The 57,671-nt window shown below is 72.2% G+C and carries 36 protein-coding genes and 4 pseudogenes (1 of these 40 running past the window's edge); 33 read left to right on the top strand and 7 right to left on the bottom strand.

Annotated features, from left to right (window positions below; translation table 11 throughout):
* The 6 genes and pseudogenes from ACFYNP_RS35320 to ACFYNP_RS35295 all read left to right on the top strand — a co-directional run.
* A pseudogene (locus tag ACFYNP_RS35320) lies at window positions 1–55 on the top strand (transposase family protein) (it extends 717 nt beyond the left edge of the window).
* Between the two features lie 303 nt (window positions 56–358).
* Window positions 359–778, top strand: coding sequence for a hypothetical protein (locus ACFYNP_RS35315; protein ID WP_388791308.1), 420 nt, complete (start codon window positions 359–361; stop codon window positions 776–778).
* Window positions 765–989, top strand: a pseudogene (locus ACFYNP_RS35310) (SAM-dependent methyltransferase); the annotation flags it as partial. The gene ACFYNP_RS35315 and the pseudogene ACFYNP_RS35310, both read left to right, overlap by 14 nt.
* A gap of 103 nt (window positions 990–1,092) precedes the next feature.
* Window positions 1,093–1,653, top strand: coding sequence for a DUF5753 domain-containing protein (locus tag ACFYNP_RS35305; protein ID WP_388791306.1), 561 nt, complete (start codon window positions 1,093–1,095; stop codon window positions 1,651–1,653).
* A gap of 161 nt (window positions 1,654–1,814) precedes the next feature.
* Window positions 1,815–2,039: pseudogene (locus ACFYNP_RS35300) on the top strand (transposase); the annotation flags it as partial.
* Between the two features lie 276 nt (window positions 2,040–2,315).
* Complete coding sequence (locus ACFYNP_RS35295; RefSeq protein WP_388791324.1) at window positions 2,316–5,303, top strand: BTAD domain-containing putative transcriptional regulator; 2,988 nt, start codon at window positions 2,316–2,318, stop codon at window positions 5,301–5,303.
* Window positions 5,304–5,379: 76 nt separating this feature from the next.
* Here ACFYNP_RS35295 and ACFYNP_RS35290 read toward each other — a convergent pair whose 3' ends face one another.
* Window positions 5,380–5,583: a hypothetical protein gene (locus ACFYNP_RS35290; RefSeq protein ID WP_388419579.1), complete on the bottom strand. Its 204-nt coding sequence runs from the start codon at window positions 5,581–5,583 to the stop codon at window positions 5,380–5,382.
* A 252-nt stretch (window positions 5,584–5,835) separates the two neighbouring features.
* Between ACFYNP_RS35290 and ACFYNP_RS35285 the strand changes: the two genes are divergently transcribed.
* The 18 genes from ACFYNP_RS35285 to ACFYNP_RS35200 all read left to right on the top strand — a co-directional run bounded on the left by ACFYNP_RS35285 (window position 5,836) and on the right by ACFYNP_RS35200 (window position 44,449).
* A complete protein-coding gene (locus tag ACFYNP_RS35285) occupies window positions 5,836–7,131 on the top strand; it encodes a helix-turn-helix domain-containing protein (RefSeq protein ID WP_388791304.1) in 1,296 nt (431 codons plus the stop codon).
* Between the two features lie 62 nt (window positions 7,132–7,193).
* Window positions 7,194–7,637 (top strand): cobalamin B12-binding domain-containing protein, encoded by a 444-nt coding sequence (locus ACFYNP_RS35280; protein WP_388419576.1) that lies wholly within the window; start codon window positions 7,194–7,196, stop codon window positions 7,635–7,637.
* Window positions 7,634–8,899 carry a methylaspartate mutase gene (locus tag ACFYNP_RS35275; RefSeq protein WP_388419574.1) on the top strand — a complete coding sequence of 422 codons (1,266 nt, stop codon included), beginning with the start codon at window positions 7,634–7,636 and terminating at the stop codon, window positions 8,897–8,899. Before ACFYNP_RS35280 ends, ACFYNP_RS35275 begins: the two co-directional genes overlap by 4 nt.
* Window positions 8,900–8,969: 70 nt before the next feature.
* Window positions 8,970–9,959 (top strand): asparagine synthetase A, encoded by a 990-nt coding sequence (locus ACFYNP_RS35270; protein ID WP_388419573.1) that lies wholly within the window; start codon window positions 8,970–8,972, stop codon window positions 9,957–9,959.
* Window positions 9,960–10,141: 182 nt separating this feature from the next.
* Complete coding sequence (locus tag ACFYNP_RS35265; protein ID WP_388791322.1) at window positions 10,142–11,377, top strand: glutamate synthase-related protein; 1,236 nt, start codon at window positions 10,142–10,144, stop codon at window positions 11,375–11,377.
* Between the two features lie 164 nt (window positions 11,378–11,541).
* A complete protein-coding gene (locus ACFYNP_RS35260) occupies window positions 11,542–16,254 on the top strand; it encodes an amino acid adenylation domain-containing protein (protein ID WP_388791302.1) in 4,713 nt (1,570 codons plus the stop codon).
* Window positions 16,255–16,283: 29 nt separating this feature from the next.
* Window positions 16,284–20,735 carry an amino acid adenylation domain-containing protein gene (locus ACFYNP_RS35255; protein WP_388791300.1) on the top strand — a complete coding sequence of 1,484 codons (4,452 nt, stop codon included), beginning with the start codon at window positions 16,284–16,286 and terminating at the stop codon, window positions 20,733–20,735.
* An 83-nt stretch (window positions 20,736–20,818) separates the two neighbouring features.
* Entirely contained in the window at window positions 20,819–22,675 is a 1,857-nt protein-coding gene (locus tag ACFYNP_RS35250) for a non-ribosomal peptide synthetase (protein ID WP_388791298.1), read from the top strand.
* Window positions 22,672–23,523: a thioesterase II family protein gene (locus ACFYNP_RS35245; RefSeq protein ID WP_388419566.1), complete on the top strand. Its 852-nt coding sequence runs from the start codon at window positions 22,672–22,674 to the stop codon at window positions 23,521–23,523. Before ACFYNP_RS35250 ends, ACFYNP_RS35245 begins: the two co-directional genes overlap by 4 nt.
* A gap of 153 nt (window positions 23,524–23,676) precedes the next feature.
* Entirely contained in the window at window positions 23,677–23,886 is a 210-nt protein-coding gene (locus tag ACFYNP_RS35240; RefSeq protein ID WP_328313225.1) for an MbtH family protein, read from the top strand.
* A 24-nt stretch (window positions 23,887–23,910) separates the two neighbouring features.
* Entirely contained in the window at window positions 23,911–24,945 is a 1,035-nt protein-coding gene (locus ACFYNP_RS35235; protein WP_388419564.1) for a TauD/TfdA family dioxygenase, read from the top strand.
* Window positions 24,946–24,978: 33 nt separating this feature from the next.
* Window positions 24,979–38,331 (top strand): amino acid adenylation domain-containing protein, encoded by a 13,353-nt coding sequence (locus ACFYNP_RS35230; protein ID WP_388791296.1) that lies wholly within the window; start codon window positions 24,979–24,981, stop codon window positions 38,329–38,331.
* Complete coding sequence (locus ACFYNP_RS35225) at window positions 38,328–39,617, top strand: MFS transporter (protein ID WP_388791294.1); 1,290 nt, start codon at window positions 38,328–38,330, stop codon at window positions 39,615–39,617. The genes ACFYNP_RS35230 and ACFYNP_RS35225 overlap by 4 nt, the downstream gene beginning before the upstream one ends.
* A gap of 6 nt (window positions 39,618–39,623) precedes the next feature.
* The gene (locus tag ACFYNP_RS35220; protein WP_388791292.1) at window positions 39,624–40,193 is read left to right on the top strand and encodes a GNAT family N-acetyltransferase; all 570 of its coding nucleotides are present in this window, start codon (window positions 39,624–39,626) and stop codon (window positions 40,191–40,193) included.
* A 95-nt stretch (window positions 40,194–40,288) separates the two neighbouring features.
* Window positions 40,289–41,122 (top strand): dimethylargininase, encoded by an 834-nt coding sequence (gene ddaH / locus ACFYNP_RS35215; protein WP_388791290.1) that lies wholly within the window; start codon window positions 40,289–40,291, stop codon window positions 41,120–41,122.
* An 83-nt stretch (window positions 41,123–41,205) separates the two neighbouring features.
* On the top strand, window positions 41,206–42,147 hold the full coding sequence (locus tag ACFYNP_RS35210) for a 4'-phosphopantetheinyl transferase family protein (protein ID WP_388791288.1): 942 nt from the start codon (window positions 41,206–41,208) through the stop codon (window positions 42,145–42,147).
* Window positions 42,113–42,991: a hypothetical protein gene (locus tag ACFYNP_RS35205; RefSeq protein ID WP_388791286.1), complete on the top strand. Its 879-nt coding sequence runs from the start codon at window positions 42,113–42,115 to the stop codon at window positions 42,989–42,991. Before ACFYNP_RS35210 ends, ACFYNP_RS35205 begins: the two co-directional genes overlap by 35 nt.
* Window positions 42,992–44,026: 1,035 nt before the next feature.
* Window positions 44,027–44,449: a nuclear transport factor 2 family protein gene (locus ACFYNP_RS35200; RefSeq protein WP_388791284.1), complete on the top strand. Its 423-nt coding sequence runs from the start codon at window positions 44,027–44,029 to the stop codon at window positions 44,447–44,449.
* A gap of 550 nt (window positions 44,450–44,999) precedes the next feature.
* Here ACFYNP_RS35200 and ACFYNP_RS35195 read toward each other — a convergent pair.
* Window positions 45,000–45,848: an oxygenase MpaB family protein gene (locus ACFYNP_RS35195; protein WP_388791282.1), complete on the bottom strand. Its 849-nt coding sequence runs from the start codon at window positions 45,846–45,848 to the stop codon at window positions 45,000–45,002.
* Between ACFYNP_RS35195 and ACFYNP_RS35190 the strand changes: the two genes are divergently transcribed.
* Both ACFYNP_RS35190 and ACFYNP_RS35185 read left to right on the top strand, forming a co-directional pair.
* On the top strand, window positions 45,847–46,020 hold the full coding sequence (locus ACFYNP_RS35190; RefSeq protein ID WP_388791280.1) for a hypothetical protein: 174 nt from the start codon (window positions 45,847–45,849) through the stop codon (window positions 46,018–46,020). The two genes, ACFYNP_RS35195 and ACFYNP_RS35190, sit on opposite strands and share 2 nt — an antisense overlap.
* Window positions 46,021–46,200 carry a hypothetical protein gene (locus ACFYNP_RS35185; RefSeq protein ID WP_388791278.1) on the top strand — a complete coding sequence of 60 codons (180 nt, stop codon included), beginning with the start codon at window positions 46,021–46,023 and terminating at the stop codon, window positions 46,198–46,200.
* A gap of 478 nt (window positions 46,201–46,678) precedes the next feature.
* Here the strand turns inward: ACFYNP_RS35185 and ACFYNP_RS35180 are convergent, their stop codons facing one another.
* From ACFYNP_RS35180 to ACFYNP_RS35170, 3 genes and pseudogenes are all read right to left on the bottom strand, one after another.
* Window positions 46,679–46,831 carry a hypothetical protein gene (locus tag ACFYNP_RS35180; protein WP_388791276.1) on the bottom strand — a complete coding sequence of 51 codons (153 nt, stop codon included), beginning with the start codon at window positions 46,829–46,831 and terminating at the stop codon, window positions 46,679–46,681.
* Window positions 46,832–46,989: 158 nt separating this feature from the next.
* A pseudogene (locus ACFYNP_RS35175) lies at window positions 46,990–47,094 on the bottom strand (IS5/IS1182 family transposase); the annotation flags it as partial.
* A 173-nt stretch (window positions 47,095–47,267) separates the two neighbouring features.
* Window positions 47,268–48,296 (bottom strand): YdcF family protein, encoded by a 1,029-nt coding sequence (locus tag ACFYNP_RS35170; protein WP_388791274.1) that lies wholly within the window; start codon window positions 48,294–48,296, stop codon window positions 47,268–47,270.
* Window positions 48,297–48,920: 624 nt separating this feature from the next.
* On the opposite strand from ACFYNP_RS35170, the gene ACFYNP_RS35165 reads away from it, so the two are divergent.
* Window positions 48,921–49,352 carry a cupin domain-containing protein gene (locus ACFYNP_RS35165; RefSeq protein WP_388791272.1) on the top strand — a complete coding sequence of 144 codons (432 nt, stop codon included), beginning with the start codon at window positions 48,921–48,923 and terminating at the stop codon, window positions 49,350–49,352.
* Window positions 49,353–50,281: 929 nt separating this feature from the next.
* Entirely contained in the window at window positions 50,282–50,794 is a 513-nt protein-coding gene (locus ACFYNP_RS35160; RefSeq protein WP_388791270.1) for a hypothetical protein, read from the top strand.
* 536 nt (window positions 50,795–51,330) lie between these two features.
* Here ACFYNP_RS35160 and ACFYNP_RS35155 read toward each other — a convergent pair.
* Together ACFYNP_RS35155 and ACFYNP_RS35150 are read right to left on the bottom strand one after the other, a co-directional pair.
* Entirely contained in the window at window positions 51,331–52,320 is a 990-nt protein-coding gene (locus ACFYNP_RS35155) for a LuxR C-terminal-related transcriptional regulator (protein ID WP_388419545.1), read from the bottom strand.
* Window positions 52,321–52,582: 262 nt separating this feature from the next.
* The gene (locus ACFYNP_RS35150; RefSeq protein ID WP_388791268.1) at window positions 52,583–53,494 is read right to left on the bottom strand and encodes a helix-turn-helix transcriptional regulator; all 912 of its coding nucleotides are present in this window, start codon (window positions 53,492–53,494) and stop codon (window positions 52,583–52,585) included.
* 304 nt (window positions 53,495–53,798) lie between these two features.
* Between ACFYNP_RS35150 and ACFYNP_RS35145 the strand changes: the two genes are divergently transcribed.
* From ACFYNP_RS35145 to ACFYNP_RS35125, 5 genes are all read left to right on the top strand, one after another.
* Entirely contained in the window at window positions 53,799–54,095 is a 297-nt protein-coding gene (locus ACFYNP_RS35145; RefSeq protein ID WP_388791266.1) for a hypothetical protein, read from the top strand.
* Between the two features lie 20 nt (window positions 54,096–54,115).
* On the top strand, window positions 54,116–54,856 hold the full coding sequence (locus ACFYNP_RS35140) for a peptidoglycan-binding protein (RefSeq protein WP_388791264.1): 741 nt from the start codon (window positions 54,116–54,118) through the stop codon (window positions 54,854–54,856).
* Between the two features lie 132 nt (window positions 54,857–54,988).
* Window positions 54,989–55,777, top strand: coding sequence for a helix-turn-helix domain-containing protein (locus ACFYNP_RS35135; protein ID WP_388791262.1), 789 nt, complete (start codon window positions 54,989–54,991; stop codon window positions 55,775–55,777).
* 141 nt (window positions 55,778–55,918) lie between these two features.
* Complete coding sequence (locus ACFYNP_RS35130) at window positions 55,919–56,296, top strand: peptidoglycan-binding protein (protein ID WP_384499133.1); 378 nt, start codon at window positions 55,919–55,921, stop codon at window positions 56,294–56,296.
* Window positions 56,297–56,657: 361 nt separating this feature from the next.
* Window positions 56,658–57,176: a hypothetical protein gene (locus ACFYNP_RS35125; protein WP_388791260.1), complete on the top strand. Its 519-nt coding sequence runs from the start codon at window positions 56,658–56,660 to the stop codon at window positions 57,174–57,176.
* Window positions 57,177–57,671: the final 495 nt, after the last annotated feature.

Genomic DNA, 57,671 nt, shown 5'->3' with positions numbered 1-57,671 from the left:
CGACACCTACCGAGCCATCGCCGGCCTCGTCTCCGATCGCGCGACCAACCCCTGACATCGTCCCCGAGCAGGGCAAACACAGCCCCCACGCAATCACGCACCAACTCGTAATAGGGGTGCCACTCGCATACGGCCCGTACCCACCGATCGGCAGATACGGCTCGATGAACTTCCACTGAGCATGGGTGGGTTGCCTGCGCGTCACGACAACAGTCCTACCGGACTCCACCCCGCGAACGGGGCAGAAACCAACAGTTGATCACGACATCACACAGGCCCTAATTGGGGCGATCGCATGATCGTTTGTGGTGCTAGGATGACCTCAACTCTTACTTCACTTGAGAGGTGTATTACCTGAATGGGCATCATTCTGGTGATGGGTTTCGGGGTGCTTGCGCCGCTGCCATTCTTCTACGCATTCGTGATTGCGCCTCGCCGAAAGTCTCGCGTATTGAAGCAGCGTGGAGTTACTGTGAGTGGGATCTGCGTGAGGATTTCATGGGATGAAAGCGCGTCGATCTCTACTATCAAATATGTCACGGTGAACGGGCAGAGACAGATCCACACCACCCGGCCGAACTACTCCAGACCGATAGAGCCGGATGAGGCAGTGGATATAGTCTACGATCCTTTCTTCCCGCATCGTGCGCAGTTGAAGAACTGGCTGGACGGGGAACCCGGGCAGAAATTCTCCACTCGATCCATGCTACTCCTCGAAGGATTTTTTCTCATACCCCAGCTGCTGTGGGTTTATGTAATCTTCTATAACATCTTCTAGGGATGCATTTTGTGGATGTTCGGGTTCGCCTGGTCCAGGAGCCGCTCCACGCTCATCGAAGGCCGGACCGGGCACCGAGGTACTGGGTTCCCTCGCGGGCGCGCTGGTCCTCGACCTCGGCAGCGGCACCGGACGCCAGGCCGCACACCTGGCACGCGACCACGGCGCGATCGTCGACGCCGTCGACAGCTCCCCCGCACAGCACCAGCGCGCCGTCAGCACCTACGGGCACCTCCCCCGCCTGCGCTTTCACCTGGCCGATGTCCACTCCCCCGGGGCCATCGAAGCCCTGGCCCGAATTACACCGGCAAGGCATGGGACCCACGCAGGAGGCGTTTCTCGACCTGGTGCGCCAGACCAAGGACTCCCAGCATTACTGCCAGAACGTGATCTGGGGCAACCTCCAGACACCCGATTACGTCCGGGCGATGCTGCGCCTCGTGGTCGACTTCCACGGCTTCCCTGACGACATCGAAGCCGGTGTCACCGCCCGCACCGCCCGAGCCGGCCTCATCGGCGAAGAAGGCCGCACCTACCACGTCCTGCTCGGCGAAGCCGCTCTTCGCCGCAACATCGGAGGCATAGGGGTCATGCGCGGCCAACTAGCGCGACTCCGCGACTCGTTCGGCCTACCGGGCCTCAAGCTGGGCGTCGTACCCGACCGCGCCCAGCTCGGCATCCACCCCGGCAACTCATTCGGAATCTTCGACGGCAAACGAGTCGAACTCGAAAACTTCGGCGACAGTCCCACCCACACCTCAGTGGAACAAGTCACCACCTACCAGCGGGCCTTCGGGTTGCTGGCGCAGGGAGCCGTGTACGGGGAGGAGGCCGACGCGGATCGCCGACCGCCGCCGACATCTCGCGGCCTTTGAGCGGCAGCCTCAGGACGTGGCCGGTTTCTGACGTGGGCCGCCCCCTCGTTATCTTCTTCGCGGTCCTGCAATGGGGCCGCAGGGCTCCGGGTCCGGCATGGCTGTGTCCCCTCTGTCGATCGGATGACCTGGGGGTGGTGTCGTCGGGCCCGGAAGGTGCCGTCGGCGACGGCACCGGCTTTGCCAGCGCCCCCCTTGCCTCTTACGCCGGCTCCGCCCCCACGACCAGGTCGTCAGGAACCTCGATCCACAGCGAACACGCACCCAGAGGCGGAAACCGGCAGCTCAAACGCGCCATGTTCCTCTCCGCCCTCGCTCGCATGAACGCCGCCCCGGCCTCCCGCACCCACTACGACCGCCGACGAGCCCGCTCCAAAACCCACACCAGCAAGCCCATGGCCCGGCCAGACCCCGCTCCACCCGATCTCGACCGAACCAGGAAACCCCCAGCACAGACAACGCGCACCCCTCAACCGCACCCCCACGAAACGACATTCCCGGCTGCGGCCCACGAGGGACCCGTCGACGCCCTCCGATACGGACGAGTACGGCACGTGGCCTGGGCATGTGCGGCGCGTGGTGGATACTTCACTGGGGGGTTCGGAGCGCGATACCGGTGCGCCGGATTGGGGGTGGTTGAGGAGCGAGGGGGCTCTGGGTCCATGAGCGAGGACATTAGATTCACGGTATTGGGTGCGGTGCGGGTCGTGCGCGGCGAGGCCGACTTCGCGACCGGGGCGCCCCAGCAGCAGGCCCTGCTCGCGGCGCTGCTCCTGCGGTCGGGGCGAGCCGCGGCGGCGCACGAGCTGATCGCCGCGATCTGGGGGGAGGCTCCCCCGGACTCGGCGCTGGCGAGTCTGCGTACGTACGCCTGGCGGCTACGGCGGATCGTCGAGGAGGACCGCTCGGCGCCCACGCGCCTGGTCTCCCTCCGGGACGGCTACCAACTCCTCGTCGAACCCGCCTCGGTGGACGCGGTGCGGGCCGAGGACCTGGCGGCCGGGGCCGTGCGCGCCCGGGACGCGGGCGACGAGAGCGAGTGCGGCCGGCTGCTGACCGAGGCACTCGACCTGTGGCAGGGCGAGCCGCTGGCGGGGGTTCCCGGGCCGTTCGCCGAGCAGCAGCGGTCCCGGCTCGTCGCGCTGCGGCTGACCCTGCTGGAGGAGCGCTTCGACCATCATCTGCGCGAGGGCCGCAACGAGTTGCTCATACCTGAGCTCATCGCCTTCACCCACGAGTACCCGATGCAGGAACGGCCCTACGGGTTCCTGATGCGCGCGCTGTACGCGACCGGGCGGCAGGCGGAGGCGCTGGCCACGTTCGGCCGGGCCCGGCACTGGCTGGCCGAGGAGCTGGGCATCGACCCGGGGCCGGAGCTGTGCGCGCTGCACGAGCGGATCCTCACCAACGATCCACAGCTGCTCGCCGCCCCCCGCGAGCGCCGCACCCCCGTGGTCGAGGCCCCCGCGGCCGAGCGCGCGCAGCGCCCACCGGCCTCCCGGCCCGCTCAACTGCCGCCCGCCACCGCAAACTTCACCGGCCGAGCCGCCGCACTTGAGGCACTGTGCGAGACGCTCGGCAACCCCGGGCGGGTGACCCTCCCGGTCGTCTCCATCACCGGTATGGGCGGCATCGGCAAGAGCACCCTGGCCGTGATGGGCGCGCACCACGCCAAGCGGCACTTCCCCGACGGACAACTCTACGTGGACCTGCGCGGCAACAGCCTGGAGCCGGCGGACCCGGGCACCGTGCTCGGCGGCTTCCTGACCGCGCTCGGCATCCCCGGGCAGTCGGTGCCGACGTCACCGGAGGACCGGGCCCAACTGCTGCGCACCACCCTCGACGGCCGCCGGGTCCTGCTGATGCTCGACAACGCGCGCGACCCGGCGCAGATCCGGTCACTGCTGCCGGGCTCGGCCGAGTGCGGGGTGATCGTCACCAGCCGGGCCAGACTCACCGGCCTGCCGACCACCTTCCAGACCGACCTCGACGTGTTCGGCACGGACGAGGCGCTCGGACTGCTGCGGGACGTCGTCGGCGCTCCGCGCGTCGAAGCGGAGCGGCGGGCCGCGGAGGAGCTGGTGGCACTCTGCGGCCATCTCCCGCTCGCCGTACGGATCATGGCCGCCCGGCTCGCCGCCCGGCCGCGGTGGACGATCGCCTCGATGACGGACCGGCTCACCGACGAGCGGCTGCGGATCAGCGAACTGCGGTCCGGCGACCTCGCCGTGGCGGCGGCCTTCGAGCTCGGGTACCACCAGCTGACCGACGAACAGGCCCGGTGCTTCCGGCTGCTGGCTCCTGTCACCCGGGCGGGCATCGGCCTGGAGACCGCAGCCGCGGCGCTCGGTCTCACTCCCCTGGAGGCCGAGGACCTGCTGGAGTCGCTGGTGGACGCGGCCATGCTGGAGGCGCCGCTGCCCAGCCGCTACAGGTACCACGACCTGGTCCGCGCGTTCGCGCTGCAACTCACCACCACACCACCCGACGCGGCGGGCGGCGGCCCGGACGGGGTGGAGGAGGCCGCGGTCCTGCGCCGGCTGCTCGACCACCTCCTGGCCGGCGCCTGCGCCGCGTTCCAGACCATGGTGCCGGGCGACCCGGTGGGCGCGTTGCTCGGACACGGCGTCCGGCCGCAGGCCGCCTTGACCGGTCTGGCCGAGGCGCGCGCCTGGGTGGTGTCGGAGTTCGACTGTGCCGCCAGCGCCGTCGCGCTGGCCGCCCGCGGTACGCCGGAGCGGGACCCTCAGGTCCTGCGTACCGCGGCCAATCTGCTGGTCTGCCTCACGCCGTTCGCCCGGGACGTCTCGTACACCCAACTCGCGGCCGCCGCGCGGATGGTGGCCGAGACCGCGGCCCTCCAGGGCGACGACCAGGCCGAGGGGCGGGCCCGGTTCGTGTGCGGCAACGCCGCGCTGCACTCCACGCAGCTCGCCGAGGCGGAGCTGCACGCGCGGCTGGCGACCGACGCCTGCCGACGGTCGGGCGACAAGGTCATCCTGCGGCAGCTGCTCAACGACCGTGGTCTGATCGCGCAGTTCCAGCAGCGCTACGGCGACGCGGTGGAGTGCTACGACCGGGCGATCGAGCTGGCCCGGGAGCTGGGGCACCGCTCCGGCGAGCTGGTGACCACCCTCAACGCGGCCCACGCGCGGCTGCGCAGCGGGCGGCCGGAGGAGGCCGCGGCCTCGTGCGAGCGGGTACTGGCCGAACTGCACGCCCTGGAGGATCCACACGGCATCTCCTACGCGTGGTACGTGCACGGCATGGCGCTGCACGAGGCGGGCCGTCACACCGACGCGGTCATCAGCTTCACCCGCTGCCTGGACATGTGCGTTTCGGCCCGGGTCCGCGGGCGGGAGGCGCAGGCGCGATTCCGCCTCGCCGAGACGCTGCGGGTGCTCGGTTCGCTGGACGTGGCCCTGGCCGAGGCCGAGCGGGCGCTCGCGCTGTGCGAGGAACTGGGTCTGGAACGCGAGCGCGGCCATGCGCTCCTGGTGATCGGCCGGGTCCTCGCCGACGCCGGCGACCCGGAGGGCAGTCTGGCCCAACTGCGCCTCGCGCAGGACGTGTTCACGCGGCTCGGGCTGCCGGAGGCGGAGGAGGCGGACCGTATCGCGCGTCTGCTGTCCACGGCGGCCAAGGCCTGACCGGCCGCCCTCGTACGTACGCGAGCGGCCCGGCGCATTGTGCGCCGGGCCGCTCGCGTACGTACAGGTGCCGTGCTCAGCCGCCCGTGCTGTTCCACTCCTGGGGGTCCGACGTCCGGCCACCGCCGGTCACGCCGTCGGCCCGGACTCCGACGGAACGGTGGTGGTCGACCGCCACAGCCGAGTAGGACGCGGTACCCAGGAGAACGCCTGCGCAGACCGTGGTGATCAGCACGGCGGTCTTGCGGGAGATCGAGGTCTTGGGGGAACGCTGCTTCATGAGTCGCTGTCCGCTCTGCCGTGACGTGTTCGGTGGTGGGCGAGGTCCCGGGTCGGTCTGCCCCGTTCGCTCGATGACGAGTCTGGCCGCCGCCGATATACAGCCGATATTCGCCGGGTGGCACCGGCCGTAGAGCCAGGCCTCGCGACGACGAGTACGCGTATATCCCCCTCGGCCAACATCACCGCTGTGCGGCGGCCGGACACGGCTCACGTCGTACGTCATCGACGAATGCGACCGGGGAGGATCGGCATGGACGGCATACCGCCGGCATCCAGTTTCGGTGAGCTGCTCAGGTTCCAGCGCGAACGGGCGGGCCTGACCCAGCAGTGCCTGGCCGACCACGCGTCGCTCAGCGTGCGGGCCGTGCGCGACATGGAGGCGGGCCGGGTGCAGCGCCCGCGCCAGGAGACCGTGCGCCTGGTGGCGGACGCCCTCGGGCTGCGGGGGCGTCCGCGATCGGTCTTCGAGGACACCGCCCGCCGGCGGGTCTTCGTCGAGGAGACGGTCGCGCCTCCGGCCCCGCGCGGCGCGATCATCGGGCGGGAACGGGAGGCCGAGTCGCTCACCCAGTCCCTGACCGCGCACGGCGACCGCCTGCTGTCCCTCGTGGGCCTGGGCGGCGTGGGCAAGTCCCGGCTCGCCCTCGACGTGGCCTGGCGCGTGCACCAGAGGGTCGGGTGGGCCGTGCAGTGGGTCGGCCTCGGCCACCGGACCGGGGCGGCCGACCCCGCGCGCCCGGCAGGCGTCCCGGGCCGGGACACCCGGCTCGAAGGGATCGCCGCACTGACCGGGGACCGGCCCACGCTGCTGGTCCTGGACGGGGCCGACGGCGCGGTGGGCCCCGAGCTCGACGAACTGTTCGCCCGCGGAACGGAGTTGAGGGTCCTGATAACCGCGCGGACGCCGCTGGGCCTGGACGGCGAGCGGGTGGTCCCGCTGGCGCCACTCGCCGTGCCCGCGCCGGGCGCCGAGCCCGGGGCCGCCATGGAGAGCGCCGCCGTGCGCCTGCTCTTGGCCCATATGCGGCGGCTCCGCCCCGACCTGGAGCTCGACCCGGCCGACCGGCCCGAAATCGCCTCCCTGTGCCGGTACTTGGACGGTCTGCCACGCGCCCTGGAGTACGCGGCGGGCTGGACCCTCCTGGAGTCGCCGGCCTCACTGCTCACCCGGATCGCCGCCACCCCGTTCAGTCTGCCCGCGCCGCCGGTGACCCTGTGCGAACGCGGCGATCTGCGCCACGCCCTGGACGAGGCGCACGGCTCGCTGACCGAGCGGCAGATGCAGTTGCTGACACTGCTGGCCGCGGCTCCGCGCGACTGGTCGGTCGACGAGGCGATGGCGGTCGGCGGCCGTTCGGCCCCCGAGCTCCTCGCGACGGTGCACGAACTGCTGCTGCGCGGCCTGGTCCGTCCGGTCCCGGCCGGGGACGGCGAGCGCTTCGCCGTGCTGAACCTCTCGCGCGCCCTGTGCCGCGAGCGGGCGGCGGCCCCGGCGGTTGCTGAACCCGCCGCGCCGGCGCCCTTCGCACCGGCCCTGGCTTCCTGACCATCCCCGGTTTTTGCCGGCCATCCCCGGCTCACCGGCCACCCATCTGACGAGGACGTACCGTGACGCTCACTGCCGCCGCACCCGAAGGCCTGGACATCGTCGTGTCGACCATGGCGTCGGACGCGCACACCTGGAACCTGGTGTTCCTCCAACTGCTCCTGGAGGAACACGGCCACCGGGTCACCAACCTCGGCGCCTGCGTCCCCGACGAGTCGATCGTCGAGCAGTGCCGCCGTACAAGACCCGACCTGATCGTGCTCAGCAGCGTGAACGGGCACGGAGCGCTGGACGGTCGACGGGTGATCGCCCAACTGCGCGCGACGCCCGAACTCTCCACCACACCCACGGTGATCGGCGGCAAGCTCGGTATCACCGACGAGGCCGACGCGCAGGCGGGCCGGACACTGCGGGAGGCCGGCTTCGACGAGGTCTTCACCGGGATCGGCGCGATCGAGCGGTTCACGGCCTACCTCGCCGAGCGCGCCGGCATGGTCGCGGCATGACGGCGCCCGAAGCGTCGTTCGGCGGCTTCGTGGCCCGGGCACGGGACGCGGGCACCCTGGTCGTCCAGCCGAGGATGGGGATGAGCCGCCCCGAGCAGATGCGGGCGGGACTGCACGCCACCCGGCACGCCGCGGCCACCACGGTCGGCACCCTCACCGTGGACAGCTACACCAGGACCGGCGAACTCGACGCGGCCCGGCGGGCCGTGGAAGCCGGCACCGCGCTCAACGGCTATCCCCTCGCCACCCACGCGCCCCACGTCACCCGTGGCGTACTTGACGGGATCGTCGGGCCGGACTTCCCGGTGCAGGTCCGCCACGGCTCGGCCCGGCCCGGCCCGGTCTTCGCCGCGCTGCTCTCCAGCGGGCTGCACGCGACCGAGGGCGGCCCCGTGTCGTACTGCCTGCCCTACAGCCGCGTCCCGCTGGCCACCGCGGTCGCCGACTGGGAGCGGTGCTGCACCCTGCTGGGCGGGGCCCGGCGGCACGGCACCGAACCGCACCTGGAGACGTTCGGCGGCTGCATGATGGGCCAGCTCTGCCCGCCGTCGCTGCTGGTGGCCCTCAGCGTCCTGGAGGCGCTGTTCTTCCGTCGGCACGGCCTGCGCAGCGTCTCGCTCAGCTACGCCCAGCAGACCAACGTCCGCCAGGACGAGGAGGCCGTCGCGGCGCTGACCGCGCTCGCGGCCGAACTGCTGCCGGACGTGGAGTGGCACGTGGTGCTGTACGCCTACATGGGCCTGTACCCGCTCTCGCCCGGGGGCGCCACGCTGCTCCTGGACGAGGCGGCCCGGCTCGCGGTGCGCACCGGCGCGGCCCGTCTGGTGGTGAAGACGACGGCGGAGGCCCACCGCATCCCGACCATGCAGGAGAACGTCAGCGCGTTGGAGACGGCGGCCGCCACCGCGGCGGCGACCCCCATGCCGACCGGGCCCGCACCCGACACCGGGATCCACGCCGAAGCCCGGGCCCTGGTGGAGGCCGTTCTCGGCCTCCACCAGGACATCGGCCGGGCCCTGGTGCTCGCGTTCGCCCGGGGCTACCTCGACGTGCCGTACTGCCTGCACCCGGACAACGCCGGCCGGACGCGCAGCGCGCTCGCGCCCGACGGGCGTCTGGAGTGGGCCGATACCGGCTCGCTGCCACTGCCCGGCCACCGGCGGGCGGGGGGACGGCGGGCGATCCTCGGCTCCGCCGACCTCATCGGCGCGCTCTCGTACGTCCAGCGCACCTTCGACGAACGCGCCTTCACCGCCCTGTGACCCCTGTCCGGGCGCGCGCCACCGGCCGCGCCCTCCTCCGCACCAGCGAACCCGAAGACCGGAGACGACCATGCCCGAAGCCTCCTCGCCCCTGCCCGACCCCCGGGCCCACCTCACCTCTCCCGCCACCCGCAGCACCCTGCGGATCCAGACCCACCTGCTCGCCTCGGCACGGGAGTTCCTGACCGCCGCCGGGTTCACCGAGCTGCTGCCGCCGGTGATCGGCCCCGTCACCGACCCCGGCTCGCGCGGCGCCAAGCAGGTCGACGTCGACTTCTACGGCCACCGCTACAAGCTGATGACCAGCGCCATCCTGTACAAGCAGGCGTCGCTGCTCGCCTTCGACAAGATCTTCTGCATCGCCCCCAACGTCCGTCTCGAACCGCTGGAGACGACCGACACCCACCGGCACCTCGCCGAGTTCCACCAGCTGGACGTGGAGATGGCGGGTGCCGGGCGCGAGCAGGTGCTCGACCTCCTGGAGGATCTGCTCGTCCACATGGTGGGCCGCACCGTCACGGCCCTGCCCGACGACTTCGCCCGGCTCGGCCGGGACGTGGACGCCTTCGCCGATCTGCTGCGCGGCGGCTTCGGCCGCACCACGCACACGGAGGCGGTCGCGGCACTGCGTGCCTCGGGACACGGCCAGAGCCCGGATGCCGAGATCGACTGGGCGGGCGAGGCGCTTCTTTCGCAGAAGGCGAGCCGTCCCTTCTTCGTGACGGACTACCCCAAGGGCTCCCGCGGTTTCTACGACCGCGAGTCCCGCACCGAGCCCGGCGTGCTGCGCAATTTCGATCTGATCGCGCCGGAGGGGTATGGCGAGTTGTGCAGCGGCAGCGAGCGGACCAACGACTACGCGGCCATCGTCACCCGCATCCGCGAGACCGGCGAGAACCCGAGCAAGTACCGCTGGTACCTGGACCTGGTGCGCGAGGGGGTGCCCGCCAGCACGGGCTTCGGTGTCGGCGTCGAGCGGCTGACCCGCTACGTCGCGGGCCGCGCGGCTGCCTGGGAGGCCAGCGCCTTCCCGAAGCTGCCCGGGGTGGTCTCCCCGTGAGCGCGCGGGTGCGGCCCCTCTCGACCGCGACCGGTGCGGACCTGCGCACGGATGCCGACGTCACCGTCCAGGGTGTCCACGAGGGACCCGCCGCCACCGGAGCGGGATGCCCTGGGGAACATACGGTCACCGGAGCGGGACGCTACGGGGAATCGGCGGTCACCGGGGCGGACGTCCCCGGGGTGGCGAGCATCAGCGCCCCCGGCTTCCCCGAGGAAGAGGTGCGCCGACGGGCCAGGACCGGGGCCGCGGCGGCCTTCCCGCCGGCCGACGCGTACGGGCGGGTGCTGTTCGGCGCCGTCGCGCGGACCACCGGCGACGAACTGGACGCGCTGCGCCTGGTGCCTCCCGTCTTCATGGCGGAGCGGCTGGCCAAACTCATCGAGCTGGGGCGCGAGCCGATGTACGGCGACGTCGACCTCACCACCACCATCGGCGGCTTCACGGCTCCGCTGCCGGTGTACGTCTCGGCTCTCGGCTCGACCCGCGCCGCCGGCGGCGACCCGGGACTTGCGCTCAGCCGTCAGGCCGGGGAACTCGGGCTGCCGATGGTCATCGGCGAGAACGTGGTCCCGGTCGAGGGATACGGCCGCTCGGGCGAGGACGCCTCGCGCTCCCTGCTCGGGAGGCTGTGCGCCTACACCGCCCACCTGGCTGACGGTCTGGGCGGGGTGGCGGTGCAGCAGAGCACCGAGGACGCCGACGCGGAGGTGTGGAACCTCGTCTACAGCGACCCCGCGGCCCGCCCGCTGCTCGACTCGGGACGGCTCGCCTTCGAGCTGAAGACCGGGCAGGGCGCCAAGCCGGGGCTCGGCGGCATGACGGTCCTGGATGCAGAGCACGCGGCGCGTCTCGACGGCTGCTTCGGCCTCGACGGCGGCCTGCTCGGCGCGGGGCACGTCCTGCGCTCCAGCAGCCCCGGCACCTTCACGGCGGAGATCCTGCGCCAGCAGATCCGGCTGATGCGGAACAACTTCCCACGCGCCCGGGTCTGGGTGAAGCTGCATCCCGGACGGGACGTAGCGGAGGCCGCCCGGGTCGCCGTGGACGCGGGAGCGGACGCGGTCACGGTGGACGGCGCCGAGGGCGGGACCGGCTGGGCGCCACTGGCGTTCACCTCGCAGATCGGGCTGCCGCTCGGCGCCGTACTGCGCCGGCTCACGGCCGACCCGCTCCCGAACCTGCTGGTGTCGGGTCGGATGTGGGAGGGCTGCCGGGCTGCGAAGAGCCTCGCGCTGGGCGCCCGCGCGGTGGGGCTGGGACGCGCGGCGCTGCTCGCGGTGGCCGAGGACCCGGACCGGGGGCTGATCCGCTTCACCGACTGCCTGGCAACCGAACTGCGCCTGATCGTCAGCGCGTTGGGGAAGTACTCCGCCTCCACCCTGGCCCCGGACGACGTCTGGGCGCCCGGCGACTAAGGGGTGTCCGGGCCCGGGGCCGGGCCCGCCCGGCCGCGTAATGCCGCTGTTCTGCCGCTCCAACTTCCGGACCACATGTCGAACTCGTCCTACTGTCGGGCGTATTGGGGCCACTCTCCTCTCCTTGCCCGTTCCCGGACTCCTTCCTTCAGCGGGGTTGAACCATGTCTTCACACGGAATCACAGACGCCTTCGACTCGGCGGTGCGCCGCCGCCCCTCCAGTCCCGCGGTGCACGGGGCGGGCAGGACCCTCACCTACGCCCAACTGGACCGACTGAGCCTGGCGTTGGCCTGGCGCATCAGGCCGGGCCAAGTCCTCGCGGTGTCGTCGGCGGACCGCACCGACTACGTGGTGGCGCTGCTCGCGGCGCTGCGGGCCGGCGCGGTCTACCTCCCGCTGGACGCCAGGGCGCCCGCGGAGCGCAACGCGTTCATCACCCGCGACGCCGGGGCGACCGCGTTCCTCACCGACGGCGAGCTCGTCACCGAAGGCACCGTCGACGGCAGCGGCAGCCACGCCCGTGCGGCCGCCGGGGCGGGCTACATCATCTACACCTCGGGAACCACCGGACTCCCCAAGGGAGTTCACGTGTCGGGGCGCGAGCTCGCCGGGCACATCGCGGCGGCCTCCCTGCGGTTCGGGACGACGGCCGACGACACCGTGCTGCACCTGGCCAGGCCCACCGTGGACGTGGCCATCGAGCAGGTGCTCACCGCGCTGACCACCGGCGCCCGCCTGGTCCTTCCCGACCGGGCGCTGCTCGCCCCGGGCGAACTGCTCGGCCTGCTCGCCGAGGAGGGCGTGACGGTCGCGAACCTGTCGGCCGGCTACTTCCAGGAGGTCGCCGCGGCCGTGCGCGCCGGCGCCCCGGTCCCCCCGACCCTGCGCCTGATGATCTCGGGCAGTGACCGGCTCTACCCGGAGACGGCGGCCGCCTGGATCGAGGCGACCGGAGTGGCGCTGATCAACGCGTACGGCCCCACCGAGACGGTGATCACCTCCACGCTCCGCGAACTCACCGCCGACGACACCTTGGTACCCATCGGCGGCCCCCTCGGCGAGCGCGCCCTGTACGTCCTGGACGACCGGCTGCGCCCCGTGGGACCCGGCGCAGCGGGCGAGCTCTACATCGGCGGGCCGCTGCTCGCCTCGGGCTACTGGGGCCGGCCCGGACAGAGCGCCGGACGCTTCCTCGCCGACCCCTTCACGGCGGTGCCCGGAGCCCGGATGTACCGCACCGGCGATCTGGTGCGACGCGACGGCCGGGACGGGGCGCTGGTCTTCCTCGGCCGCGCCGACCACCAGCTGAAGGTGCGCGGCTTCCGGATCGAGCCGGGCGAGATCGAGCAGGCCCTGGCCGCCCACCCGTCGGTGTCCGCCTGCGTCGTGACGGCACCCGGCGGGCGCCTCACCGCCCACTTCACCACGACCGGCGCGAGCGCCCCCGGCCACGCCGAGCTGCGCGCCTTCCTCGCCGCGCGGCTGCCCGAGCACATGGTCCCGGCGGCCCTGGTCGTCCTGGACGCCTTCCCGCTGACGACGAACGGCAAGGTGGACCGGGCCGCACTGCCGGAACCCGCAGCGATGGCCGCCACCGCGGCCGACACCCATGTGGCGCCCCGCACCGAAGCCGAACGCGTGCTGGCCGGCGTCTGGTGCGACGTCTTGGGCGCCCCCCGGGTGGGAGCACACGACAACTTCTTCCAGCTGGGCGGCGACTCACTGGCCGCCGTCCGGATGGTGGGCCGGATCGCCGACGCGTTCGGCCAGGTCTCCCCGTACGCCGTCTTCGACGCGCCCACCCTCGCGGAGTTCGCCGAGGAGGTGACCGGCGCGCGCGGCGACGGACGCCCCCGGCTGGGCCGCTCGGGACGCACCGAGGCCCCGCTCGCCCCCCTCCAGCGCGGCCTGTGGTTCCTCGACCAGTGGGACCCGGGCTCGGCCACGTACAACGTGCCCTGGGTGTACCGCTTCGACGGCACGGTGGACGCGGACCTGCTGCGCGCCGCCCTGGACACCGTCGTGGCGCGCCACGAGAGCCTGCGCACGGTCTTCGTCCTCGCCGACGAGGGGCCCCGCCAGGAGGTCCGCGCAAGCGTGGACGTGCCGTTCACCGTCACCGACGCCGCAGACGGCGAGCTGGAGGAGCTCATCACCGCCACCGCCCGGCTCCCCCTCGACCTGGAGCACGGCCCGCTGCTGCGCGCCCGGGTGCTGCGCTCCCCGGACGGCCGCACCACGCTCGTCCTGGTCGTGCACCACATCGTCTGGGACGAGGCGTCGCGGCCCGTCCTGGAGCACGAGCTCAAGGAGGCCTACGAGGCGCTGCGCGCAGGGCGGCCCCACCGGCTGCCCGAGCCGACGACCCAGTACGCGGACTACGCGGCCGGGGAGCACCACCCTTCGACGGCCCGCGCCGTGGAGGCACAACTCGACTACTGGGAGCAGCAGTTGAAGAACGTCCCGCAGAGCGAAGCCCTGCCCACCGACCATCCTCGACCCGAGGTCCAGGCGTTCCGGGGCGCCCATCACGCCTTCACGGTGCCGGAGCCGGTGGCGCGGGCCGTGCGCGACCTCGCCCGCGGCGAGGACGCCACCCCGTACATGGTGCTGCTCGCCGCCCTCGCGACGACGTTGCACCGCCGCTCGGGCGAACCGGAGCTGGTGATCGGTTCCCCGGTGAACGTCCGCGGTCGGGCAGAACTGCGCGACCTCATCGGCTACTTCGTCAATCTGCTGCCGCTGCGGCTGCGCATCGACCCCGACGCCTCCTTCACCGATCTGGTGCGCCAGACCCGTGACGCGGCCAGGGGCGCCTACCGCAACCAGGAGGCACCCTTCGACGCGATCGTCGACCGGGTGGTCGCCGACCCGCCGCCGGACCGCAACCCGCTGTGCCAGGTCGTCCTGGAGATGCACGGCACGGACGAGGAGCCGCTCCTCGTCGACGGCGTGCCGGTCACGCGCGAGCTGCACATGCACGGCGTCTCCCGCTTCGACCTGTCCATCTCGGTCGACGACCGCTCCACGGGGTACACCGGACGCTTCGAGTACGACAGCGACCTGTTCGAGCCGGCCACCATCGCCGCGCTCTGCGACGCCTGGATCGGCACCCTCGCCGCAGCCGTCGCGACACCGGCGCACCGCCTGTTCGAGACGGTCGCCGCCCGCACGCCCGACGCCACCGCGCTGATCGCCGGGGACGACTCGCTCAGCTACGGCGAGCTGGACCGCCGCGCCAACCGGCTGGCCCATCACCTGGCCGGGCTGGGCGCGGGGCGCGGTTCGGTCGTGGCGATCCTGGTCGGGCGCGGCCTCGACCTGGTCGTCGCGGCCCTCGCGGCCCTGAAGACCGGAGCCGGCTACACCCTGCTCGACCCCGAGTTCCCGCCGGCCCGGCTCGCCGCGGCGGCCGCCGACAGCGGGGCCCGCCTCCTGGTCACCCACCGGGAGGAGCCGGTGCCCTTCGACTGGACCGGCGAACGCGTCGACCTCGACGCCTGCGCGGACCGCATCGCCGCCGCGCCCGGACATGCCCCGGACGTACCGGTCACCGGCGAGGACCTGGCCTGCGTGATGTTCACCTCCGGCTCGACGGGCCGACCCAAGGGTGTCGCCGTCCCGCACCGCGCGCTGACCACCACCTACCTCGGGCAGGACTACGCGCGCTTCGGTCCCGACGAGGTGTGGCTCCAGTGCTCCCCCGTGTCCTGGGACGCCTTCGCCCTGGAGCTGTACGGTGCGCTGCTGTTCGGCGGTGTCTGCGTGCTGCAACCAGGCCAGCGGCCGGATCCGGAGGCCGTGGTCGAGCTGACGCGCCGCCATGGAGTGACCCAACTCCAGCTCTCCGCCAGCCTGTTCAACTTCCTCCTGGAGGAGTTCCCGGACGTCTACGCCGGGGTGCACACCGCGTTCACGGCCGGCGAGAGGGCCTCGGTGACCCATGTCGCCAAGGCGCTCGCCCTGTTCCCCCGGCTGCGCGTCGCCAACGGCTACGGCCCGGTGGAGAGCCTGGGCCTGACCACCTGCCACACGGTCCGTCCCGAGGATGCCGCCGCCGACTCCATTCCGATCGGCCGCCCGCTCGCCGGCAAGGGCATCCTGGTCCTCGACGCGGCCCTGCGCCCGGTGGCGCCGGGTGTGACCGGTGAGCTGTACGCCACCGGCGCCGGCCTCGCCCTCGGGTACTGGGGGCGCCCGGGTCTCACCGCCAGCCGCTTCGTCGCCGACCCGTACGGCCACGGCCGCCGCCTCTACCGCACCGGCGACCTCGGCCACCGCGGCGAGGACGGCCTCCTGGAGATCACCGGCCGGGCCGACGACCAGATCAAGATCCGCGGCTTCCGGGTCGAGCCCGGCGAGATCGAGGACCTGCTCACCCGGCGCCTCGACGTCCGCGAGGCTGCCGTCACCGTCCATCGCAACGCCGCGGGCACCAGCCGTCTGGCGGCCTACATCACCACCGGCGGCGCGCCGGTCGACACCGAGGCCGTCCTCAGTTGTCTGGCCGAGCAGCTCCCCGCTCACATGGTCCCCTCGACCCTCGACGTCCTGGACGCCCTGCCGCTGAATACGAACGGCAAGGTCGACCGGCGGGCCCTGCCCGCACCCGCCCAGGCCGCGGCCCCGGCCCGCATCCCCGGAAACGGCCGCACGGGCACCGTCGAACGCCTCGTGATCGCGGCGATCAGGGAGGTCGTCGGGGTGGAGGCGGTGGACCGCCACGACAACTTCTTCCGGATCGGCGGCAACTCGCTCTCCGCGGTGCGCGTCGCGATGCGCCTCACCCGGGAGACCGGCACCCGCGTGGCGCCGCAGCTGGTGTTCCGGGCCAAGACACCGAGCGCCATCGCCGAACAACTCCTGCAGCGCTGATCGTCCCGTCCAAGAAAGGTATGACACCGATGAGTTCAGCCACCGACGCGGCCGCGACCCGATCGGCCCCGGTATCGGGGCTCCAGCGCGGCCTGTGGTTCCTCGACCAGTGGGACCCCGAGAACGCGACCTACAACATCCCCTGGGTCTTCACCTTCTCCGGGGCCGTGGACCCCGGGTTCCTCGAACACGCCCTCAACACGGTCGTCGCCCGCCACGAGGCGCTGCGCACCACGTTCACGCTGTCTTCCACAGGCCCCTGCCAGCTGGTCCACGAGGGTCTGCACGTTCCCCTCGTCGTCACCGACCTGCGCGGGCTCACCGAGGCCGAACAGCACCATCGGGCCGAGGAGTTGACCGGCTCCGAGGCGGCCACCCCCTTCGACCTCGGGGCGGGGCCGCTGCTGCGGTCCTCACTGCTGCGCCGGGGCGAGGGCGACGTCCTGGTCCTGGTGGTGCACCACATCGTGTGGGACGGCTGGTCGGCCGGCGTCTTCGAGACGGAGTTCGCCGAGGTGTACACCGCGCTGACCGAACAACGCCCGCCACGCCTGGCCGAGTTGACCACACAGTACGCCGACTACGCGGCTGAGGAGGCCGCCGGCTCCTTGGAGGAGCACCTGGCGTACTGGAAGGACCGGCTGGCCGGCGCCCCCTCCCTGCTCGAACTGCCGACCGACCGGCCGCGCCCCGACACCCCGACCCCGCACGGCCACACCACCGGCTTCGGCCTGCCGGCGGGCACCGCGGCCCGGGTCCGTGAGCTCGCCGAGGCGGAGGGGGTCACCCCCTTCATGGTGCAGCTCGCCGCGTTCGCCGTCCTGCTCAACCAGTACACCGGCGCCGAGGACATGGTCGTCGGCACGCCCGTGACCACCCGCAACCGGCCCGAACTCGAAAACCTGGTCGGATACTTCGTCAACCTGCTGCCGCTGCGCATCGGGCTGCGCCCCGACATGACCTTCGGCGAGCTGGTGCACCACGTCGAGGACGCGGCGCTGGACGCATACGGCTACCTCGACGCGCCCTTCGACACCATCGTCGACCACCTGGGCCTCGACCGCTCCGTCCAGCACGCGCCCCTCGTGCAGGTGGTGTTCGGCTCGCACACCGAAGACGGCACCCCACTGCGGTTCGGCCCGACCACCGCGCGGCGGCGCACGCGGTCCAACGGCACCACGAAGTTCGACCTCACCTGGTCCCTGTACGACGACGGCGAGCTGCGCGGCGAGGCCGAGTTCCGCTCGGACCTGTTCGACATGGAGACGGTGCGCCGGATGGCGGACGACTGGCGCGCCCTGCTGGCGGGGGCGCTGGACGCGCCCGGGCGGACGCTGCGGGAGCTGTCCGGCGCGCGGGAGAGGCCGGCTCCTCCCGTGCACGTGCCCGAAGGGCGCACCCTGCACCGGCTGTTCGAGGAGGCCGTCGACACCTACCCCGACTCCACCGCGCTCACCTGCGGCGCCACCTCGCTGACCTACCGCGAGCTCGACGAGCGGGCGAACAAGATGGCCCATGCCCTCATCGCCCGCGGTGTGCGCCCGGGCGACCGGGTCGGCCTGCTGCTCGACCGCACCGAGGCCATCCCGCTCTGCGTACTCGCGGTCCTCAAGACGGGCGCGGCCTACGTCCCGGTGGACCTGACCGCGCCCGCCGACCGCGCTGCGGCGGTCTTCGGCGACACCGCGGTCGCCGTCGTGATCAGTGACCGGCCCGACCGGGTCCCCGCGGGGCCCTGGCACGTGCTCGTACCGGCGGCGGTGGCAGCGCTGCTGGCCGTACTGCCGGCCACCCGCCCGGCTGTCACGGTGCGCCCCGGCGACACGGCGTACATCATCTTCACCTCGGGCTCCACCGGCCGCCCCAAGGGCGTGGCGATCGCCCACGAGCACGTCAGCCGGCTGATGGCAGCCGGCGCAGGTCACTTCGCCTTCACCCCGTCCGAAGGGCAGCGGGTGTGGACGCTGTTCCACAGCTACGCCTTCGACTGGACGGTCTGGGAGCTGTGGGGCGCGCTGCACCACGGCGGCCGGCTGGTCGTCGTCCCGTACGTCACCAGCCGTTCGCCGGAGGAGTTCGTGGAACTCCTCGCCGAGGAGGGCGTCTCCTTCCTCTGCCTGACCCCGTCCGCCCTGCGGCAGCTTGAACTCGCCCTGCGCACCCACCCGCGCGAGCTGCCCGCGCTGCGGCAGATCATGCTCGGCGGCGAGGCGCTCGACCCGGCCGTGGTCGACCGCTGGTACTCCCTGAGCCCGCGGCCCCCGGCCCGGCTCTGCAACCTGTACGGGATCACCGAGACCACCGTCCACGTCACCACCCACGACATCGAGCGGGCGGAGGGTTTCGCGCGCAGCCTGATCGGCACCCCGATGCCCCACCTGAGCGCGGTCGTCCTCGACGACTGGCTGCGGCCCTGCCCGGTGGGGGTGCCCGGCGAGCTGTACATCGGCGGCGGAAGCCTGGCCCACGGCTACTGGGCGCGCCCGGGGCTCACCGCCACCCGCTTCGTCGCCGACCCGTACGGAACAAGTCCGGGCGCCCGGCTCTACCGCACCGGCGACGTGGCCAAGCGGCTGCCGGGCGGCGGCCTCGAATACATCGGCCGGGCCGACTTCCAGGTCAAGCTGCGCGGCTTCCGCATCGAACTCGGCGAGATCGAGAGCGCGTTGACCGCACACCCGGACGTGGAGGCCGCCGTGGTGACCGTCCACGACCAGCGACTCGCCGCGTACGTCACGGGGCGCGAGCTCTCCGGTGTGCGGGAGTTCCTCGGCCGCTCGCTGCCCGAGTACATGATCCCGGCGAGCGTCACCCTGCTCGACACGCTGCCGCTGACCGTCAACGGCAAGGTCGACCGCAAGGCGCTGCCCGCCCCTGCGACGCACACTGCGCCCCGCGCGGGCTCCGGGCACACCGCGCCCCGCACCCCGGTGGAGCGGGTCTTCGCCGAGGTGTGGTCGGACGTGCTCGGGATCACCGGCATCGGGGTGGAGGACGACTTCTTCCACTTGGGCGGCGACTCGATCCGGGCCGTGCAGCTGGCGGGCCGGCTGCACGAGAGCGGTTGGGCGGTCACCCTGCGGGACATCTTCAACGCGCCGACCATCGCCGCCCTGGCGCCGCTGGCCCGCCCGGTGGCCGAGGACGAGGGCGCGGCGGACCCCTTCGCGCTGATCGACGCGCAGACCCGCGCGGAGCTCCCGGTCACGGTGGTGGACGCTTACCCGATGGTGTCCATGCAGCTCGGCATGGTCTTCCACATGGAGATCGCCGGCGGGACCGACAGCTACCACAACGTCAACAGCTATGAGATCGACGGGCCGTTGGACGAGGACGCCTTCCGCCGGTCGGTGGTCGAGGCGATGGGGCGCCATCCGGTCCTGCGCACCGGCCTCGACCTCTCCGGGTACCGCGAACCGCTCCAGCTGGTCCACGGCGAACTGCCGCCCCCGGTCGTCTTCGAGGACCTGCGCGGGCTGTCCGACGAGGCGCGGCGGGCACGGATCCTGGCGGTCTTCGAGGAGCACCGCTCGGCGCCCTTCGACCTGATGGCGCCGCCCCTGTTCCGGATCACCGTGCAGCGGCTCAGCGACGCCTCGTTCCAGCTCACGATCTGCGAGCACCACGCGATCCTCGACGGCTGGAGCTTCACCTCGCTGATGACCGAACTCCTGGAACGTCACAGCGCGTTGGCGAAGGACCCGGGTGCGGCCCCGGTCGCGCCGCCCGGTTCGGCGTTCCGCGACTTCGTCACCGTGGAGCAGGAGGCCGCGGCCGATCCCGACTCACTGGCGTACTGGCGGGCCAAGCTCGACGGCGTCAGCGCGGAGCTGTGGGAGGGCGCGGGCGCCACCCATGAACTGGCGCGCACCGTCGAGCGGGTGCTGCCCGAGGCCCCGGGACAGCTGCGCAGGGTGGCCGACGCCACCGCGGTGCCGGTCAAGTCGGTGGCGCTCGCCGCCCATCTGCGGGCCCTGCAGTCGATCACCGGCCACCGCCGTGTCACCACCGGACTCGCGATGAACGGCCGCCTCGAACGGCGGGGCGGCACCGAGGTGTACGGGCTCTTCCTCAACACCGTGCCGCTGGTGGCCGAACCCCGCGCGGACGATCCGCTGGCCCTGGTGCGCGCGGTGCACCGCGAGGAGCTGGAGATGATGCCGCACCGCCGGGTGCCCGTCGCGCGCCTGGCCCGGCTGATGCAACGTCCGCGCCTGGACAGCCAGTTCGGGTTCCTGCGCTTCCACGCCCTCGGGCAGCTCAGCGACGCGCGGATCGTGGACGGACGGATCGGCTGCGAGCCGACCATGCGGCACGAGCCCAACAGCTTCGCCTTCGGCGCCTCACTCATCCAGGACCCGGTCTCCGACCGCGTGCTGCTGGCCGTGGACCACCAACGGTCCGTGGTGCCGGACGCACTCGCCGAGTCCTTCATGGACGCCTATGCGGCGGCCCTCGCCGAACTGGACGCCGCCGTATGACGCGCCCCGACCAGCCCGGCCCCGACCACACCCGGCCCGACCGGCGCCTGCCCCTGCCCCACACCCCGGAAGGAACACCCCGCATGACCTCCACCGCCCCCGCCCCCGCCGCCCACATCGACCCGTTGGCCGGCTTCCGGGCCGCCGCCGAGGCGGCCCCGGACCGGATCGCCGTCCGCGGCAGCGACCGCACGCTGACCTTCGCCGAACTGGCCCGGCGCACCGAGGCCCTGGCCGGCGCGCTGCGCGCCCACGGCGTCGGCCGCGGCGACCGGGTCGGCGTCCATCTGCCCCGCACGAGCGACCTGCTGGTCGCGCTGCTCGCCGTGTGGCGCACCGGCGCCGCCTACGTTCCGCTCGACCCGGCCTACCCGGCCGAGCGGCTCGCCTTCATGGCCGAGGACGCGGGCATCGCCCTCCTCCTGACGTCGGGTCGGCACACGGTGCCGCTGCCCGCCCACGTCCCGGTCCTCACCCCGAACGCGACCGGCCCCGCCGCTCCCGACGCCCGGGTGACCGCTGCCGACGCGGCGTACGTCATCTACACCTCGGGCTCCACCGGCACCCCCAAGGGCGTCGAGGCCACCCGCGGCGGTGTGGCGGCCCTGCTGGCCGGGCTGAGCGGGCTCGGGATGTACCGGGCCGAGCCCTCGGTGGTGGGCTGGAGCGCCAGCGTCTCCTTCGACGCCTCGGTCCAGCAGTGGGCCCGGGTGTGCCGCGGCGACGGCGTGGTGGTGATCGACGAGGCGACCCGGACCGACCCGGCACGCCTGATCGCGCTGCTCGACGAGCACGGTGTCACCGACCTGGACCTGACTCCCTCGCACTGGGAGCTGCTGCGCGAGGTGTTCGGCGACCGCCGGGTGCGGCTGTTCATGGGCGGCGAGCCGGTACCGGTCCGCGTCTGGGACGAGCTCGGCTCGCGCGGCATCGACGCCCTCAACCTGTACGGCCCCACCGAGTGCACGGTCGACTCCACCGCCACCCCCATCACCGGTCCGACCCCGCACCTGGGGGCGCCCCTGCCGAACGTGGGCGTGCACCTCCTGGACGAGGGGCTGCGGCCGGTCGCCGCCGGCGTCACGGGCGAGCTGTATGTGGCGGGCCCGGGCCTCGCCCACGGCTACGTCCGCCGCCCGGGCCTGACCGCCGAACGCTTCGTCGCCTCCCCGTTCGCGCCGGGCGCCCGCCTGTACCGCACCGGCGACCTCGCCCAGTACGGCACGGACGGCACCCTGCGGTTCGGCGGCCGGGCCGACCGGCAGCTCAAGCTGCGCGGCTTCCGCGTCGAGCCGGGCGAGATCGAGGCGGCCCTCACCGCTCACCCGGAGATCGCCACCGCGGCCGTCGCGGTCCGGCAGACCGAGCACGGCGACCAGCAGCTGGCCGCGTACGTCACCACCACGGGCGCCGGCGCCCCGGACGCTGCGGCCGTGCTCGCCCACGCCCGCACCGTGCTGCCCGCCCACATGGTCCCGGCGGTCGTGCACGTCCTCGACGCCCTGCCGCTGACCCCCAACGGCAAGGTGGACCACCAGGCCCTGGCGGCCCTGCGTCCGGTGGCGCGGCCGGCGGCCCCGGCCGCGGCGCAGCAGCCCGCGCCGCAGGCGCACTCGGCGGCGGGACCGCCCGCGGCAGAGTCGGCGCAGCCCACTGCGGCGGAGCCCGGTCTTGCCGAGCAGGTCGCCGAGGTGTGGCGCACCGTGCTGGACCGCGACGACATCCGGCCCGAGGACGACTTCCTGTCGCTCGGCGGCCACTCGCTCGCCGCCCTGCGCGTCACCCACGTGCTCCGCCGCCGCCTCGGCATCGAGCTCCAGCTGCGCCACCTGCTCGACTCCCGCGACCTGGCCGACTTCACGGAGACGGTCCGCCAGGCGACGAGCGCGGACGCACCGCGCCGTCCCGCGCTCGTCGGCAGTGGGGCGGGCGCCCGGTGAACGGCCCCCGCCCCCGCGTCGAGGGCGACTGGCTCTTCGTGCCGGCCCCGCAGGAACACCGCCCCTACCGGCTGTTCTGCTTCCCGCACGCCGGCGGCGACGCCACCGCCTACACCCGGCTCGGCCACGCGCTGGCTCCGGCCGCCGAGGTCTGGGCGCTGCGGATGCCCGCGCGCGGCGGGCGCGGCCGGCACCCGATGCCGGCCACCTTCGACCAGCTCGTCCGCACCGTCGTCGAGGCCATCGGCCCGCACCTGCACGGCCGGTTCGGGTTCTACGGCCAGAGCTTCGGCTCCCTGCTGGCCTACGAGGTGGCCCGGGCACTGCCCGGGGACCGGCGCCCGGACGCGGTGATCGCCGCCTCGGCCTCCCCGCCGCACGAGTGGGGCGGCACGACGGCACCGCAGCGCGACGCCGAGGACCTGCTGCGGCTTGCCGGGATGGGTGAACTCATCGCTTCGGCACCGGAGTTGAGGGAGATGGCGCTGCACGCCATCCGCGCCGACCTGGGCGTGCTCGCCACCTACCGGCACCGCGGCGCCGCGCCGCCCGCCTGCGACCTGTACGCGCTCGCCGGCGACGCCGACCCGATGCTCGACGCCGGCGTCCTCGCCGGCTGGTCGCGGCACACCACCGGGGACTTCGGCCTCACGGTGGTGCGCGGCGGCCATCTGCTCGCGACCGTGGAGGAGCCCGGCCCCGTCGACGTCCTGACCTCGGTCATCGGGCGGGAGCGGACCCGGCCCGGCAGGGCGGACCAGTGGCTCCCGCCCCGGTCCGTCCGGCCCCGCCGAACTTCCCCTCAGCTGCCTGAATTCCTGCCGGGCGGCGGCGGTTCACGCCGATAGCTTGAACGAGCGCGGACGGCACGCCCGTCGAGAGCGGGCACCGCGAACGCCGCGTACACCGGCGGCCACCCGCGGCCCGCGCCGCCCACCCGCATCACCCACCCGCACCACCCCGCAGCGCACACCGCGCACCCACCCATGGAGGAACCACCCATGTCGAACCCCTTCGAGGACGAGAACGGCACCTACCGGGTCCTGGTCAACGAGGAGAACCAGCACTCGCTGTGGCCGAGCTGGATCGACGTACCGGCCGGCTGGACGGTCGTCTTCGGCGAGGACACCCGCCAGGCCTGCCTCGCCCACATCGAGGAGAACTGGACCGACATCCGCCCCGCCAGCCTCGTCGCCGCGCTGGCCGGCTGACGCACGGACCTGACGGAGACCGACATGACACCGACCGACATGACACAGGCACCGCACTGGGAGATCGCGGAGGGCCGCCCGGCCCTCACCCGGATCGAGGGCATCGACACGATGGCGGCGGCCACCGCCTGGCTGAGCGACCACCTCCCCCGGCTCCGGTCGGCCCTCGCCGAGCACGGCGCGCTGTTCCTGCGCGGCCTGCCGGTGGCCACCAGCGAGGACGTCGCCCTGGTCCGCGACGTCCTGCTCCCCAACCCCACCCCGTACCGCGAAAAGGCCACCCCGCGCAGCGACTTCGGCAACGGCGTGGCCTCCTCGACGGACCTTCCGGCGCACCAGTCGATCCGGATGCACAACGAGAACAGCTACACCCTCACCTTCCCGGGGCGGCTCCTGTTCGCCTGTCTCACGGCGCCGGCCGAGGGCGGCGCCACCCCGGTCGCGGACTGCCGCAAGGTGCTGGCCCAGCTGCCGGCCGAACTCGTCGAGCGGGTCCGTGCCACCGGCTGGACGCTGACCCGCACCTACTCCGAGTACGTCTCCCTCGACTGGCGCACGGCGTTCGCCACCGAGGACCCGGAGGCGGTCACGGCGTACTGCGCGGAGAACCACATCGGTGCCGAGTGGCAGGAGGACGGCCGGCTGCGCACCCGCCAGCTGCGTCCCGGCATCGTCGTACACCCGGAGACCGGCGAGGAGACCTGGTTCAACCACCTCGCCTTCTGGAACGAGTGGTCGCTCGACCCGATCATCCGCGAGGCCCTCACCGACGAGTTCGGCTCGGACGGCCTGCCGTTCAACACCGGCGTCGGCGACGGCATCCCGCTCACCGAGGACGACGTGGCGAGCATCAACCGGGCCTACGAGGCGGCGACCGTGCGGGAGCCCTGGCAGCGGGGAGACCTGCTGCTCGTGGACAACATCTCCACCTCGCACGGACGGGACCCGTTCTCGGGCGACCGCAAGATCGCCGTGGCGATGGGCGAGCCCGTCGACGTCCTCGACTGCCGGCCCGGCGTCCTTCCGGCCGCCCTGCCGGCCGCCGCCCTTTCCGTGTGACCCCTCCCCGCACAGTGACGTAAGGACAGATCCGTGATCCCGGTTTCGTTTGCGCAGCAGCGCCTGTGGCTGATCGACCAGATCGAGGGGCCAGGCCCGCTCTACAACCTGCCGTTCGCCCTGCGCCTGCGTGGCGCACTGGACCGGGACGCACTGCGGGCGGCGACCGCGGACGTCGTCACCCGCCACGAGCCCCTGCGCACGGTCTTCCCGGCCGTCGCGGGCGTCCCCGTGCAGCGGGTGGTGCCGGCCGCCACCGCCGTCGCGGATCTCGCCTTCGACATCGTCGACTGCTCCACCGACCCGGAGGGCTACCCGGCGCTACGCGACGCGGCGGCGGCGTGGGCCTTCGACCTCAGCAGTGAACTGCCGCTGCGGGTCAGCGTGTTCACGCTCGGCCCCGAGGAGCACGTGCTGCTCGTGGTGCTCCACCACATCGCGGGCGACGGCTGGTCGCAGGGGCCCTTCCTGCGCGACCTGGCCACCGCCTACACGGCGCGGTGCGCGGGCGCGGCCCCGGCCTGGGAGCCGCTGCCGGTGCGGTACGCCGACTACGCCCGCTGGCAGCGCGAGGTGCTCGGCGACGACACCGACCCGCAGAGCCTGATCTCGCGGCAACTGGACTACTGGCGTCACCAGTTGACGGGTGTGCCCGAGGAACTCGCGCTGCCCTTCGACCGCAGCAGACCGCCCGCGCCGAGCGCGCACGCCGACGGGTCCGCGTTCCGGATCGACGCGGCGCTCCACCAGCGTCTCGCCGACCTGGCCCGCGCCCACCGCGTCACCCTGTTCATGGTGCTCCAGGCGGGTCTGGCCGCCCTGCTGACCCGCCTCGGCGCCGGCACCGACGTCCCGATCGGTTCGGTGGTGACCGGCCGCACCGACGAGGCGCTGGACGACCTGGTCGGGTTCTTCGTCAACACCCTGGTGCTGCGCACCGACACCTCGGGCGATCCCACCTTCGGCGAACTCCTGGGCCGGGTCCGCGAGACCCAGTTGCAGGCGCACGCCTACGAGGACGTGCCCTTCGAGCGTCTCGTCGAGGAACTCAACCCGGTCCGTTCGCTGGCCCGGCATCCCCTGTTCCAGGTGATGTTCGTGCTGCAGAACAACGAGCGGGCCGAACTCGACCTGGCGGGCGTGCGGTGGGAGTCCGAGCCGCTCGGCCTGCGGGTCGCCAAGTTCGACCTGAACATCGGCATGACCGAGTCCTTCGCGGCCGACGGCACCCCCGACGGCCTCGCCGGCGCCGTCGAGTACGCGGCCGACCTGTTCGACCGCGAGACGGTGGAGCGGCTCACCGCCTCACTGGTGCGGCTGCTCGACGCGGTGACGGCCGCCCCGCGGCTGCCGATCGGGGACATCGACCTGCTCGGCCCCGAGGAGCGCGAGCGGATCCTGGTCGGCTGGAACGACACCGCGCGGCCCGCCCTCCTTGAGGCTTCGCTGCCGGCGGCGTTCGCCGCGCAGGCGGCCCGGACGCCGGACGCGGTGGCGCTGGTCGCGGGTGACATGACCGTCAGCTACGCCGAACTGGCCGAACGTGTCGACCGGTTGGCGCTGCGCCTGGCGGCGCTCGGCGTGCGCACCGAGTCTCCGGTTGCCCTGCTCCTGGAGCGCTCGGCCGACGTCGTCGTGGCGACCCTCGCGATCCTGCGTGCGGGCGGCGTCTACGTACCGCTGCACGCCGCCCTGCCGCCGGAGCGGCTCGCCTGGGTGCTGGGCGAGACCGGGGCGGTGGCCCTGCTCACCGACCGCGCCGACCTCGGCTTCGCCCCGGCGGTCCGTGTGGTGCGCCCCGACGGCACCCCGGTGACCGGCGCCTGCCCCGCCCCGGCGGCGGACCTGCCGCGGGTCCACCCGGAGCAGCTCGCGTACGTCATGTACACCTCGGGGTCGACGGGTCTGCCCAAGGGCGTGGCAGTCCGGCACCGTGACGTGGTGGCCCTCGCGACGGACCACCGCTGGCAGGGGGGAGCCCACGAACGGATCCTGCTGCACTCGCCGCACGCCTTCGACGCCTCGACCTACGAGCTGTGGGTGCCGCTGCTCCGTGGCGGGACCGTCGTGGTCGCGCCCGCCGGAAATCTCGACCCGGCGCGGCTGCGCGCGGTGATCGAGCGCCACCGGGTCACGGCACTCTGGCTGACCAAGGGCCTGTTCGACCTGGTCGCCGAGGAGGCGCCGGAGACCTTCGCGGGTCTGCGGGCGCTCACCACGGGTGGCGACGCGGCCTCGGCCGCCGCGATGCGCCGGGTGCTCGACGCCTGCCCGGGACTCACCCTCGGCAACGGCTACGGCCCGACCGAGACCACCACGTTCGCCGCCTTCCACCCCATCACCGCGCAGGACGCCGCCGGGGCGCGGGTGCCGATCGGCACCCCGCTGGACAACATGCGGGCGTACGTCCTGGACGAACGGCTCCAGCCGGTGCCGACGGGTGTGCCCGGTGAGCTGTACGTCGCCGGGGCGGGTGTGGCCCGCGGCTACCTGGGCAGGTCCGCGCTGACCGCCGAGCGGTTCGTGGCCTGCCCGTACCTCGCGGGCGAGCGGATGTACCGCACCGGTGACCTGGTGCGCCGGCGTGCCGATGGGCCGCTGGAGTATCTGGGCCGCGGTGACGACCAGGTCAAGATCCGCGGTTTCCGCATCGAACTCGGCGAGATCGAGGCCGCGTTGACGGGTCACGAGGGCGTCGGCCAAGTCGTGGTCGTGGTCCGTGAGGACGGCGGCGACAAGCGCCTCGTCGCGTACTGCACCCCGCAGGGCGAGCGCGGGGACCTGGCGTCCGAACTGCGCCGGCACGCGGCCGACGTCCTGCCGGGCTACATGGTCCCGCACGTCGTGGTCCTCGACGCCCTGCCCCGCAACGCCAACGACAAGGTCGACCGCAAGGCGCTGCCCGCACCGGACTTCGGGGGTGTCGGCCCGGGCCGGGCCCCCCGCACCCCGCAGGAGCAGGTGGTGTGCGCCCTGTTCGCCTCGGTGCTCGGCGTGGAGTCCGTCGGCATCGACGACGACTTCTTCGCCCTGGGCGGGCATTCGCTCCTGGCCACCCGTCTCATCACCCGCGTCCGCGGCGTCCTCGGCACCGAGGTCTCCGTCACCGACCTCTTCCAGGCCCCGACCGTCGCCCAGCTCACCGAGCGGCTCGGCGCGTCCGCCAACCGGCCCCTCCTGGCACCGTCCGAGCGCCCGGACCTGCTCCCGCTGTCCTTCGCGCAGCAGCGCCTGTGGTTCATCGACCAGGTCGAAGGACCCAGCGCCACCTACAACATCCCGCTGGCCCTGCGTCTGCACGGCCCGCTGGACACCGCCGCACTCGAAGCCGCCCTGGGCGATGTCGTCACCCGTCACGAAGCCCTGCGCACGGTCTTCCCCTCCCTCGACGGCGTGCCTCACCAGCGGGTCCTCGATGCCCCGCCGGCCCCCCTGCTCACCGTCACCGCCCGGCCCGCGAGCGACGTCACGGGCCACCTGTTCCACCTCGCCACCGACGTCCCCCTGCACGCCTACCTCATCCCGCGGGGCGCCGAGGAGCACACCCTCGTCCTGGTCGTGCATCACATCGCGAGCGACGGCTGGTCCCTGCGCCCCCTGTTCACCGACCTCGCCACCGCCTACCAGGCACGCCTCGCCGGCACCGCCCCCGCCTGGGACGCGCTCCCGCTCCAGTACGCCGACTACACCCTGTGGCAGCGCGAACTCCTGGGCACCACCGACACCGACGACAGCCCGCTCAGCGGCCAACTCGCCTATTGGACGCGTCAGTTGGCCGAACTGCCCGACGAGCTGTCGCTGCCCACCGACCGGCCCCGCCCCAGCACACCCACCTACCAGGGCGGCGTCGTCCCCCTGGCACTGGACGCCGACCTCTACGCCCGCCTCACGGAACTGGCGCGCGAACACCACGTCACTCCCTTCATGCTCTTCCAGGCCGCGTTCGCGGCGCTGCTCGGCCGCTACGGCGCGGGCGAGGACGTGCCGCTCGGCACGCCGGTGGCGGGCCGGACCGAGGAGGCCCTGACGGACCTCGTCGGCTTCTTCACCAACACCCTGGTGCTGCGCGTCGACCTGTCGGGCCGCCCCAGCTTCACCGACCTCCTGGCCCGGGTGCGCGACACCAGCCTCGCCGCCTACGCCCACCAGGACGTGCCCTTCGAGCGCCTCGTCGAGGAGCTCAACCCCGTACGCTCCATGGCCCGCCACCCCCTCTTCCAGGTCATGCTGGCCTTCAACAACACCACCGGGGGCGGTCTGCGGTTCCCCGGGGTCCGCGTCGAGGACGAGCCGCTCGCCACCGCCTCCTCCCAGTTCGACCTCACCCTGAACCTGGCCGAGCGGGCGGCCGGCGACGGCGCCCCGGCGGGGCTCGACGGCGCGCTGGAGTACGCGAGCGACCTGTTCGACCGCGAGAGCGCCGAACGGCTGTCGGCCGGTCTGGTCGCGCTGCTGCGCGAGGCCGCCGCGGCCCCCACCCTGCCGATCGACTCCCTGGACCTCCTCTCGGAGGGCGACCGCGCGTCTCTCACGGCCTGGAACGAGACCGAACTCGACCTCGGCCAGGCCCTGTTGCCCGAGATCTTCGAGGCTCAGGCCGCCCGGACGCCGGACGCCGTCGCCCTGGTGAGCGCCGACGCCACGCTGACCTACCAGGAGCTGAACGAGCGGGCCAACCGGCTGGCCCACCGGCTGGTGGCCGCCGGCGTCGGCCCGGAGCGGATCGTCGCCCTCGCGCTCACGCGGTGCGCCGACTCGGTGGTGTCGATCCTGGCCGTCCTCAAGGCCGGCGGCGCCTACCTGCCGCTGGACGCGGACTACCCCGCCGACCGCATCGCCCAGATGCTCGGCGACGCGGAGCCGTTCCTCGCCGTCACCCACGACCGCTGGCCGCTGCCCGACGTCCTGGACGGCGTACGCCCGTTGAGCCTCGACGTGCACGACACGGCCGCCCCGGCCGCCAACCCCGTCCGCCGTGCCGGCGCGCGCGACGCCGCGTACGTCATCTACACCTCGGGCTCCACCGGGCGCCCCAAGGGCGTCGTGATCGAGCACCGCGGCGCGGCCAACCTCTACGCCTTCCACCGCACCCACACCATCGCCGAGGCCGAACGCGCCCACCCGGGCCGCCGGTTCCGCGCCGCGCTGACCGCCTCGCTGTCCTTCGACACCTCGTGGGAGGGCCTGCTGTGGATGCTGGCGGGGCACGAGCTGCACCTGCTGGACGACGACCAGCGCCGTGACGCCCGCGCGGTGGTGCGCTACGCGGCCGAGGCCCGGATCGACGTCATGGACGTCACTCCCACCTATGCCGAACAGCTCCTGGAAGAGGGCCTGTTGGCGGAGCGGCGGCTGCCGGTCTTCCTGATCGGCGGCGAGGCCGCGGGCCAGGCCCTGTGGACCGCGCTGCGCGAGACGCCGGGCGTCACCGGACACAATCTGTACGGCCCGACCGAGTACTCCGTCGACGCGCTGTACGCACGTCTCGACGAGCACGAGGCGCCGCTGATCGGACGGCCGGTGTCCAACACCCGGGTGTACGTCCTGGACGCGGGGCTGCGCCTGGTGCCGCCCGGGGTCGCCGGTGAGCTGTACATCGCCGGCGCCGGCATGGCCCGCGGCTACCTCGGGCGGCCCGGCCTCACCTCGGAGCGCTTCGTCGCCGACCCCTTCGTCCCCGGCCAACGCATGTACCGCACAGGCGACTTGGCCCGCCGCACGCGCCACGGCGACCTCGAATACCTCGGCCGCACCGACCACCAGGTCAAGATCCGCGGCTTCCGCATCGAACTCGGCGAGATCGAGACCGTCCTCACCCAGCACCCGGGCGTCTCCCAGGCCGTCGTCATCGCGGACCAGGGCCGGCTCGCCGCCTATGTCACCGGCACCGCCGAGGGCGCCGACGTGCGCACCTATGCGGCGGGCCTGCTGCCCAACTACATGGTCCCGTCGGCCGTGGCCGTGCTCGACGCGCTGCCCCTGAACGTCAACGGGAAGCTCGACCGGGCGGCCCTGCCGGCGCCGCGGTTCACCGGCACCGCCGAGGGCCGGGCACCGCGCACCCCGCGCGAAAGCATCCTGTGCGAGCTGTTCGCCGAGGTGCTCGGGCTGTCCTCGGTCTCCATCGACGACGGATTCTTCGACCTCGGCGGCCACTCCCTGCTCGCCACCCGGCTCCTCAGCCGCGTCCGCACCGTCCTCGGCACGGACCTCGGCATCCGCACCCTCTTCGAACACCCCACCCCGGCCGGTCTGGCCGACCAGCTCGACAGCGGTGCCGCGGCCCGTCCCGCCCTCGTCGCCGGGCCCCGCCCGGAGGCCGTCCCGCTCTCGTTCGCGCAGCAGCGCCTGTGGCTGATCGACCGGATGGAAGGCCCGAGCGCGCTCTACAACGTACCCCTCGTGCTGCGCCTGCGCGGCGCCCTCGACAGCGCGGCCCTGGACAGGGCGCTCGCCGATGTCGTGGCCCGCCACGAGAGCCTGCGCACCGTCGTGACGGAGACCGACGGCCTGCCGTGCCAGCACGTCCTGCCGGCCGAGCGGTCCGGCTTCGCCCTCGATGTCGTCGAGTGCGCCGAGGACGAGGCCCCGGCGCTGGCGCAGGCCCTCGCGGAGCGCCCCTTCGACCTGGCGACGGACATCCCGATACGGGCCACGCTGCTGCGCACGGCGCCGCGGGAACACCTGCTGCTCCTGGTCCTGCACCACATCGCGGACGACGGCTGGTCGACGGGCCCGCTGGTGCGCGATCTGACCACCGCCTACACCGCCCGGTGCGCGGGCACCGCCCCCGAGTGGGAGCCGCTGCCGGTGCAGTACGCCGACTACGCGCTGTGGCAGCGCGCGGTACTGGGCGACGAGCAGCAGGACGACAGCCTGATCTCCAGCCAACTCGCCTACTGGCGGGACACGTTGGCGGGGCTTCCGGAAGAGCTGGCGCTGACCGGCGACCGGGGGCGGCCCACCGTGCCCAGCCATCGGGCCGGACGCGTGGCCGTGACGCTCGACGCCCGACTCCACGCGGATCTGCTCGCGTTGGCCCGGAGCCACCGCGTCACCCTGTTCATGGTGCTCCAGGCCGGGCTCGCCGCTCTGGTCTCCCGCCTGGGCGGCGGTACCGACGTGCCGATCGGCACCGCCGTCGCGGGCCGCTCGCACGAGGCGCTCGACGATCTGGTCGGCTTCTTCGTCAACACCCTGGTGCTGCGCACCGACACCTCGGGCGACCCGGTCTTCGGCGACCTCCTGGCCCGCGTCCGCGAAAGCGACCTGGCCGCGTTCGCCCACCAGGACCTGCCGTTCGAGCGCCTGGTCGAGGAGCTCAACCCGGCCCGGTCCACCGCGCGCCACCCGTTGTTCCAGATCATGCTGGTGCTGCAGAACAACGAGCAGGCCGCGTGGGAGCTGCCGGGGCTCGACACCACGGCGGAGTCCATCGGGACCGGCGCCGCCAAGTTCGACCTCAACGCCATCATGGAGGAGTCCTACGACGCCGACGGCAGTCCGGCCGGCATCGACGGCGCCCTGGACTTCGCGGCCGACCTGTTCGACGCGGCGACGGCGGAGCGGATCGCCGACGGCCTGGTCCGACTGCTCGCGGCGGCAGCCGACGGCCCGGACACTCCCGTCGGCTCCCTCGACATCCTCGGGGACGAGGAGCGCCGGGTGCTCCTCGTCGACCGCAACGACACCGCGCGCCCCTCGGTCACCGAGCCGACCCTGACCGCCGCGTTCGCGGCCCAGGTGGCCCGCACCCCGGATGCCGTGGCCATCGACGCCGATGAACTGTCCTGCACCTACCGGGAGTTGGACGAGCGCACCGACGCGGTGGCGGCCCGTCTGGCCGGGCTCGGCGTCGGCCGGGAAACACCGGTGGCGCTGCTGATGGAGCGCTCGGCGGACGTCGTCGTCACCACCCTCGCCGTCCTGAAGGCGGGCGGGGTGTACGTCCCGCTGCACACCACGCTGCCGCCCGAGCGGCTCGCCCGGATCCTGGCGGAGACCGGCGCCGCGGTCCTTGTGACCGACCGCGACGAGCTGGGCTTCGACACCGGGCTCGCGGTGATCCGTCCGGACACCGCGGCCGACGGACTGCCGCCGGCCACGGCCCGGCCGGCCGCTGCCGAGGTGCACCCGGACCAGCTGGCGTACGCGATGTACACCTCGGGCTCGACGGGTCTGCCCAAGGGCGTGGCCATCACCCACCGGGACGTGGTCGCCTTCGCCACCGACCATCGCTTCGCCGCCGACGCGCCCGACCGGATGCTGCTGCACTCGCCGCACGCCTTCGACGCCTCGACCTACGAGCTGTGGGTGCCGCTCCTCTCCGGGGGCACCGTCGTGGTGGCTCCCACCGGCGCGGTCGACCCCGGCCTCCTGCGCACCGCCGTGACCGAGTACGGGGTCACCTCGCTCTTCCTCACCAAGGGCCTGTTCGACCTGGTGGCCGACGAGGCCCCCGAGACCTTCGCGGGGCTGCGGGTGGTCGCCACCGGTGGCGACGCGGCCTCGGCCACGATGATGCGGCGCGTCCTTGAGCACGTGCCCGGTCTGATGGTCCAGAACCTGTACGGCCCCACCGAGATCACCACCGCCGCCACCGCGCACACCGTCGCCCTGGCCGACCTCGCCACCGCGCGCGTGCCGATCGGCACCCCGCTGGACAACACGCAGGCTTACGTCCTGGACGAGCGGCTCCAGCCCGTCCCGGCGGGTGTGCCGGGCGAGCTGTACGTCAGCGGCGCCGGTCTGGCCCGCGGCTACCTCGGGCGGCCGGCCCTGACCGCCGAACGGTTCGTCGCCCACCCCTTCCTCGCGGGCGAGCGGATGTACCGCACCGGCGACCTGGTGCGCCGGCGCGCCGACGGCACCCTGGAGTTCCGGGGCCGCGGTGACGACCAGGTCAAGATCCGCGGGTTCCGCATCGAACTCGGCGACATCGAGGCCGCGTTGAGCGGTCACGAGGGTGTCGGCCAAGTCGTGGTCGTGGTCCGTGAGGACAGCGGCGACAAGCGGCTCGTGGCGTACTGCACCCCGCAGGGCGACCCGTCCGGCCCCACGCCGGGAGTCCCTGCCGAAGGTGCCCTCGCCGAAGGGGTGCGTCAGCACGCCCTCGCCACCCTGCCCCCGTACATGGTCCCCGCCGCGATCGTCGTCCTGGACGCACTGCCCCTGAACAACAGCGGCAAGGTGGACCGCAAGCGGCTGCCGGAGCCCGGGTACGCCTGCGACCTCCCGGGCCGTGCGGCGCGCACCCCGCAGGAGGAGGTGATGTGCGGGCTGTTCGCCTCGGTGCTCGGCCTGGAGTCCGTCGGCATCGACGACGACTTCTTCGCGCTCGGCGGCCACTCCCTGCTCGCCACCCGTCTCATCACCCGCGTCCGCGGCGTCCTCGGCACCGAGATCTCGGTGGCCGACCTCTTCCAGGCCCCGACCGTCGCCCAGCTCACCGACCGGCTCAGCACCGCGGCCGGCCGGCCGGTCCTGGCGCCGGCCGAGCGTCCGGACCTCCTGCCCCTGTCCTTCGCCCAGCAGCGGCTGTGGTTCATCGACCAGGTGGAAGGAGCCAGCGCCACCTACAACATCCCCTTCGCGCTGCGCCTGCACGGCCCCCTGGACACGGCCGCCCTCGAAGCCGCCCTCGGTGACGTCGTCACCCGCCACGAAGCCCTGCGCACGGTCTTCCCCGCCCATGACGGAGTCCCCCACCAGCAGATCCTCGACGTCCCGCCGGCGCGCCTGCTCACCGTCACCCACCGATCCCCCTCCGAGGCGGCCGGACACCTCTTCCACCTCGCCACCGACATCCCCCTGCACGCCTACCTCGCCCCGCAGGGCACCGACGAGCACGTCCTCGTGATCGTGCTGCACCACATCGCGAGCGACGGATGGTCCCTGCGCCCCCTGTTCACCGACCTCGCCGCCGCCTACCAGGCACGCCTCACCGGCACCGCTCCCACCTGGGACGCGCTGCCCCTCCAGTACGCCGACCACACGCTGTGGCAGCGCGAGCTGCTCGGCTCCACCGACACCGACGACAGCCCGCTCAGTGGCCAACTCGCCTACTGGACGCGCCAGTTGGCGGACCTGCCCGACGAGCTGTCGCTGCCCACCGACCGGCCTCGCCCCAGCACGCCCACCTACCGGGGCGGCGTGGTGCGCCGGGAGTTCGGCGGGGAGCTGCACACGCGGCTCACCGCGCTGGCGCAGGAGCACCACGTCACCCCGTTCATGCTCTTCCAGGCCGCGTTCGCCGCGCTGCTCGGCCGCTACGGCGCGGGTGACGACATCCCCATGGGTTCGCCCGTGGCGGGCCGCACCGAGGAGGCGGTCTCCGACCTCGTCGGGCTCTTCGCCAACACCCTGGTGCTGCGGGTCGACCTGTCGGGCCGCCCCAGCTTCGCCGACCTCCTGGCCCGCGTCCGCGACACCAGCCTCGCCGCCTACGCCCACCAGGACATCCCCTTCGAGCGCCTCGTCGAGGAGCTCAACCCCGTACGCTCCATGGCCCGCCACCCCCTCTTCCAGGTCATGCTGTCCTTCGACAACACCTCCGCCGCCGAGCTCCACTTCCCCGGGGTGACGGCGCGGCCGGAGCCCGTGGACGAGTCCGGTGTGGCCAAGTTCGACCTCACGCTCGGCCTGGCCGAGCGGCACGACGCCCAGGGCGTCCCGGTCGGACTCGACGGCGCGCTGGAGTACGCCGGCGACCTGTTCGACGAGGCGACCGCACAGCAGCTGCTCGCCGCGCTCGGACGGCTGCTGCACCAGGTGGCGGAGCACCCGATGCGCCCCATCGGTTCACTGGACCTGCTGGCGGACGGCGACCTCGCCGCCCTGGAGCGCGGCAACGACACCGCTCGTGCGGTGCCGTCGGGCACGGTCGCCGATCTGATCGGCGCGCAGGCGGCCCGCACGCCAAACGCCCCGGCCGTCGTCCACGGCGACACGGTCGTCAGTTACGCGGAGCTGAACGCCCGCGCCGACCGGCTCGCCCGGCGGCTCGCGGCGGCCGGTGCCGGGCCCGAGCGGTACGTCGCCATCGCACTGCCCCGGTCGGCGGACTTCCCCGTCGCCGCCCTGGCGGTGCACCGGACGGGAGCGGCCTACGTACCGCTCGACCCGCGCCAGCCTGCGCAGCGCGTCGAGGCGATCCTCGGCGAGGCGGCCCCGGTGCTGCTCATCACCGACGGCGGGGCCGAGCTGAACGTCCCTGGCCTGCCGGTGATCCGCGTCGACCTCGAAGGCGACGCTCCACAGGACGGCCGGGGTGCGCACGACGGTGCGGAAGCGGCCGGTGCCGCCTGGCAGCCGGTGGCGGTCACGGCGGACCACGCGGCATACGCGATCTTCACCTCCGGGTCGACGGGCAAGCCCAAGGGTGTCGTGGTCCCCCACGGCGCTCTGGTCAACTTCCTCATCACGATGGCCGACCGGTTCCCGCTGGACGCCGACGACCGGGTGCTGGCACTGACCACGCTCGCCTTCGACATCTCGGCCCTTGAGATGTACCTGCCGCTCATCAGCGGCGCCGCCGTGGTCGTCGCGGACGACGACACGGTGCGCGACCCGAGCGCGCTGGCCGCCCTGATCGAGGGCTCCGGGGCCACCCTGGTCCAGGCCACGCCGAGCCTGTGGCAGGCGCTGCTGGCCGAGCACTCCTCGGTGGCCCGCGGACGGCGGCTGCTGGTCGGGGGCGAGGCGCTGCCGCCCGCCCTGGCCGACACGATGTGCTCGCTGTCGTCCGAGGTCACCAATCTGTACGGACCGACCGAGACCACCGTGTGGTCGACCGCTGCCACCCTCGGCGGCGCGGACACCACCAAGCCGGTCATCGGAATGCCGGTGGCGAACACCCAGATCCACATCCTGGACAGCGCGCTGCAACCCGTACCCCCCGGCGTCGCCGGCGAGCTGTACATCGCGGGAACCGGCTTGGCCCGCGGCTACCTCGGGCGGCCCGGCCTCACCGCGGAACGGTTCGTCGCCAATCCCTGCGCCCCCGGCCAACGCATGTACCGCACCGGCGACTTGGCCCGCCGCACCCACCACGGACACCTGGAGTACCTCGGCCGCACCGACCACCAGGTCAAGATCCGCGGATTCCGCATCGAACTCGGCGAGATCGAGTCCGTCCTCACCCAGCACCCCGGCATCGCCCAGGCCGTCGTCACCGCGCACGGCAACCGGCTCAACGCCTACATCACCGGCACCGCCGAACCCGCAGAGGCCCGCAGCCACGCGGCCGAGCACCTGCCGGGCTACATGGTCCCCGGCGCCGTCGCCCGCCTCGACGCGCTCCCCCTCAACGTCAACGGGAAACTCGACCGCAAGGCCCTCCCGCCCATCCACCACACCCCCACCCAGGGACGCCCGCCGCGCACCCCCCGCGAAACCGTCCTCACCGAACTCTTCGCCGAGACCCTCGGCCTGCCCGCCACCACCATCGACGACAACTTCTTCGACCACGGCGGCCATTCGCTCCTCGCCACCCGGCTGCTCAGCCGCGTCCGGGCCGTCCTCGGCACCGACCTCGGCATCCGCACCCTCTTCGAACACCCCACCCCCGCCGCCCTCAACCACCACCTCGACGGCGGACACAGCACACAGGACGCCCTCGACGTGCTGCTCCCGCTGCGCACCGGAGGCACCGGATCCGCGCTCTTCTGCGTGCACCCGGCGGCCGGCGTCAGCTGGGTGTACTCGGGTCTGCTGCGCCATGTGACGGCGGACCATCCCGTGTACGGGCTCCAGGCGCCGGGCCTGCGGGGCGACACGCCCGCCGGTGTAGACGCCATGGCGGCCGCGTACCTGGAGCGGATCCGCTCGGTCCAGCCCTCGGGCCCCTACCACCTGCTCGGCTGGTCGTTCGGCGCGGTGGTCGCCCACGCGATCGCGGTGCTGCTCCAGGAGCAGGGCGAGGAGGTCGCCTCCCTGACGCTGCTCGACGGCTACCCGGTGACCCCGGCCGCGGAGCCCGGGGCCGCCCCGGACCCGCTCGCGGCGGAGGAGGATCCGGTCGCCATGCTCCTGGCGTCGCTCGGCTACGAGGACGGCGCGGACGCCGAGGAGGGCCTCGCGACCCTGGAGGCCATGCTCGGACCGGCCGCCCGCGAGCTGCCCCGGATCTACGCCGAACACCATGTGCTGCTCGACGCCCACCGCCCGGGCGTCTTCCACGGCGACGCCCTGTTCATCGGTGCCTCGCTCGACAAGCCCGAGGGCTGGCCGTACGAGAGCGCCTGGCGCCCGTACGTGACCGGCCTGATCGAACACCGCACCATCGCCTGCGCGCACGGCGCGATGACCCGGCCCGGCCCGATCACCGCCATCGCCGAGGCGGTCACCAAGAAGCTGGCCACGACGGACCACGGAGAGACCCGATGAGCACGACATACGCACCGCGGAAACCGGCGGGGCCCGACAGCGCGCCGCGCGGACGATGGGGCCTGTGGGGCGCGGCCAACTTCCGCCGGCTCTGGCTCGGTGAGACCGTCAGCGGCCTCGGCACCGCCATCGGCAACGTCTCGCTGTCGCTCGTCGCGGCGGTCACGCTGGACGCGAGCCCGCTCCTGATGGGCGTCCTGACGGCCGCCACCTGGCTGCCGTGGCTGTTCATCGGGCTGCCGGCCGGTGCCTGGGTGGACCGGTGGCGACGGCGCCGGGTGATGCTGGTCTGCGACCTCGTCCTGATGGTGCTGTTCGCCAGCGTGCCGGTGGCCGCCTGGGCCGGCCGCCTCACGGTGGCCCAGGTCCTGGTGGTGGCCCTGCTGACCGGCGTCGCCAAGGTGTTCTTCAGCACGGCCTACGGCGCCCTGCTGCCGTCCGTGGTCGACTCCGCCGACATCCTGGAGGCGAACACCAAACTGCGCGGCGGCGAGGCGGCGGTGGAGGTGGCGGGCCCCGGCGTCGCGGGCCTCATCACCCAACTCCTGGGCGCGGTCACGGGTTTGTTCGCGGACGCGCTGAGCTATCTGGTCTCCGCGCTGTGCCTCGGCCGGATCGACGTGCGCGAGGAGCCCCCTCCGCCGGCCGAGCGCCGTGCGCTGCGCCAGGAGATCCTCGAAGGCCTGCGCTTCCTCCTGGGCGACCCCTATCTGCGGACGCTCGCCTGCTTCAGCATGCTGGGCAACCTCGCTCTCAACGGCATCCAGGCCGTGCAGACGGTGTTCCTGCTGCGCGACGCCGGTCTGCCGCCCGGCTCCGTCGGCACCGTGTTCGCGGTGGTCAGCGCCGGGGGCCTGGCCGGCGCGGGCGTCGCGGGGTGGATCGCCCGCCGGTTCGGGAGCGCCCGGGGGCTGCTGCTCTGCATGCTGGTGATCGCGCCCTTCATCTTCCTCGTGCCGCTGGGCGGACGGCAGTTGCCGATCGCGCTGAGCGCGGTGGCGTGGGGCGTGGCGGTGTGCGGAGTGATCGCCGGCAACGTCATCGCCGGCAGCTTCTTCCAGACGTACTGCCCGGGCGAACTCCTCGGCCGCGTCCGGGCCACCAGCTCGACCATCGGTTACGGAGCGATTCCGGTAGGCGCCCTGCTCGGCGGCGCGCTCGGCAACGCCCTGGGCACCCGGCCCACGATCTGGATCATGGCAACGGTCCTGCTCGGCGCCGGCGCGGTCCTGCTCGCCAGTCCGATCCGCCGCCTGCGGGACTTCCCCGTACGAAAGGAGAGCTGAACCACCATGCGCATCAGACCACTTCGCCCGGCGGACAGCGAACCGCTCGCCGAGCTCTACCTCCAGGACCGCGCCTTCCAGCGGGAGTGGGAACCCGACGAGCCCGACGCCTTCTTCACCCCCGAGGGCCAGCGCGCCTCCGTCGCACAGGCCCTGCGGGAGTCGGCGGACGGACGGATGATGCCCTGGATCATGGAGGCCGACGGGCAGCCGGTGGGCCGGATCAACCTGACCGGCATCGCGCTGGGCAGCCTGATGGCCGCCTCCGTCGGCTACTGGGTGCCACGCCGCTTCGGCGGCCGGGGACACGCGAGCAGCGCCGTGGGCCAGGTCCTGGACATCGCTTTCTTCGAGCTCGGCCTGCACCGGATCGACGCGTACGTCCGGGTGGACAACGCGGCCTCCCTGCGCGTCCTGGCCAAGCACGGGTTCCACACCGTGGGCGTCTCGCACGGCCACCTGCATGCCGCGGGGCGCTGGCGGGACCAGGTCTGCCTCCAGAAGATCGCCCCGTGGGACGACGGCGTCCGGATGCACGCCGGCTTCGGCGACGCCCTCCTCGACCCGGCGGCCTAACCCCGTCGATCCGGCTTCAACTCCCTTGCCTCAAGCATCACTTCACTTACCCCCCCCTTCGCAGCCCTGCGAACCACACGTTCCGGAGGAACACCATGAACACGCCCGCCCGCACCGCCCGCACCCGCCACTACCTCATGTGCCGCCCGACCCACTTCGAGGTCACCTACGCGATCAACCCGTGGATGGACCCGGCCAAGCCGGTGGACACCGACCTCGCCATCGCGCAGTGGGAGCAGCTGTACTCCCTCCATCAGGAGCTCGGCCACACCGTCGAGCTGATCGACCCGCTGCCGGGCTACCCCGACATGGTGTACGCCGCCAACGGTGCGACCGTGGTCGACGGCAAGGTGCTCGGGGTCAGGTTCCGCAATGTCGAGCGCGCCGCCGAAGGGCCGGCCTATCTGGAGTGGTTCCGCTCCCACGGCTACACGGAGCTGCACGACCCGGCCCATGTCAACGAGGGCGAGGGCGACTTCCTGGTCACCGGCAGCTGGCTTCTCGCCGGCACCGGTTTCCGCAGCGCGCCCGAAGGCCACGCCGAGGCCCAGGAGTTCCTCGGCCGCCCGGTGATCAGCCTCAACCTGGTGGACCCACGCTTCTACCACCTCGACACCGCCCTCACGGTGCTCGACGGCGACGAGATCATGTACTTTCCCGGGGCCTTCTCGCCGGGCAGCCGCGCCGTACTCAAGCGCCTCTTCCCCGACGCGATCCTGGTCACCGAGGCCGATGCCGAGGTGTTCGGCCTCAACGCGGTCAGCGACGGCCGGCACGTCATCCTGCCGGAGGCCGCCACCGGTGTGGCCCGCCAGCTGCGCGAACAGGGCTTCGAGCCCATCGGCCTCGATCTGTCGGAGCTCCTCAAGGGCGGTGGCAGCGTCAAGTGCTGCACGCTGGAGATCCGTCACCGTCCCGCGGGCGCCTGACCGTCCGACGCGGGGCGCCGGTGGCCGTGTCCCACCGGCGCCCGCACCGACCCGACCGGCGACGACCGAATATCGAGGTCCCGATGCCCACAACGCTCCCGCACACCCTCTCCGTTCCGCCCGCCGCCCGCCCCCGCGTCCTCACCACCGCCCCGCTGGCCGCGCCCCTGGCCCGGCCTCACGAGACGCTCGACGTATGGCAGTTGACGGTAGGTGACCACGAAGAGGCGCTCGCCGACGCCCAGCACGTGCTGGACGCGACCGAACGGCGGCGCTGGACCGCCTTCCGCTCCCCCGCCGACCGCGACCGCTACGCCGCCGCACACCTGGCCCTGCGCCGGCTGCTCGGCTCCTACCTCGACATCGATCCCGCCGATGTCGTCCTCGGCCGCGAACCCTGCCCGCTGTGCGCCGAACCGCACGGCCGCCCCGCCGTGCCGGGGTCGGATCTGCACTTCTCGCTCTCCCACAGCGGCGATCAGGTGCTGCTGGCATTCGGACCGACCCCGGTCGGCGTGGACGTGGAGCGGCTGCCGGACGCGGCGGTCGCGGACGAACTCGCCGCGACCCTGCACCCCCGGGAGACGGCCGAGCTCGGCCGGCTCGCGTCGCCCGAGGACCGGGTCGCCGGGTTCGGCCGCTGTTGGTGCCGCAAGGAGGCGTATCTGAAGGGCATCGGCACAGGGCTCGGGGTTTCGCCGGACGTCGACTACCTGGGCACCGGCCACCGCCCGGCCGTGCTCACCGGGTGGACGCTGGTGGACCTCAGAGTGGCCGGCGGCTACGCGGCGGCCGTCGCCTACGCGGCTCCCGCCCCGCCGTCCGAGGACGAGAGCGGGGGCGGGGTCGGTGCTGGAGCCGGGGTCGGGGTCAGTACCGCGGTCGGGGTCGGGCCGCCGGATATCAGGGATCTATCGGCTGCATATCGCTCCCGGGTTTCCTGGACCGACCGCGTCCTGCGGCAGCGACCCCCGAGAGGACCAGCCGGACATGACCCGCGAGGAGTTCAGGCGCACCCCCACTGAGGCGGAGGTCCGGGCGGCCTTCGTCGCCGTGGTGGGGGGCGCGGCGGCCGAACCCGGGCAGGCGCTCGCCCGGGCGGCGACCGAGCCGGCGCTCGCCGGGGTGCCGACGGAAGGAGCCGCCCTGGACCCGTTCCTGACCGCGCTGGCCGCCCGGGCGTCGGCGGGCCGCGGCCCGGGCGCGCCCTGGGGCATGGACCTGGTGACGGGTGAGCTGCGCCGCGTTCCCGCACGCGCCCTGCCGGTGTCCGACGGGCGGCCCGGGCTTCCGCCGGTGGGCGCGGCGGCGGGTTTCACGTGGCTGGGCGCGGTCGAGGAGGGCCTCGCCCAGCAGTGCGAGTGGCTGATCGCCGAGCGGCTGGCCACGGACGGGGTGCGGGCGCCGCGGCTGGACCTGCGGCCCGACTGCGCGGGGGCCTGCCATCCGGCGGAGTGCGTGGCGTGCGCCGTGGCGCCGCTGCGCGCCCTGGGAAGTCCCGTCGTGCACGACCTCTCGGAGCTGCTCTCGCTGCCGGCCTGCGCGCTGCGCACGGCCGCGGGCGCAGCCACGTTCATCGCCGTGGCGGGTGGCCGGGCGTCCGCCGTGCACCGGGCAGTTGGGCGTGCGATGAGCGGCAGCTTCCGGACTATGCCCGCGATCCGCCCGGACCAGGAGTGCCCGTCACACGCCGTCCGGCCGGCGGGTGTGCAATGGACCCGGCCCTTCGACGCCCTGCGCGCCGGCGGCTGGTCACCGGCCGCGGTGCTGCTCCACCACGACTCGCGCATGGTCGCCGTGCTGCCCTATCTGGTGCAGGTCGTCCTGCCGGGCCCGGCGGGCCTGCGCCCGGCACAACAGGCTTCCTGAAGCAGCCACGGCAACCGCCCGCCCCGGCCGCGTGCGCGGCCGGGGCGTCGCCGTGGACACGACGAAGAAGACGGTCCGGTCGGAGTCAGCCTCGTCCCCTCCGATCGTCACATCCACCCACCACACCAGCAGGGCACACCGCGCCCCTCATTCCTTCGTAGGGACCGCGGTGGCGCCGGATGGCTTCACGGCGGCGTCCGAGTGGTGAGGTCCGTTACACCTGTCGCAACCGTGGTCCGTGGGGCCTCTGGGGAGATCGTGCGGACGGCCTCGCCTCCGAGTGGTGGCAGCCTCGTGGGCGTCGGCCGGATGCCTGTGGTGCCCCGGGCAGCAGATGCATCAGAAGGAAGATCACCATCTCGGCGTGCTCTCAGACAAGTTGGCTCGATCTTGGTCCGCACTACGTGCCGGCGATAGTGCGGACTGCCGTGAAATCCCCGACGTACAGCACGGCGTCGCTGACCGCGCGCCGCCAAAGCTTGCTGCCAGCGCCAAGGCCTGTTTGGACAGCGGCGGCCGCCGTCAGCCTCCGGGACCGACGGGGCCGCGGCCGAGTATGCGACGCATGGGGCGAGCGACTGGCGGTGAGGCCGGACGCTCCAACCAGCTGTTCTGTGCGGCTCATTCAGCGGCCGGAAGCGTGCGTGGGTCGCGGGGCGGCGGCCCGGGGAGGTCCCGCCGGGTACCCAGCGGGCGGCGGTGCGACGTGCTCATCGGCTCAACTTGCCAGCACGGGCGCGCGGTCGCACTGTTCACGACTGGCCCCTTCACAGCGGCGCCCACCCCTGAGAGGGTTGCACCGGAAGGGTCGTGAGGTGCGGTCAGTTCGCCTTCACGTAACCGGTGGAGAGGCGCCCATATTGGCCAGTCCAGATGGCTCTTTGCAGGGTCACCGGGCTCTTTGCAGGGTCACCGGCCTGATTCCCTCACGGCGCACCGTCGCACCGGGCGGGATCACCAGTCCTCCGCCGTTGCCGACCCGCCCCCGGCAGCCGGTGAGACAGCCCATCCCTCGACGCAACCGGAGATAGATCCATGGCCGCTTCACAAGAAGTCAGCGCATTCCGACGGGAACTGTTCGCCCTGCTGGAGAACGTCGACACCGTCAAGGAGTTCTTCGCGCACCTCGCGGACGACGTGCAATGGACCCTGCACGGCCAGCATCCGCTCGCCGGGCAGTACCACAACAGGGCGGAGTTGATTCCGGCCACGATCGGCCAGGTCCTGCCCCTGCTCTCCGGAGGACTGCGGTTCCACATCAAAGCCCTGCACGGCGACGGGCCGGTGACCGTGGTGGAGATGCAGGGTGTGGGCGTCGCTCTCGACGGCGTTCCGTACGACCCGTTCTACGTCTGGGTCTGCCACTTCGACCCGCGGGGCGACACCATCGTCAAGGTCGACGCCTACATCGACTCCCTCGTCGTCACTGACATCCTGCACCGCCTGGCACCCCGCTGATACCGAGACCTGGCGACCCCGCACACCAACGCCTCAGGACTCGCCGAGAACTGAAGCCGTGACGCCGACACCCGGCACAGTCCTCGGACGCGGGTTCACCTCAGGAGGCAGCGCACGCTGCCCTCGATCGCCGCGGACAGCCGGCCTTCCGCCCCGCGCAGGACGACGTCGGCGAGCGCCCGAGGACCGCATCCTGGTTCTGCCTGCGCGAGCGCCGCCGCCGAACCGGGGTAGCGACGAGCCGGACAACGACGGCCCGGCGGCCGCCTATGGGCGCTCACCATGCCCTCTCAGTGGTCCATGGGATCGGGTGGACCACTGCGTGTGTGGGCTGCGGCCTGCGCTCCGCCGACTTCTGCCGAGCGGCCCACTCAAAGAGCCTGTTGTCCCGACGAAGTTGTTTGATTCCAAGTCAGGCATCACGCCAGTTCAGGGTGGATTCGCGACCGCCCTTCGCACCGGGGTTGCCAGCTTTTGTTATGTGTGTTTCTGGATCACCTGCGTGGCCCGGCCCAGAGTCACCCGTACAGGCCGGTGGGGTACGGGTAGGTCAGGCCGGGGGGCGCATCGCCCAGCGGATCGCACGGGTCATTCCGTGGCCTCCCATCCGTACGACAGTTTCCTCCACCACCGGGACGTACGGCAGGTGTAGCGCGCGACGCGCCCAGCCGGGCAGCAGCCCGACGGCGTTGGCGGCGAGCACCCCGTACGCGGGGCGGGCCGCCCAGGGTAGCGGCGGGGTGAGCAGTAGGAAGCGCGCCGCCTCGCGGGCGGCCGGGGTCGCGCGCAGTTCGGGGCGGTAGGCGACCAGAGCGCGGCGCAGAGCGAGCAGGTCGAGGGGCGGATCGTCGGCTCCGAGGGAGCGGGCGACGCGTGCGGACTCGGCTACATAGCGAGAGCACGCCGCCTCGTCCAACGGGTGGGCGCCGAACCGCTGGTGGGCGCCCAGAAAGCAGTACGCCTCGGCGGTGTGCACCCAGGTCAGCAGATGTGGGTCGTCGGCACGATAGGACCGTCCATCGGGGGCGGTGCCGCGGATCCGGGCGTGCACGGCACGTACCCGGTCCACCGCGTCGGTGGCGTGCTCCTCGGTGCCGAAAGTGGTCACGGCGAGGAAGGTGCTGGTGCGCTGGAGACGGCCCCAGGGGTCCCCCTTGTAACCGGAGTGGGCGTCCACGGCCACCATGGCGAGCGGATGCAGGGACTGCAGGAGCAGGGCGGCGATTCCGCCGATGAACATGGAGGCATCGCCGTGCACCCTTCGTACGGGCGAGTCCGCAGCGAACCAACGCGGGCCGGGGGTGTCATGGATGCGGGCCCGGTTGACGGGCCCGTCCGGCCCCGCGACACGCGAGAAGAGGGCGGATCCAAATCGCATACGCATCGTGTCCACCAGCATGAGGCCAGTATCGCGCGCCGACGGGTTCGCGCGCCGAGCCCCGGTCGCTGCCGGATCGCGACTTGGAGCCCGCTCGCGACCGGGCTATCGGGCCCTCACGCCGCACGCCGCCCCCAGTGTCGAGGAGACGTACTACACGGCCTGCCTGACCATGCCGATCGAGGAGTTCTAGATGAAGGTTCGCCAAGGATTCGCCCGCTACGAACCCAAGGACGACGAGGTGAAGGCCTGGGCAAGTTGGATCCCACTGACCACCACCGCCGGCACCCCGGTCCCGGACACGATCACCGGCACCCGCTTCCCGGCTCCAGACTACGACCCGTCGACTCACCGCTTCCGTCAGGACCGATGACGATGAGCACTCCCGAAGATCGCTTGGGCCAGGCCGGCCAGTCCCTGCCGGAGATGGCCACCCCAGGGGCCGCCTCAACTCCCGCCCTGCGCAACGGCCCGTATGTATGCGTTTCTCGTCAACTGCCCATGCTCTGAGACTAGTTGCTCTACGTTGGCAAAGTCGGCGCCGAGGACTCTCCTGAGCAGGGCAACGAAGCCACCCGGCAGTGCGCACACCACGCCCTGGCCGCCCTGAAGTCCTTGTCAGGTGAACTCTCGGCCGTCAAGCAGGTCGTCAAGGTCGTCGGCTGCGTGAACAGCGATCCCTCGTTCACTGCCCGCCCGCCATCATCAACGGCACCAGTGAACTGCTCGCTGCAGTCTTCGAGAGCCCGGCCGAGGCCCAAGCCCGCAATGCGGTCGACGTCGCGGCGCTGCCCCAGCCCGCGCCCGCCGTCATCGACGTCCAGGCCGGAGCTTGAGACGACTTCGTACAGCTAGGCATCTTTGACCTCAGCCGCCACCTGCGCCTCGAACTCCTCGGCCGACACCTGCTCCAGAACGTCCACGTGCCGCCGGGCCAGTCCGTCGGCGGTCTGCGGAGACTCCTCGTGCAGAGCGAGCGCGGGAGCCGCCGTCCCGTCCTCCACAAGGGCACTTACATAGACCAGCGCCGGCCCGGCCTCCTGATCGCGGGCCTGGCGGTCGAGGCGCTCGTTAGGCCCAGGAACGCACCCGCCGGGCCCGCAGGTGACCCCACCCGACTCGACACCATGTTCAACGTGGTCGACGCGGCGAACTTCCTGGGCCGCTCGCGTCCCGGATGCCGAGTCCGGCACTCCACCTTCGGCAGCAGCGTCTCGACCACCGCCCACAACTCGTCATCGACGTGCCAAGGCCTCGGCCGAGCCACCCCCACACCCCCGGATCGTCAGTTCCGGGCCGACCCAACCGTCTCGAAGATCATTCTGTTGGGAGACCAAGCCAAGTGTCACGACCATCCGGCCGGGCTCCCCCTGTGGGGCGGCTCTTGGCCTCGGCCGTGAACACTGGGCGGTTGCGTCGCCCCCTGCGCATCCTCGACTTCTATGTGACGGCCCCGGGCGACGGCCAACCCAACCACCAGATGAACAGGCCGCTCAGCACGACGAGCAGGAAGAGTGTGGCGTTGGTGCGGCGATAGGCGACCATGAGGGCCACGAACTCGCGAATCATGGCGCTCGGCCAGAAGTACGCGGCTGTCGGGGCACCGATCACGTGACCCCGGACGCCGGTGCGGCGGGCGGTGACCGCGGCGCGGAAGACGTGATAGTTGTTCGTCACGATCACGCACCGGTACTCCGGATTCGCCCGCTCCATCAGGGCCTTGCTGAACTTCAGGTTCTCGTCCGTGGTCGTCGAACGGTCCTCGCGTTCGATCAGGTCGGCGGGGAAGCCCTGGGCGACCAAGTAGTCGGCCATCGCGTGGGCCTCCGGCAGTTTCTCGTCAGGTCCCTGCCCCCCGGAGGTGAGCAGAAGAGTGCGCCGCCCCTTCCGGGACAGCCTGGCGTGTTCCTTCCGGGCCCGGTCGAGACGGGCGGCCAGCAGCGGGGGCACGGTGGTGCCGCCGATCAAGCCCGAGCCGAGGACCACCACGTAGTCCACCCGGCGCCGGATGCGCAGACGCCCGTAGAGGCTTCCGTAGACAAGGAAACAGAGGAACAGGAAGGCGACGTATCCGGCGAGCGCCACCGCCGTCGCCGCCACTACCAAAAGCGTGTGCGTGTGCAGCACCAGCGCGGTGATCAGCAACACGAGCAGGGCAACCAGGGCGATGCCCGCTCCGAGGGACAAGAGGTTCGCTGGGCTCCTGCCCTCCTTGCGGACCATGGTGATCCCGTTGGCGATGAGGAACCACGCCAGCGTGACGACGCCCACGCCGGCAAGAGTCAGCAGCACGATGACCAGGTCGCGGCCCAACTGGGCCTGCGCGGAGGCCACATGCAGTATGAGCGCGAGCACCGCGAAGACGAGGGACAGGCCCAGGAGAACCGCGTTGCTCACTCGGCGGCGATCTCGTGCGACACCCACGCCGAAGAGGAAGAAACATACGAACGACGGTACAAAGGCCACCATGCGGCGATCCTACGAGACGGGGCGCGCTCCCGGCCAAGCAGGTGAAGAGTCGCTCCGAACCCCCGGATCGCGATTTCCGCCGGCTCGCAACCTCAGGACGGGCCCGACACTTCCCTTTCTTGCGCGGTCGACTCCGTGCGGGCAGAGGCGATCGGGTCCAGCGATCAGTCGAAGGGCCGCGTGGACGGTACTCGCGTCACCGATGCGGAGCATGGGCTTGCCGTGGCGAGCGGGACCAACCGGTGTTGCGCGGCTGCACGTTCATCGAGTGCTGCGACACCTGCACCATCGCCCGGACGTCAGGCCGAGGCAGATCCGCGGACAGCCAGATCGTCAACGCGGGCGATGTCGCGGTGTGCTCGACCGGGGCGGTGGCCCGGAGGTCCACGGCTGCCGCGACTCGGGAGGGAACCGCGGCGAGCGCCCTGCGCACGAGGACCATGCTTTCGGGAAATCGCGTCACGACCAACCGAGTTCCGCGGAAGCGTGGTCTGTGTGGAGCCAGCAGCACGACCCTCCGGCCGAGGGACGCATCCGGACCCTGTCCGGCCTGGTCCACTGCGATCAACCGAGCCAGAGCGGCGTCGTTGTGAGCGAGCACGCCGTGCGCCAGGATGTCTGCCCATGAGTGAGATCTCCGATCTGGTCACCCTCCTCCGACTCGAACCGCACCAGGAAGGCGGGTGGTTCCGTGAGACGTGGCGGACGGGACCCAGCGCCGTTCCGGAGGGATACCCCGGGCCGCGCTCCTTCGCGACCGGCATCTACTACCTTCTGCATCCCGGCGAGATGTCCCGCTGGCATCGGGTGCGTTCGGACGAACTCTGGCTCTGGCACGGAGGCGGGCCGCTGACGCTCCGCCTCGGCGGGACCTCGGCCACCGCAGCGGAGGAGTCCGCGATGGTACTCGGACCGGACATCGCGTCCGGGGCGCGTCCGCAGCTCTTGGTGCCGGGCGGCACCTGGCAGTCCGCGGAACCGGCCGGCGACGATCCGGTGCTCGTGTCGTGCGTCGTGGCACCCGGCTTCGACGTCGAGGACTTCGACATGCCGTGAGGACCGTGCGCACGGGCCCCATGAGCGGTGCCTGCGGGGTCCGGGATCGGGCGCGACCGGCGGCTTCGAGCGCGCCCGGTCCCGGTCGAAGCACTTCGGGGGGGGGACCGCAACCGCATGGCGGTCCCCCCACCGTGCCTCCATCCCTCCCGGCGCCAGGCCGGTGGCCGGTCGGCAGGCCGCTCGGGGCTGCGGCAAGGTAGGTCGAGCGGGCGAGCGGTCGGCGCACGTGCATCGTCACCATGGCCCACACATGCTGGTGAACCGGCTTCTGGTCGCGCTTGCTGGTCGGGCCGTACAGGAACACACGCAACCGCAGGTCGCCGCAGCGCGCCGATCACAGTCGCTCCAGCCGACTCCGGCCGTCAGCCCGGTCTTCGCCGACGAGGGATGCGAAGGCCGCCTCGGACCGGAACCGGCCGGGGCGGGACCAGTCGACCAGCATCTTGCAGGGCGGTGACGGGCCCGGCACCGAGGCACCCGAATGCACGGCGAGAACCCGGCACCTCAGGCTACGGGGCTGCGGCACGTCGCCGGCGCGGCCGAAGGGCCATGACCGCCCAGGGACCCCCGCATCAGAAGGGGCAGGTCCAGGTCGAGCTGTCTGCGAATCGCGGCAGTGTTGGCGCAAGCACTGCGACTCCCGTCGCGAGGGCAGTGTGAGCCGGCACCACGGCCGGGCCGTGAGCATTTCCGGAAGCAGATTGGCCTGAATTCTCACGACGCGGCATGGACGCCTTCGAACCCATGCCGCAGAATCTAGCTCGTGGCCGGTCCGTGAAGATCGTGCGCTCCTTCCCCTGGGGCCGTTTGCCCTGTGGCCGGCGTCTGCGGTGGCACGCACTGCGTTCGGCCGTTCTCTGCTGATCAAACGCCGCGTTGCGGCAGTTGACCACAGTGCTCAGATTCCCTCTCCGGATCGAGGTTGCATGCGCACGAAGATACTGGGCTGCCTGTTCGGCGTGGCCTCGATGACCGCTGTCGCGCTCATCAACTCCCCCGCCGCTCAAGCCACTCCGGCCCCCGCCTCGCACTCCGCCCAGACGGCCACCATCAGCGTGCCGGCCGGCCGGGACAGTGCGACCATGACGGTGGGCGGAAGCACGGTGACCGTCACCAGGTCAGCGTCATCGGCAGCCGTACTCACCTGCACCGTCAGCCCCGGCAAGCCGTACCACGGCACCGCCGGTGTGACATCCACGGTCTGGGCCTACTGCAACAGCAACGCCGCCACCCTGTCATTCGGGACGGCCCTGTACTTCTACGGGTCCAACGTCAGCCAGAACAACGCGACGAAACACAACTGCACTTCGTGCTATGTGACGGTCACGGCGCCCTATCAAGCCGGCCAATGGAAGTCCGGCGCGATCCTTGGATACTTCGACAGCAGCGGGAACGGGCAGTTCACGAGTGAGGCGTACAGCGCCACGGCCAGTCTGTAAAAGGCCGTTGTCGTAGCGATCACCCCGACTCGCGAGCCGTCGTGCCGGGGTGATCGCCGTGACGGCGTCGGAAGACAAGTCATCCTCCACAGCTCGTGAACCTCGGAGTCCGAGCCGGGGTTCGGCTCGTGTCACAGCTCGCTGCGCCACGTGCACCGCAAGCGGCGTTCACGGCCCGACCTCCCTTGCGCAGAGGTCTGTTGACCCAGTGACCACGGCGCCAGAAGCGCGGCGCGGGCCAGGCGGGGAACTCCTCGCGTCCGGCGCGCTCCGCCGGGGTTCCGGGGGGGGCGGCTTTCTCCGCCCCGGTCAGTCGCCCGTCCCTGCCGCCGTCGGAAGTATGGCTGTAGGCGCGGCACCTCACGCTCCCCAGCTCGCCGAGCCCATGGGTCCAGCCCCTGCCGTCGATCTTGCGGATCTGCTCCCCGCCAGGCCTGCACAATTCGTCGCTCAGTATGGAGAGGCCCTCTGGGCAACGGTGCCCCTACGGCTTCAGAGGCCCAGCCCTCCCACCGGCGACCTGCTCGGACCGCCCCTCAGCACCAGCCGCGCTGCGCGGCGCGCAGCCCTGCCTCGAAGCGGCTCCGGGCACCGAGGCGCTCCATCAGGGCCGCCATCGCGCGTCGTACCGTGCTGAGGGAGACACCGAGTTGACGTGCCGCGGCCTCATCCGTGATGCCACGGCCGAGCAGCGTCAGAAGTGCCCGCTCCTGCGGGGTCAGGCCGGTCCGCTCCTCGCGCGGCGCGGCGCATCCCAAGGGAAGTGCGGTCGCCCAGACCCGCTCGAACAGCGCCACGAGCGCGGCGACCACGCCAGGCACCCGCAGCACCACCGCCCCGGCCCGCGTGTCAGACGGATCGAGCGGGACCAGCGCGCACTCCCGGTCGACCACGATCATGCGCGGGGACAGTGTCGGCACGGTCCGCACCTCCCCACCCGACTCGGCCAGCCAGCGCGCATAGCCGAGGGTGGGGGCGCTGCCGCGCACGCCGTCCAGGCACACGGTGCGCATCGCCACGCCGCGGCTCAGCAGCAGCGCGTCATTGGGCTTGGCCGCGTCGAGCGCGGCCTGCGACTGGGCGCCGCCGGGCATGAACGTACAGATTTCCTCCGCCGCCCGGGCGGCGATCAGGTCGAGCCTGGACTGGATCGCGTCGATGCCCACGAGCTGCTCGATGTCGGTGCCGGGCGCCGCGGTCGACCCGGCGCACAAACGGGAGATCATCCGGCCGACCTCATCGTGAGCGGCGGTGATCTCCCTCTGTCTGCGGTCGAGTTCGTCCTGCTGTCTGCGCAGCAGGAGTCTTACTCCGAGTTCGGGACTCACCGCCCGCCAGGTCCCCGGTCGGCCGACCGACTGGCGCAGCAACTCGGCCTCGGCCAGCCGGTCCAGTGCCTCGCGCACCTCGCCACCGTCCCGGCCCAGGTGCTCGGTGATCTGTTCCACGCCCCAGCCCTCGGGGCGTGTGGCCATCAACTGGTACACAGCCTCCGCTGTCGGGTCGAGTCCGAGCGTCGACAACATCTGGTCCCCTCGTGTCCTGTCCGTACCCTGCGTGTCCTGTTCGGGCGCCGCTCGGCAGACCGGTGCGCCGGGCGGCACGGGGACCGGGATCGACTCCCCGGCCCGCGACGATCCGTACGAGCTTGGCAAGCGAGCGGTGCGGGCGTCTTGTGGAAAACGGCACGCGGAGCGGATCCGGTACCGGAATCAACCCCCCGCACACGGACATCGGGGCGTGCCGCCCCACACCCGGGCGGCCCGGCGCTTGCGGCGGCGGATGTGCTCAGCCTTCGAGGACCACGCTGGTCATCCTGCCGGGCACCCGGTCGAGGGGTGAGCCCGGGGGCAGCCCGCCGCGCACCCGGGCGAAGACCGACGGGGTCAGACCGGTCATGGCCTTCACCTCGCGGCTGAGGTGGGCCTGGTCGTGGAATCCGCACAGCACGGCCGTCAGGGCGCCGCTGTCACCGGCGGCGAGCATCCGCAAGGCCTGCTGCAAACGGCCGACGCGGGCCATGGCCTTGGGCGACAGCCCCACCTGTTCCTGGAACCGGGCACGTAGCAGGCGCGGACTCCAGCCGGTCTCATCGGTGATCGCGGCGAGCGTCCGGGGGCCGCCCCGCTGTGTGCACAGCCGGGACACCGCCCAGCCCACCTCGGGCGCAACGGTACGGGCCGTGTCGAGCCGGCCCGTCAGCGCGCGGTCCAGGACGTCGAACCGCTCCGGCCAGCCAGGCGCGTCCCGCAGCCGGTCGGTGAGCCGGTCGCTGTCGGCGCCCAACACGTCCGCCAGATCGAGGTAGGCGCTCTCGAAGTGCCGCATGGGGATGCCGAAGAGGCGGTAGGCGCCGGTCAGCGTCACGTTGACCTCGATGCCGTACACCGCTCCGGAGTGCTCGCCGACGGTCGGAAAGACCCGCGGTCCGGTGAGCATGGCCCGGTATGCGGCCCTGGCCGACCCTGCGGCGGACAGTCTGAGGCCCTCCTGAAACGAGAAGACCAGGGTGATCAGACCGATGGGCAGCTCCAACCGCCTCCGCGGCATGGCGAATTCGGTCTGGAAGCCCGAGTAGCACACCACGTGGTCACGCAACGCGGCGGCGGGCAGCCGCCAGGAGATCCCGTCGCGCGCGCCCGGGACACAGCCGCCGTCGGACGACCCCGACCGCTCCGGCAACCCGTGGGAAGGACCCAACTCTCCTCACTCCCCGCAGTCGCACGACGGTCGCGCCCTGACGAGCGGTGATCCTGCCAGGGGTGACCGCCTACCACCAGTGCTCCGCGCGCCAGTTCTCCAGCCGGGTGGCCCGCCTGCCGGACGCCGGGGCGGATGACAGCAAGCGCTCTGAGCGGTTGCTGTCACCCGCCTTGTCTTCCCGGCTCGGTATTCGCGCTGAAGACTTCCGGTGTCGCCATGGAACTCCACGGACACACAACGGAACAGGGAGGGCCGATCATGTTCTTCAGCTTCTTCGGGCTCATCTGGGACTGACCCACGCATGCATCTCACCATGGTGCCGCTACATCTGACGGCTAGTCAGGAAGCAGGGCACCAGGTCGTCGACCATCATCTTCTGGGCGACCTCCTCTGGGTCGTCGCCGATGTCGGGGACCACTTGGAGCACGTGTACGTCCAGGCCGCCCCAGGCCGCCTGGGCATCGTGCTCTATCTCCTCGCCGACTCCCCGCGCTCGGCGCGTGCGGTCGCCCTCGCCATCTGCCGCCGTGCGCTGCACACCTCGCCTCTGCTGTGCGGCTGGCGCGTGGCCGAAGGCCCGGGGATCGACGCACCGTAGACCTTTTCAAGGAGCCCGTTTTGATAGCCCAACCAGTCCTGCGGAGAACGCTGTCGACGGTAGTGCTGCTCACGCTGGCCCTGCTCGGGACGGCCGCCTTCCTCTCCCCCGCCGCCCACGCCGTCGACTCGGTGCGCTGGGAGCAGACCAACCTCGCCGGCCTCGGCTACCTGCCGAGCACCCAGATCGACGGGGTGGACGGCCCCCGGACGCACGCCGCACTCAAGTCGTTCCAGTACGACAGCGGGCTCGACGAGGACGGAGCCTACGGAGAGCGCAGCGACCTGGCCCTGCACCGGCAAGTCCGCGCGGTCCAGAGCCGGGCCGGGGTCGCGGCCGACGGCCTCTACGGGTCCGGAACGGCTGCCGCCGTCAAGACCTGGCAGGGAGCCCACGGCATCGGGGCCGATGGCGTCGCCGGTCCCACGACGATGTCGGACATGGGTGTGCCGCGCACCGTGTGGCTCATCGCGCAGAGCATGTTTGCCGCGCACGGCTGGACCGTTTCCGCCCAGTTCACCTGCCTCAAAAACCTGTGGAACGGCGAGAGCAACTGGAAGGTCTACGCGACCAATTCCAGCAGCGGCGCATACGGCATTCCCCAGGCGCTGCCCGGCAGCAAGATGGCCGGCGCGGGCTCCGACTGGCAGAGCAATCCAGCCACCCAGATCAGCTGGGGCCTGACCTACATCGGCGATCGCTACACGACCCCCTGCGGCGCGTGGAGCGCCTGGCAGTCCCGCTCTCCCCACTGGTACTGAGTCCTGAGCCCCCTGCCCGTACCGGCTGGGAGCCCGCCATCACCGCGGTCCGGGCTTCTCGTCCCTGCGCACACCTCCCCCACCCTTCGAGGTTCCGGCATGCCCGCAGCCCCCGCCGTCCGGTCCCCCCGCATGAGCCCACCGGATGCGATGCACACGGCGTTCCGTCCCGCACCGCACGGCGCCGTCGTCGGCTACCGCGTGGTCAGATCTCTTCCAGGCGGGCCCGCCCGACATCTCACGTTGCCGACCGGACTCGTCTCCCTCGTCATCGCTGTGCCGCACCCGGCAGCCGACGGGTCCGCTGCACTGCCCGCGCCGCCACTGCTCTCCGGCGTCCGGAGGAGGGCCGCCATCACGGTGTCCGCCGGGCCCGCCACCGGCATCGAAGTGATGCTGAAGCCCACGGCCGGCTACTCCCTCCTCGGCTCCTCCCTGCACGAACTCGTCGATCGACAGGTCGAGTTGCTCGACCCGGCACTGCTCGACACCGACCGGCTGACGATGACGTTGGGGCAACTGGACTGCTGGAAGGACCGGTTCGCGCTGCTCGACCGGTTCCTGTCGGAGCGGATCGCGGCCGGTCCACCGGCCTCGCCGGGTGTCGTCCGCGCGGTACTGGCTCTCCGTCACGGCGGCGGACGGCGCTCCGTGGCGGAACTCGCCGCCGACTCCCGGCAGAGCCCGCGCCATCTGGAACGGTTGTTCAAGGAGCAGGTGGGGGTTTCGCCCAAGACGTACGCTCAGATCACTCGGTTCCGGCACGCCTTGAGGCTCATCGGCACCGGTCTCTCGCACGCGGATGCCGCCGCGCGAGCCGGTTTCCACGATCAGGCCCATCTCCATCGGGACTTCAAGTCGATGACGGGCCGCACGCCGCGCCAATTCCTGGAATGCACACGTGCCGAGGATATCCGGTAGCACTACGTCGCATTCTTACAATCCACTGCTTTCGTCGCGCGGCACCATGGATCCCAGAGAGCGGGAACACCATTCCTGCCCCGTCCCACATGGTTCCGGAAAAGCTGCACGGCTTTCCGGAAAGACCAGAAGAGGAATCTCATGAATCTCCCTCAGAAGCTCATCCGGTCCGCGGCCGTGGTGGCCGTCGCAGCCGGGATGGCCGCAGGCGCGCTGGCCGCACCGGCGAGCGCGGCCCCCGGGGTCTCCAACATCTCGGTGGGCTCGGGCAACACACACGGCGTGTGGTGCGTACAGAACGCGGTGAACAACTGGGCCGAGCGCACCAATCAGGGCCGTCCGCTCGTTCAGGACAACAAGTTCGGCAGCGGCACCAAGACCTGGGTCCAGAATTTCCAGCGGGCGTCGGGGCTTCCTGCTGACGGAATCGTCGGACAGATCACCGGCAACAGCATCCTCGACAATTCAGGCGGCTACCGCACCTACTGCTACGACTACGTTCCCAGCACACGCCACTGACGCGTTTCCCGAGGCGGCCACCGGGCGTGGACGACGCGGGACGCCCTGTGGCCGCCGCTGCGCAGGCAGCTCCTTCGACTGACCAATAGCGCGCCCCCTCTCTGCCCAGCGCCTGCAAGGTTCTCGCCGCGCGGAGTGGCGCGCGTCGGGTGGGCCGGTGAGGAAGCGGCCGGGGAGGGCACGGGCGAACGCGCGGTGGCCTCGACCCGTACCCTCCCGGGAACCGGTACGCGTACGCCATCATCGTTCCCGGGCACCACCCGCCCGACCTACGCACCCGCCCCGCTCGCCCCTTGAGCGCACAGCGCACCTCGACACCAAGCGACGCGAAGCGACTCAACTCAGTGGAGGTAGACGCCACATGATGGTCCGTCAACGACTCTTCATCACCTCGGGTGCCGTGGCCGCGGCCGCCGTCCTCGCGCTGGCCGGCGCCGCCGACGCGGCCGTCGCCAAGCTCAGCCAGTCCGCGGCGGCCTCCCAGCTGTCGGCCGCCGGAGTCATCCACTCCTCCACCGGCGGCTGCACCACCCGGTCCAACGCCCACTGCACCTCGTACGACCAGATCAACCAGGCGACCGTGGACGGACTCAGGACGCTCAAGAGCGCCAGCGGTTGCGCGATCAACGTCACCGGCGGAACCGAAGTCGGTCACGCCTCCGGCACCTACAGCCACTACAACGGCTACAAGGCCGACATCGCCCGGAACTCCTGCATCGACGCGTACGTCACGAACAGTTTCACCCACATCGCGACCCGCAGCGACGGTGCGACCCGCTGGCGCTCCTCGGCGGGCAACGTCTACGCGAACGAGGGCAGCCACTGGGACATCACGTACTGCGGCGGCGACTCGTCCTGCACGGCGGCGGCCAGCGCCTGACACACACCTCGCCGGTACGCCGTGGCGGGATCGGAGCCCAGGCTCCGATCCCGCCACGGCCATGTAGCGTGCCACCATCACCGCTGATCGCCCCTCAAGCGCATTCTCCGTAAGCGCTCTCATGGCACGAGCCGAGCAACACAGCTGCGCTTTCCACGGCCCCCAGGCCCTTCCCCTGGACGTCTCCGATCATCATCCGCACTCCGCCGGGACCCGCATCGCCTTATAGAAGTCCCCGCCGAGATGAGCTCGGGCCATCGAGGTCTCGTACAGCAGGTAGCAGGATGCTCGGCCTTCCGTATTCCCTTCGCCCCCGCGCGCGGACATCGGGACGTTTGCTGATCACTAGCAAATCGTTAGCGAGGGATGCGAAGTTCACTCGCAACACGGCCTCCCGTCCGGGTGTCCGTGAAGGTCCCGTCGAGTGTGCAGTGTTCGGCGGTTGAGGAAGAAGGAGCTCGCCTTCGTGGGGTCCCATCGTCGTCCGAAGCCCGC

It is taken from the genome of Streptomyces sp. NPDC006691, assembly GCF_042869955.1.
Lineage (GTDB): Bacteria > Actinomycetota > Actinomycetes > Streptomycetales > Streptomycetaceae > Streptomyces.
The sequence above is the reverse complement of the archived record's forward strand: the minus strand, read 5'-3'. Positions and strand labels throughout refer to the sequence as shown.

Bases quoted from the DNA above. Each gene is read 5' to 3' on its own strand.
- ACFYNP_RS35315 (WP_388791308.1), top strand. From the start codon at position 359: ATGGGCATCATTCTGGTGATGGGTTTCGGGGTGCTTGCGCCGCTGCCA.
- ACFYNP_RS35305 (WP_388791306.1), top strand. From the start codon at position 1,093: ATGGGACCCACGCAGGAGGCGTTTCTCGACCTGGTGCGCCAGACCAAG.
- ACFYNP_RS35295 (WP_388791324.1), top strand. From the start codon at position 2,316: ATGAGCGAGGACATTAGATTCACGGTATTGGGTGCGGTGCGGGTCGTG.
- ACFYNP_RS35290 (WP_388419579.1), bottom strand. From the start codon at position 5,583: ATGAAGCAGCGTTCCCCCAAGACCTCGATCTCCCGCAAGACCGCCGTG.
- ACFYNP_RS35285 (WP_388791304.1), top strand. From the start codon at position 5,836: ATGGACGGCATACCGCCGGCATCCAGTTTCGGTGAGCTGCTCAGGTTC.
- ACFYNP_RS35275 (WP_388419574.1), top strand. From the start codon at position 7,634: ATGACGGCGCCCGAAGCGTCGTTCGGCGGCTTCGTGGCCCGGGCACGG.
- ACFYNP_RS35270 (WP_388419573.1), top strand. From the start codon at position 8,970: ATGCCCGAAGCCTCCTCGCCCCTGCCCGACCCCCGGGCCCACCTCACC.
- ACFYNP_RS35260 (WP_388791302.1), top strand. From the start codon at position 11,542: ATGTCTTCACACGGAATCACAGACGCCTTCGACTCGGCGGTGCGCCGC.
- ACFYNP_RS35255 (WP_388791300.1), top strand. From the start codon at position 16,284: ATGAGTTCAGCCACCGACGCGGCCGCGACCCGATCGGCCCCGGTATCG.
- ACFYNP_RS35250 (WP_388791298.1), top strand. From the start codon at position 20,819: ATGACCTCCACCGCCCCCGCCCCCGCCGCCCACATCGACCCGTTGGCC.
- ACFYNP_RS35240 (WP_328313225.1), top strand. From the start codon at position 23,677: ATGTCGAACCCCTTCGAGGACGAGAACGGCACCTACCGGGTCCTGGTC.
- ACFYNP_RS35235 (WP_388419564.1), top strand. From the start codon at position 23,911: ATGACACCGACCGACATGACACAGGCACCGCACTGGGAGATCGCGGAG.
- ACFYNP_RS35225 (WP_388791294.1), top strand. From the start codon at position 38,328: ATGAGCACGACATACGCACCGCGGAAACCGGCGGGGCCCGACAGCGCG.
- ACFYNP_RS35220 (WP_388791292.1), top strand. From the start codon at position 39,624: ATGCGCATCAGACCACTTCGCCCGGCGGACAGCGAACCGCTCGCCGAG.
- ddaH (WP_388791290.1), top strand. From the start codon at position 40,289: ATGAACACGCCCGCCCGCACCGCCCGCACCCGCCACTACCTCATGTGC.
- ACFYNP_RS35210 (WP_388791288.1), top strand. From the start codon at position 41,206: ATGCCCACAACGCTCCCGCACACCCTCTCCGTTCCGCCCGCCGCCCGC.
- ACFYNP_RS35205 (WP_388791286.1), top strand. From the start codon at position 42,113: ATGACCCGCGAGGAGTTCAGGCGCACCCCCACTGAGGCGGAGGTCCGG.
- ACFYNP_RS35200 (WP_388791284.1), top strand. From the start codon at position 44,027: ATGGCCGCTTCACAAGAAGTCAGCGCATTCCGACGGGAACTGTTCGCC.
- ACFYNP_RS35190 (WP_388791280.1), top strand. From the start codon at position 45,847: ATGAGGCCAGTATCGCGCGCCGACGGGTTCGCGCGCCGAGCCCCGGTC.
- ACFYNP_RS35195 (WP_388791282.1), bottom strand. From the start codon at position 45,848: ATGCTGGTGGACACGATGCGTATGCGATTTGGATCCGCCCTCTTCTCG.
- ACFYNP_RS35185 (WP_388791278.1), top strand. From the start codon at position 46,021: ATGAAGGTTCGCCAAGGATTCGCCCGCTACGAACCCAAGGACGACGAG.
- ACFYNP_RS35170 (WP_388791274.1), bottom strand. From the start codon at position 48,296: ATGGTGGCCTTTGTACCGTCGTTCGTATGTTTCTTCCTCTTCGGCGTG.
- ACFYNP_RS35165 (WP_388791272.1), top strand. From the start codon at position 48,921: ATGAGTGAGATCTCCGATCTGGTCACCCTCCTCCGACTCGAACCGCAC.
- ACFYNP_RS35160 (WP_388791270.1), top strand. From the start codon at position 50,282: ATGCGCACGAAGATACTGGGCTGCCTGTTCGGCGTGGCCTCGATGACC.
- ACFYNP_RS35155 (WP_388419545.1), bottom strand. From the start codon at position 52,320: ATGTTGTCGACGCTCGGACTCGACCCGACAGCGGAGGCTGTGTACCAG.
- ACFYNP_RS35145 (WP_388791266.1), top strand. From the start codon at position 53,799: ATGCATCTCACCATGGTGCCGCTACATCTGACGGCTAGTCAGGAAGCA.
- ACFYNP_RS35135 (WP_388791262.1), top strand. From the start codon at position 54,989: ATGAGCCCACCGGATGCGATGCACACGGCGTTCCGTCCCGCACCGCAC.
- ACFYNP_RS35130 (WP_384499133.1), top strand. From the start codon at position 55,919: ATGAATCTCCCTCAGAAGCTCATCCGGTCCGCGGCCGTGGTGGCCGTC.
- ACFYNP_RS35125 (WP_388791260.1), top strand. From the start codon at position 56,658: ATGATGGTCCGTCAACGACTCTTCATCACCTCGGGTGCCGTGGCCGCG.